The sequence below is a fragment of the Hydrogenophaga sp. FG152 genome, from assembly GCF_057809615.1.
On the sequence record NZ_JBMDKH010000006.1, the window covers coordinates 167265 to 222252 of the forward strand.

General features: G+C 66.7%; 58 protein-coding genes and 1 tRNA gene (2 of these 59 only partly in view). 20 read left to right on the forward strand and 39 right to left on the reverse strand.

All coding sequences use genetic code 11. From position 1 onward, the window contains the following. A protein-coding gene (gene rpiA / locus ACODTB_RS09500) for a ribose-5-phosphate isomerase RpiA (RefSeq protein WP_488929267.1) crosses the window boundary here: on the reverse strand, positions 1 to 607 show its 5' portion. 65 nt of this gene lie to the left of the window's left edge; only the first 607 of its 672 coding nucleotides appear in the window; it begins with the start codon at positions 605 to 607; the stop codon falls past the left edge of the window. Between the two features lie 38 nt (positions 608 to 645). Here rpiA and ACODTB_RS09505 point away from each other — a divergent pair, with 38 nt between their 5' ends. After that, positions 646 to 1731: a quinone-dependent dihydroorotate dehydrogenase gene (locus ACODTB_RS09505; protein WP_291112908.1), complete on the forward strand. Its 1086-nt coding sequence runs from the start codon at positions 646 to 648 to the stop codon at positions 1729 to 1731. Here ACODTB_RS09505 and ACODTB_RS09510 read toward each other — a convergent pair whose 3' ends face one another. From ACODTB_RS09510 to thrS, 15 genes are all read right to left on the reverse strand, one after another. Continuing rightward, a complete protein-coding gene (locus ACODTB_RS09510) occupies positions 1732 to 2850 on the reverse strand; it encodes an NAD(P)/FAD-dependent oxidoreductase (protein ID WP_291112906.1) in 1119 nt (372 codons plus the stop codon). A 9-nt stretch (positions 2851 to 2859) separates the two neighbouring features. Further along, on the reverse strand, positions 2860 to 3585 hold the full coding sequence (locus ACODTB_RS09515; protein ID WP_291112904.1) for a S1C family serine protease: 726 nt from the start codon (positions 3583 to 3585) through the stop codon (positions 2860 to 2862). A gap of 32 nt (positions 3586 to 3617) precedes the next feature. Further along, positions 3618 to 4724, reverse strand: a complete 1107-nt coding sequence (locus tag ACODTB_RS09520; RefSeq protein ID WP_291112902.1) for a nucleotidyltransferase domain-containing protein — start codon at positions 4722 to 4724, stop codon at positions 3618 to 3620. Further along, the gene (locus tag ACODTB_RS09525; protein ID WP_291112900.1) at positions 4721 to 5653 is read right to left on the reverse strand and encodes an HprK-related kinase A; all 933 of its coding nucleotides are present in this window, start codon (positions 5651 to 5653) and stop codon (positions 4721 to 4723) included. Before ACODTB_RS09525 ends, ACODTB_RS09520 begins: the two co-directional genes overlap by 4 nt. Next, on the reverse strand, positions 5638 to 5931 hold the full coding sequence (locus tag ACODTB_RS09530; protein WP_291112898.1) for an HPr-rel-A system PqqD family peptide chaperone: 294 nt from the start codon (positions 5929 to 5931) through the stop codon (positions 5638 to 5640). The genes ACODTB_RS09525 and ACODTB_RS09530 overlap by 16 nt, the downstream gene beginning before the upstream one ends. Continuing rightward, entirely contained in the window at positions 5928 to 6515 is a 588-nt protein-coding gene (locus ACODTB_RS09535) for a hypothetical protein (protein WP_291112896.1), read from the reverse strand. The genes ACODTB_RS09530 and ACODTB_RS09535 overlap by 4 nt, the downstream gene beginning before the upstream one ends. A gap of 303 nt (positions 6516 to 6818) precedes the next feature. Continuing rightward, positions 6819 to 6895: transfer RNA gene (locus ACODTB_RS09540), tRNA-Pro, on the reverse strand. 36 nt (positions 6896 to 6931) lie between these two features. Beyond that, the gene (locus ACODTB_RS09545; protein ID WP_291112894.1) at positions 6932 to 7384 is read right to left on the reverse strand and encodes a MerR family transcriptional regulator; all 453 of its coding nucleotides are present in this window, start codon (positions 7382 to 7384) and stop codon (positions 6932 to 6934) included. A gap of 191 nt (positions 7385 to 7575) precedes the next feature. Continuing rightward, a complete protein-coding gene (locus tag ACODTB_RS09550; protein WP_291112892.1) occupies positions 7576 to 7902 on the reverse strand; it encodes an integration host factor subunit alpha in 327 nt (108 codons plus the stop codon). Positions 7903 to 7927: 25 nt separating this feature from the next. Then, complete coding sequence (pheT, locus tag ACODTB_RS09555) at positions 7928 to 10363, reverse strand: phenylalanine--tRNA ligase subunit beta (RefSeq protein WP_291112890.1); 2436 nt, start codon at positions 10361 to 10363, stop codon at positions 7928 to 7930. 9 nt (positions 10364 to 10372) lie between these two features. Then, entirely contained in the window at positions 10373 to 11425 is a 1053-nt protein-coding gene (pheS, locus tag ACODTB_RS09560) for a phenylalanine--tRNA ligase subunit alpha (protein ID WP_291112888.1), read from the reverse strand. A 121-nt stretch (positions 11426 to 11546) separates the two neighbouring features. Next, positions 11547 to 11906 carry a 50S ribosomal protein L20 gene (gene rplT / locus ACODTB_RS09565; RefSeq protein WP_086120609.1) on the reverse strand — a complete coding sequence of 120 codons (360 nt, stop codon included), beginning with the start codon at positions 11904 to 11906 and terminating at the stop codon, positions 11547 to 11549. 25 nt (positions 11907 to 11931) lie between these two features. Further along, the gene (gene rpmI, locus ACODTB_RS09570) at positions 11932 to 12135 is read right to left on the reverse strand and encodes a 50S ribosomal protein L35 (RefSeq protein ID WP_159596967.1); all 204 of its coding nucleotides are present in this window, start codon (positions 12133 to 12135) and stop codon (positions 11932 to 11934) included. 185 nt (positions 12136 to 12320) lie between these two features. Further along, positions 12321 to 12935 carry a translation initiation factor IF-3 gene (infC, locus tag ACODTB_RS09575; RefSeq protein WP_291112966.1) on the reverse strand — a complete coding sequence of 205 codons (615 nt, stop codon included), beginning with the start codon at positions 12933 to 12935 and terminating at the stop codon, positions 12321 to 12323. Positions 12936 to 13043: 108 nt separating this feature from the next. Further along, positions 13044 to 14951: a threonine--tRNA ligase gene (thrS, locus tag ACODTB_RS09580; protein ID WP_291112883.1), complete on the reverse strand. Its 1908-nt coding sequence runs from the start codon at positions 14949 to 14951 to the stop codon at positions 13044 to 13046. 387 nt (positions 14952 to 15338) lie between these two features. Between thrS and ACODTB_RS09585 the strand changes: the two genes are divergently transcribed. Beyond that, a complete protein-coding gene (locus ACODTB_RS09585) occupies positions 15339 to 16481 on the forward strand; it encodes an alpha/beta hydrolase family protein (RefSeq protein WP_291112881.1) in 1143 nt (380 codons plus the stop codon). A gap of 69 nt (positions 16482 to 16550) precedes the next feature. Here ACODTB_RS09585 and ACODTB_RS09590 read toward each other — a convergent pair whose 3' ends face one another. After that, a complete protein-coding gene (locus tag ACODTB_RS09590) occupies positions 16551 to 16817 on the reverse strand; it encodes a hypothetical protein (protein ID WP_291112879.1) in 267 nt (88 codons plus the stop codon). A 146-nt stretch (positions 16818 to 16963) separates the two neighbouring features. On the opposite strand from ACODTB_RS09590, the gene ACODTB_RS09595 reads away from it, so the two are divergent. Continuing rightward, a complete protein-coding gene (locus ACODTB_RS09595) occupies positions 16964 to 17203 on the forward strand; it encodes a helix-turn-helix domain-containing protein (RefSeq protein WP_291112877.1) in 240 nt (79 codons plus the stop codon). A gap of 15 nt (positions 17204 to 17218) precedes the next feature. On the opposite strand, the gene ACODTB_RS09600 is transcribed toward ACODTB_RS09595, so the two are convergent. Both ACODTB_RS09600 and ACODTB_RS09605 read right to left on the reverse strand, forming a co-directional pair. Next, a complete protein-coding gene (locus tag ACODTB_RS09600; protein ID WP_291112875.1) occupies positions 17219 to 17935 on the reverse strand; it encodes an MOSC domain-containing protein in 717 nt (238 codons plus the stop codon). Further along, the gene (locus ACODTB_RS09605) at positions 17932 to 18474 is read right to left on the reverse strand and encodes a carboxymuconolactone decarboxylase family protein (RefSeq protein WP_291112873.1); all 543 of its coding nucleotides are present in this window, start codon (positions 18472 to 18474) and stop codon (positions 17932 to 17934) included. The genes ACODTB_RS09600 and ACODTB_RS09605 overlap by 4 nt, the downstream gene beginning before the upstream one ends. Before the next feature lie 122 nt (positions 18475 to 18596). Here ACODTB_RS09605 and ACODTB_RS09610 point away from each other — a divergent pair, with 122 nt between their 5' ends. After that, on the forward strand, positions 18597 to 19460 hold the full coding sequence (locus ACODTB_RS09610) for an AraC family transcriptional regulator (RefSeq protein WP_488929268.1): 864 nt from the start codon (positions 18597 to 18599) through the stop codon (positions 19458 to 19460). 122 nt (positions 19461 to 19582) lie between these two features. Here the strand turns inward: ACODTB_RS09610 and ACODTB_RS09615 are convergent, their stop codons facing one another. From ACODTB_RS09615 to aceA, 3 genes are all read right to left on the reverse strand, one after another. Continuing rightward, positions 19583 to 20482, reverse strand: a complete 900-nt coding sequence (locus ACODTB_RS09615) for an MBL fold metallo-hydrolase (RefSeq protein WP_291118182.1) — start codon at positions 20480 to 20482, stop codon at positions 19583 to 19585. A gap of 114 nt (positions 20483 to 20596) precedes the next feature. Further along, on the reverse strand, positions 20597 to 22030 hold the full coding sequence (locus ACODTB_RS09620; protein WP_291118185.1) for a hypothetical protein: 1434 nt from the start codon (positions 22028 to 22030) through the stop codon (positions 20597 to 20599). 177 nt (positions 22031 to 22207) lie between these two features. Next, positions 22208 to 23539 carry an isocitrate lyase gene (gene aceA, locus ACODTB_RS09625; protein ID WP_382325238.1) on the reverse strand — a complete coding sequence of 444 codons (1332 nt, stop codon included), beginning with the start codon at positions 23537 to 23539 and terminating at the stop codon, positions 22208 to 22210. Positions 23540 to 23855: 316 nt separating this feature from the next. Between aceA and ACODTB_RS09630 the strand changes: the two genes are divergently transcribed. Then, a complete protein-coding gene (locus ACODTB_RS09630; protein WP_291118191.1) occupies positions 23856 to 24788 on the forward strand; it encodes a DMT family transporter in 933 nt (310 codons plus the stop codon). A gap of 7 nt (positions 24789 to 24795) precedes the next feature. Here the strand turns inward: ACODTB_RS09630 and ACODTB_RS09635 are convergent, their stop codons facing one another. Both ACODTB_RS09635 and hemN read right to left on the reverse strand, forming a co-directional pair. Further along, the gene (locus ACODTB_RS09635) at positions 24796 to 25467 is read right to left on the reverse strand and encodes a sulfite exporter TauE/SafE family protein (protein WP_291118194.1); all 672 of its coding nucleotides are present in this window, start codon (positions 25465 to 25467) and stop codon (positions 24796 to 24798) included. A 20-nt stretch (positions 25468 to 25487) separates the two neighbouring features. After that, positions 25488 to 26885: an oxygen-independent coproporphyrinogen III oxidase gene (gene hemN, locus ACODTB_RS09640; RefSeq protein WP_488929278.1), complete on the reverse strand. Its 1398-nt coding sequence runs from the start codon at positions 26883 to 26885 to the stop codon at positions 25488 to 25490. A gap of 134 nt (positions 26886 to 27019) precedes the next feature. On the opposite strand from hemN, the gene fnr reads away from it, so the two are divergent. Beyond that, positions 27020 to 27739, forward strand: a complete 720-nt coding sequence (gene fnr, locus ACODTB_RS09645; protein WP_291118201.1) for a fumarate/nitrate reduction transcriptional regulator Fnr — start codon at positions 27020 to 27022, stop codon at positions 27737 to 27739. Here the strand turns inward: fnr and ACODTB_RS09650 are convergent. The 9 genes from ACODTB_RS09650 to ACODTB_RS09690 form a co-directional block, all read right to left on the reverse strand. Then, entirely contained in the window at positions 27717 to 27929 is a 213-nt protein-coding gene (locus ACODTB_RS09650; RefSeq protein WP_488929279.1) for a hypothetical protein, read from the reverse strand. The two genes, fnr and ACODTB_RS09650, sit on opposite strands and share 23 nt — an antisense overlap. Before the next feature lie 19 nt (positions 27930 to 27948). Further along, positions 27949 to 28251, reverse strand: coding sequence for a nitrogen fixation protein FixH (locus ACODTB_RS09655; protein WP_291118207.1), 303 nt, complete (start codon positions 28249 to 28251; stop codon positions 27949 to 27951). Positions 28252 to 28281: 30 nt separating this feature from the next. Continuing rightward, complete coding sequence (gene ccoG / locus ACODTB_RS09660; RefSeq protein WP_291118456.1) at positions 28282 to 29655, reverse strand: cytochrome c oxidase accessory protein CcoG; 1374 nt, start codon at positions 29653 to 29655, stop codon at positions 28282 to 28284. Positions 29656 to 29749: 94 nt separating this feature from the next. Continuing rightward, positions 29750 to 30673: a cytochrome-c oxidase, cbb3-type subunit III gene (gene ccoP, locus ACODTB_RS09665; RefSeq protein ID WP_291118210.1), complete on the reverse strand. Its 924-nt coding sequence runs from the start codon at positions 30671 to 30673 to the stop codon at positions 29750 to 29752. Continuing rightward, on the reverse strand, positions 30670 to 30837 hold the full coding sequence (locus tag ACODTB_RS09670; protein WP_291118213.1) for a cbb3-type cytochrome oxidase subunit 3: 168 nt from the start codon (positions 30835 to 30837) through the stop codon (positions 30670 to 30672). The genes ccoP and ACODTB_RS09670 overlap by 4 nt, the downstream gene beginning before the upstream one ends. An 18-nt stretch (positions 30838 to 30855) precedes the next feature. After that, entirely contained in the window at positions 30856 to 31482 is a 627-nt protein-coding gene (ccoO, locus tag ACODTB_RS09675; RefSeq protein WP_291118216.1) for a cytochrome-c oxidase, cbb3-type subunit II, read from the reverse strand. Positions 31483 to 31494: 12 nt separating this feature from the next. After that, entirely contained in the window at positions 31495 to 32934 is a 1440-nt protein-coding gene (gene ccoN / locus ACODTB_RS09680; protein ID WP_488929280.1) for a cytochrome-c oxidase, cbb3-type subunit I, read from the reverse strand. Positions 32935 to 33021: 87 nt separating this feature from the next. Continuing rightward, complete coding sequence (gene ccoS / locus ACODTB_RS09685) at positions 33022 to 33159, reverse strand: cbb3-type cytochrome oxidase assembly protein CcoS (protein ID WP_291118221.1); 138 nt, start codon at positions 33157 to 33159, stop codon at positions 33022 to 33024. A gap of 9 nt (positions 33160 to 33168) precedes the next feature. Further along, positions 33169 to 35472 (reverse strand): heavy metal translocating P-type ATPase, encoded by a 2304-nt coding sequence (locus ACODTB_RS09690; RefSeq protein WP_291118224.1) that lies wholly within the window; start codon positions 35470 to 35472, stop codon positions 33169 to 33171. Positions 35473 to 35618: 146 nt separating this feature from the next. Here ACODTB_RS09690 and ACODTB_RS09695 point away from each other — a divergent pair, with 146 nt between their 5' ends. Next, entirely contained in the window at positions 35619 to 36062 is a 444-nt protein-coding gene (locus tag ACODTB_RS09695) for a universal stress protein (protein WP_291118227.1), read from the forward strand. A gap of 290 nt (positions 36063 to 36352) precedes the next feature. Here ACODTB_RS09695 and ACODTB_RS09700 read toward each other — a convergent pair whose 3' ends face one another. From ACODTB_RS09700 to ACODTB_RS09720, 5 genes are read right to left on the reverse strand one after another with little or no spacing between them, the layout of a single operon-like run. Continuing rightward, entirely contained in the window at positions 36353 to 37903 is a 1551-nt protein-coding gene (locus ACODTB_RS09700) for a malonate--CoA ligase (RefSeq protein ID WP_291118229.1), read from the reverse strand. Positions 37904 to 37935: 32 nt separating this feature from the next. After that, positions 37936 to 38703, reverse strand: coding sequence for an enoyl-CoA hydratase/isomerase family protein (locus tag ACODTB_RS09705; protein WP_291118232.1), 768 nt, complete (start codon positions 38701 to 38703; stop codon positions 37936 to 37938). Next, a complete protein-coding gene (locus ACODTB_RS09710; RefSeq protein ID WP_291118235.1) occupies positions 38700 to 39686 on the reverse strand; it encodes a Bug family tripartite tricarboxylate transporter substrate binding protein in 987 nt (328 codons plus the stop codon). The genes ACODTB_RS09705 and ACODTB_RS09710 overlap by 4 nt, the downstream gene beginning before the upstream one ends. 32 nt (positions 39687 to 39718) lie before the next feature. Continuing rightward, entirely contained in the window at positions 39719 to 41050 is a 1332-nt protein-coding gene (locus ACODTB_RS09715) for a malonyl-CoA decarboxylase domain-containing protein (protein ID WP_291118238.1), read from the reverse strand. Further along, positions 41047 to 41706: a GntR family transcriptional regulator gene (locus ACODTB_RS09720; RefSeq protein ID WP_488929269.1), complete on the reverse strand. Its 660-nt coding sequence runs from the start codon at positions 41704 to 41706 to the stop codon at positions 41047 to 41049. Before ACODTB_RS09720 ends, ACODTB_RS09715 begins: the two co-directional genes overlap by 4 nt. A 669-nt stretch (positions 41707 to 42375) precedes the next feature. On the opposite strand from ACODTB_RS09720, the gene ACODTB_RS09725 reads away from it, so the two are divergent. Genes ACODTB_RS09725 through ACODTB_RS09785 form a run of 13 tightly spaced genes read left to right on the forward strand, consistent with a single transcriptional unit; the run spans position 42376 to position 54212 of the window. Beyond that, entirely contained in the window at positions 42376 to 42570 is a 195-nt protein-coding gene (locus ACODTB_RS09725; RefSeq protein ID WP_291118242.1) for a Flp family type IVb pilin, read from the forward strand. Between the two features lie 34 nt (positions 42571 to 42604). Then, positions 42605 to 43087, forward strand: coding sequence for an A24 family peptidase (locus ACODTB_RS09730; RefSeq protein ID WP_291118244.1), 483 nt, complete (start codon positions 42605 to 42607; stop codon positions 43085 to 43087). A 42-nt stretch (positions 43088 to 43129) separates the two neighbouring features. Beyond that, complete coding sequence (gene cpaB / locus ACODTB_RS09735; protein WP_291118247.1) at positions 43130 to 44092, forward strand: Flp pilus assembly protein CpaB; 963 nt, start codon at positions 43130 to 43132, stop codon at positions 44090 to 44092. A 32-nt stretch (positions 44093 to 44124) separates the two neighbouring features. Further along, positions 44125 to 45501 carry a type II and III secretion system protein family protein gene (locus ACODTB_RS09740; protein WP_291118249.1) on the forward strand — a complete coding sequence of 459 codons (1377 nt, stop codon included), beginning with the start codon at positions 44125 to 44127 and terminating at the stop codon, positions 45499 to 45501. 16 nt (positions 45502 to 45517) lie between these two features. Then, on the forward strand, positions 45518 to 46807 hold the full coding sequence (locus ACODTB_RS09745) for a CpaE/TadZ family protein (protein ID WP_488929270.1): 1290 nt from the start codon (positions 45518 to 45520) through the stop codon (positions 46805 to 46807). A gap of 6 nt (positions 46808 to 46813) precedes the next feature. Continuing rightward, complete coding sequence (locus ACODTB_RS09750) at positions 46814 to 48130, forward strand: TadA family conjugal transfer-associated ATPase (protein WP_291118254.1); 1317 nt, start codon at positions 46814 to 46816, stop codon at positions 48128 to 48130. Then, a complete protein-coding gene (locus ACODTB_RS09755) occupies positions 48123 to 49073 on the forward strand; it encodes a type II secretion system F family protein (RefSeq protein WP_291118257.1) in 951 nt (316 codons plus the stop codon). Before ACODTB_RS09750 ends, ACODTB_RS09755 begins: the two co-directional genes overlap by 8 nt. 18 nt (positions 49074 to 49091) lie before the next feature. Further along, on the forward strand, positions 49092 to 50021 hold the full coding sequence (locus ACODTB_RS09760) for a type II secretion system F family protein (protein WP_291118260.1): 930 nt from the start codon (positions 49092 to 49094) through the stop codon (positions 50019 to 50021). Further along, complete coding sequence (locus ACODTB_RS09765; protein WP_488929271.1) at positions 50018 to 50812, forward strand: tetratricopeptide repeat protein; 795 nt, start codon at positions 50018 to 50020, stop codon at positions 50810 to 50812. The genes ACODTB_RS09760 and ACODTB_RS09765 overlap by 4 nt, the downstream gene beginning before the upstream one ends. 32 nt (positions 50813 to 50844) lie before the next feature. Beyond that, entirely contained in the window at positions 50845 to 51144 is a 300-nt protein-coding gene (locus tag ACODTB_RS09770; protein WP_291118265.1) for a DUF3613 domain-containing protein, read from the forward strand. A gap of 18 nt (positions 51145 to 51162) precedes the next feature. Further along, positions 51163 to 51657, forward strand: coding sequence for a TadE/TadG family type IV pilus assembly protein (locus ACODTB_RS09775; RefSeq protein ID WP_291118268.1), 495 nt, complete (start codon positions 51163 to 51165; stop codon positions 51655 to 51657). Then, complete coding sequence (locus ACODTB_RS09780; protein WP_291118271.1) at positions 51654 to 52118, forward strand: TadE/TadG family type IV pilus assembly protein; 465 nt, start codon at positions 51654 to 51656, stop codon at positions 52116 to 52118. Before ACODTB_RS09775 ends, ACODTB_RS09780 begins: the two co-directional genes overlap by 4 nt. Positions 52119 to 52127: 9 nt before the next feature. After that, positions 52128 to 54212 (forward strand): TadG family pilus assembly protein, encoded by a 2085-nt coding sequence (locus tag ACODTB_RS09785; RefSeq protein ID WP_291118274.1) that lies wholly within the window; start codon positions 52128 to 52130, stop codon positions 54210 to 54212. Positions 54213 to 54337: 125 nt separating this feature from the next. On the opposite strand, the gene lgt is transcribed toward ACODTB_RS09785, so the two are convergent. Beyond that, positions 54338 to 54988: the 3' portion of a prolipoprotein diacylglyceryl transferase gene (lgt, locus tag ACODTB_RS09790; RefSeq protein ID WP_291118277.1), read on the reverse strand. It continues 150 nt past the right edge of the window; the window shows 651 of its 801 coding nt (coding positions 151-801); its start codon lies off the right edge, out of view; its stop codon occupies positions 54338 to 54340.

The following is a 54988-nucleotide window of genomic DNA, read 5'->3' on the forward strand; positions in this document are numbered from 1 at the left end:
CGAACACCCCCACCGTCACCACCCCCGGCCATTGGTTGACCTGGCTCTCGAACGCCAACGGGTCGCTGATCTGCAGGCCGGTCACATCCAGGATGTGCTGGCCGTTGTCGGTGACCAGGGGAGCGCCATCCTTCATCCGCACCTGGGCGGTGCCGCCCATCTGCGCGAACTGGCGCACCACCCACGCCGTCGCCATGGGAATCACCTCCACCGGCAAGGGGAAGCGGCCCAGCACCTTCACCAGCTTGGAGTCGTCGGCGATGCAGACGAAGCGGCGCGATTGCGCGGCCACGATCTTCTCCCGCGTGAGCGCGGCGCCGCCGCCCTTGACCATGTGGCCCTGGCCGTCGATCTCGTCCGCGCCGTCGATGTAGACCGAGAGTTCGCCCACGGCATTGGCCTCGAAGACCGGGATGCCCAGCGCCTTCAGGCGCGCGGTGGACGCTTCCGAGCTCGACACGGCGCCCGGGATCTGGTCCTTCATGCCGGCCAGCGCATCGATGAACTTGTTGACGGTCGAGCCGGTGCCGACCCCCACGATGTCGCCCGGGGTCACGTATTGCAGGGCGGCCTGGCCCACCAGGGCTTTGAGTTCGTCTTGGGTCATTTGAGACAATCGGTTGGAACAACAAGTCGGATTATCCAATGTCGCTTCTTCCCTACGCCGTCGCACGCCCCTTTCTGTTCGGTCTGGACCCCGAAGCCGCCCACGAACTCACCCTGGGCTCCATTGCGCGGCTGCAGAACTCGCCCCTGACCTGCCTCTACGGCGAACCGCGCGTGCACGACCCGTACACCCTTGCCGGGCTGCAGTTTCCCAACCGCGTGGGCCTGGCCGCCGGCCTGGACAAGAACGCGCGCTGCATCGACGGCCTGGCGGCCATGGGTTTCGGTTTCGTCGAGGTGGGCACCGTCACGCCCAAGGCCCAGGCCGGCAACCCCAAGCCCCGCATGTTCCGACTGCCCAAGGCCCAGGCGCTGATCAACCGCCTGGGTTTCAACAACGAAGGCTTGGACGCGTTCATCGCCAACGTGAAACAGGCGCGCTTTCGCCAACAGAAGGGCGTGAGCCCCATGCTGCTGGGCCTGAACATCGGCAAGAACGCCAGCACGCCGATCGAGCGCGCGATCGACGACTACCTGACCTGCCTCGACGGGGTCTACCCCCACGCCGACTACGTCACCGTCAACATCTCCAGCCCCAACACGCAGAACCTGCGCAGCCTGCAGAGCGATGAGGCCCTGGACGCCCTGCTCGGTGCCGTCGCGGAACGGCGCGAGCTGCTGGCACAGCGCCATGGCCGCCGGATCCCGGTGTTCGTGAAGATCGCGCCGGACCTGGACGAAACGCAGGTCGAGATCATCGCCACCACGCTCATGCGCTACGGCGCGGACAGCGACGGCGTGGCGACCAGCGCCTTCGGCGTGATCGCGACCAACACCACGCTGAGCCGCGAAGCGGTCGCGGGCCTGCCGCACGCGCAGGAAACCGGGGGCCTGTCGGGCGCTCCCGTGCTGCAGGCCAGCAACCGGGTGATCCGCCAGCTGCGCGCCTGCCTGGGCAAGAGCTTTCCCATCGTGGGCGTGGGCGGCGTGATGAGCGCGGACGATGCGGTGAGCAAGATCCAGTCGGGTGCCAACATCGTGCAAATCTACACCGGCCTGATCTACCAGGGGCCGTCCCTGGTCTGGGAATCGGCGCGGGCGATCCAGGCCCTCGCCGACAGCTGATCAGGCCAGCGCAAGCACTTGGTTCGCGATGGCCAGGCAACTGGTCAGGCCCGGGGACTCGATGCCGAACAGGTTGACCAGCCCCGGCACCCCATGCACCGCCGGCCCCTGGATCACGAAGTCGGCCGCTGGCTCATGCGGCCCGCTGATCTTGGGCCGCATGCCCGCATAGCCCGGCTGCAAGGCACCATCGGGCAAGCCGGGCCAGTAGCGGCGGACCTCTGCATAGAACGCCTCACCCCGGGCCGGGTCCACCTGCAGGTCGTCGGCCCGATCGACCCACTGCACGTCCGGTCCGAACTTGGCCTGCCCTCCCAGGTCCAGCGTGAGGTGCACGCCCAGACCGGCCAGGTGCTTGTCCGGCTCGGGCGCGGGGTAGATCAGATGCTCGAAAGGGGATCGGCCCGACAGGGTGAAATAGTTGCCCTTCGCAAACCAGGCCCTGGGCACGTGGTCGGCTGCCAATCCGCGGACGCGCAGGGCCAGATCGCAGGCACCGAGACCGGCGGCATTGATCACCGTGCGCGCCCGCAGGCGCGTGCCGTCGACGGTCTGCACGTCGATGCCGGCATCGGTTGCCGCGAGGTGATCCACCTGCGCGTGGCACACCACCATGCCGCCCGCGTTCTCCAGATCGCCTTGCAGCGAGAGCATCAGGCCATGGCTGTCCACAATGCCCGTGGAAGGTGAATGCACCGCACCCAGGCACGCCAGCTGCGGTTCGAGTTCAAGCGCCTGCTCGCGGTTGAGCAGCAGCAGGTCGTGCACCCCGTTCGCACGGGCCTTCTCGATGATCGATGGCAACGCCGCCAGCTGCGAAGCCGTGTTGGCCACGATGAGCTTTCCGCAACGCTGATGGGCGATGCCCCGCTCCGCGCAATAGGCGTACAGGGCCTGCTTGCCCTGAACGCAGAGTTGCGCCTTGAGCGAGCCCGCCGGGTAGTAGATGCCGGCGTGAATGACCTCGCTGTTGCGCGAACTCGTGCCCGTGCCAATGTCGGCCTCGCGCTCGAGCGCCATCACCTCGCGCCCCGCCAGCGCCAGGGCACGCGCCACGGCGAGCCCCACCACACCGGCGCCCACCACCAGGGCATCGACCTGTTCGATCGCAGCGCTCATGGAAAGGCCTCAGCGGTGGCGATCCACCAGTTCCTGCACATAGCGCGCGGGTATGGCATACGAGATGCCGGAGGGCTGGCTCAGCGCCGATTCGCGCGTGTTCTTGATGAGCACCATGTTCATCACCCCCATCACCTCGCCCGTGTCCGGATCGAACAAGGGCCCGCCGCTGTTGCCCGGATAGGCCGTGGCGTCGAGCTGGAAGATGTCGAAAGTGCCATTGCGCAGGCTGCGGATGGCTTGCTCGCGCAGCCGCTCTGCCGACGGGCTGGGCAACGCCGCCGAGGTGATGGTGGACACGGTCGCGCGGTGCGTGACATGCGAGAACCCCAATGAGCCTCCAATCGGAAAACCCATGAAGGCCAGGTCATCGCCCTCTCTCACGCGCCGGGAATCGCCGATCTTGAGCGCGGGCCCGGGCGCGCCCGACACGCGCAGCAGCGTCAGGTCGCGCGCCACATCGGTCTCCAGCACCGTGGCCGTGCGCATCTGCCAATCGCCCTGCCCCACGCGCACCTGGACCACCAGCGACGCCTCGTCGGCCTCCGACGGCAGCACATGGGCATTGGTCACCACCAGATCACCGCGCGCGACCAGAAAGCCCGCGCCCCGCAGTTGAAACCGCGGGTTGTCCGTGCTCCTGAACGTGCCGACCAGCACCACGGACGGCTTCACGCGCACCACCGTGTCAGCCAACCCCGCCCAGGCGCCGGCCCCGCCCAGGAGAGCGATCATCCCGAGGCCCAAAGCAAGGAAAAGGCGTCGCTTCATTTCGCGTCCACGGGCTCGGCCCGCATTGATTTGACCAGCTTGCGCAGCAGATGCCACACCAACATGACCGGCGGCATGCGCAGCCAATGACCGCGCAGGTACAGGACGAACCGGGCGGCGGGCGTCCATCCATCCGATGCGGACGCATGGGCGGGGCGCAAGGCGCGCAGGAAGAGCGCATCCATCACGCGCTGGCGCCAGGGCGCCATGCGCACAGCGGGGCTGGCGCGCAGCGCCTCAGTCACCGCCGGGGGGATGGGTGCATCGAGCAGCAGGCCGACATAGCGCAAGGCCTGGTGCAGGGGCCATTCCAGCTGCAAGGCGCGAGCCCGCGCAAGCAGTTCGGGCCAGAAGTCCGGATTCGCGGCGAACTCGCGCAGCAACGCCTCCAGATCGACCAGACCCCGAAGACCCAGTTCCAGATCGCCCTCATGGAACAGGTGCGCCGCGCTGTGCAGCACCATGTCGGCCGGGCACAGCACCTGAATGCGCGGATCGTCACCCGCCGGCCGGGCACTGGCCAAGAGCAGATCGGAGTCGGGCTTGAGCCGGGCTGTCAGCGGCATGATGGCGTGGTGGACATCGAGCACCGTGCCACGCTTCATGTGCTTGAGCGGCGGCAGCTCGTGCATCCAGGTGCGGTAGTAGCGCTGGTCGTAGGCGTCGCGGTTCATGGACACCCAGCCACCCATCATCAGCGCCGACTCCACCTCCGCCAGGCGCTGCCTGGGCACCAGGATGTCCACGTCCGACACCATACGGCCCCGCGACGCATCCAGCCCGGCCATGGCGTAGGCCGCCCCCTTGAGCAGCACCACCGGCAAACCCATGGGCTCCAGCGCGCGCGCAATCTCGACCACCTCGTAGCGCAGCTCGGTGTGCTGTCGGGCCGCCAGCGCCATGGCCGAGCCGAGATGCCGTCGGGGCGCCGCTGGCAAACGATCCCAGTCGCCCGAGGCCTGGGCACCGCTGCCAATGCGGGCGAGCACGTCGGCCTGACGGGCCTGGCGGATGAGCAGATCCCAGGCGCCTGGGCCCAAGGCGGCCAGGCTGTCCGGCTGTTTCAGGGCTGCCACGAGGGTGTCGATGCGGGGCAGCGTCATGCGGGTGTGGCGGCCAGGGCCTCGAACCAGGCAATGGCCTCGTCGAGGTGGCCGTATTGCAAGTCATGGCAGCCGCACTCGTCCACCAGCGCCGCCAAGGCCTGAAAGCCAGCACGCCCATGCACGTGGTGGTTGAAACTGTTGGACGCAAGCTCCACCAGCGCACTGGGCCTGGGACGCGCTTCCACGGTCAGCGGGGCCTCTCGCTTGAACTGGGGGAAGACCACCCAGGCCGGCCGGGCCGCCTGGTCTGCGCGCGCGAGGCTGTCTGGCGAAATGCGCATATGCGCCACCGTGCCCTTCATCGTGTCCCGGGCCACCGGCCCGAAGTTCGCATTGGGCGCCCGCTTCCGGATGACCTCGATCGACTCGTTCTTCAGGCTCACGGGGCGTGGCGACGGCGTCACCAGGCCCGACACCGGATCGAGCAAGGCCATTTCGTCGGACAACAGACGCCAGCCACTCAGCATGAGGGCCGCGCACAATGTGCTCTTGCCCGAGCCCGGTGGCGCCGGCAGGACGAGCACCCGCCCGCCCCGCTCCAGCACCGCCGAATGGATCGTGATCCAGGTGTGGCAATAGCTGGTCACGCACCAGTTCATGCCCCACTCCAGGAACGCGAACGCCTCGCCGTGCGCCAGGGGCGTGAACGGCTGGAAGCCGTCCATCTCGAACACACAGACCGTCTTGAGCAGGTGCCGCTTGGGCTTCACCTTCACGTGGAAGTCGGCAAAAACGTCGTCCCCCGTCAACACCTCATGGTCGGGATAGAGCGCCTGCAGACCCTGCGCAACCACCGGAATGGGGCTGCGAATGTGCATGACAAAGGGGGGGACGCGCAGAAAGAGACCGTCGGAACGCAGGCGGTGCGCCAGTTCCGCTGGTGGGAGTGCGGCCAGCGCCTGCGTGGACCTTACCCCTGCGTGCACTCGACCAGACCCATGGACTCGAATTGCACAAGCAAGGACTGCAGCATGTCCAGTTCCTCGGCCGCGGGCTCGACAAGGCCCATGGCCTGGGCAAGGCTTTGGGCATCGCGGGCCTGCCCGGCCTGGATCAGGCCAAACGCCTCGCCAGCGATGGGTGTCAGCGCGTGAAGACTGCCGCTGGCGTCGTCGTACACGACCACACCATCCGGCCAATGCTGAATCGCGAAATGATCGGCCCGGGCACAACCGAAGTTGACCTGAGCCTGAGCCAGGGTCACAGGAAGGCTGGACCGTAGATCATGTCAAAGTAGGCCATCGTCTGCGACAGCGTCCAGGTCGTCCCCGCAAAGGGCGACCACACACCTTGACCATTCCAGATCGCGCGGCACTGGCTCTTGGTCAAGAGCACGCGCGTCGAATCGTTGTTGAACGCGGTGGCCGTCAGGAAAGCGGCCGCCACATGGCGCGCCAATGCCGCGTTGTTGCGGTTGCCGCCCTGGTCGAGCACTTCCTGGATCGTCATCTTGCCGTAGACGTTGCCGGGATCGCGAGTGAAGCCTGTGGTCGTGGACAGGAACTTGGTTTCCTTGAACTTCGTCGCCAAGCCCGCTTCGCTGTTCTTCCAGTAGCCATGCGACTTGCATTCGTAGTCGGTCTTGATCGCGCGCCCCTGGCTGACCTTCATGTGCGCAGCGGCCAGCGACGAGAACGACGACGGGCGGATGCAGGTATGGTCACCAGCCAGCACGCTGTTGCTCTTCAAGGCGGCCATCACAGGAGCAGCCGACAGACCTGCGCGCACCAGACGGCGACGCGACACGCCAGAAGCGGGTTGCTGAGACGGAGTGGAAGAATCGATCATCTTGTTTACCTCTCTTGCAAGACAGGCCCAGGTGCGGATGGAAGCCCAATGGGTGCTTGAGCCTTTGGTAGCGCAAGTATAGACCACGCGCAACAAAAAGTAAGCAAATACGGGTCAAAAGCGGACATATTGCCGGTTTGGCGCTCCCTCAAAGTGGGGAGAATTCTGTCAGATCCGCGTGACCATTTGACAGCACTTTCTCAACAAGTGCGTAAAGCGTTTTGATTTTCCTGGGATTCGGTTTTTCCGCGGGGCCAAAAACAGAAAAGCCCGGAATCTTTCGATTCCGGGCTTTCGTAAAAATGGTCGGCGTGGCGGGATTCGAACTCGCGACCCCTTGCACCCCATGCAAGTGCGCTACCAGGCTGCGCTACACGCCGACAAGCCTCAAATTATAGCGTCCAAATGAGGGCAAATCAGGCAGAGTGCCTCAGAAGCTCACGAATTTCAAGCAGTTCACGCCGAACGTCGTGCAGGAGGCCACCCGAACCGGTGTGCACGGGGTATTCGGCTTCGATCAGGGGGATCACCACATCACCATGAACAACTTCATCGAGGTCGATCACGTCAATGGCTTCATCTTCCTCGTTGCGGCGCTTGTCGCGCTCGGCCTGAACGATTTCCTGCAGCTTGTTGCGTGCACCGCTGATGGTGAACCCCTGGTCGTACAGAAGCTCGCGGATGCGGCGGATCATCAACACCTCATGGTGCTGGTAATAACGGCGATTGCCGCGCCGCTTCATGGGCCTGAGCTGTGTGAACTCCTGCTCCCAGTACCGCAGCACGTGCGGCTTGACGCCACACAGCTCGCCCACTTCACCAATGGTGAAGTAGCGCTTGGCGGGAATGGGTGGGAGCGTTTTTTCCATGAAAATCAAGGCGGTACGGACCGAACCTTGAAATCTACTCTAACTGGTGCGTGTGTGCACGGCATGGTGAACATTTCCGTGTGAAATGTTGCAACGGCCCCGCCCACCAACAAAAACGCCCCAAGTCGGGGCGTTTTGTGTTGTGAAGACCGCAGTGGCGGCCGGTCGGCCGCTGTCGTCCCAGGGTGCGCTCAACCCCCAATGATGGCGGTCTGCACCTGCTCCTTGAGCTTGGGACTGGCGTGGAAGGTCACCACACGACGCGCTTCGATGGCCACGGGCTCACCCGTTCTCGGGTTGCGCCCGGGCCTGGGCGCCTTGGTGCGGATCTGGAAATTGCCAAAACCTGAAATCTTCACGTCGGTGCCGTCCACCAGGCTGTCGGTGATCAGATCGAAGAAGGCATCGATCATGTCCTTGGATTCGCGCTTGTTCAGGCCAATCTGGTCGAACAGCAGCTCGGCGAGCTGTGCCTTGGTCAGGGCAGGCGTTTCCAGGCTTTCCACGGCGAGTTCCATGCGGGCATTCTCCATTTTGTTCGTATCAGGCGCGCAACCGGCCAGCCACACGCTGGGCCACCGCCTCGACGGCGGCGTTGACGGTCGCGTCAATGTCCTCTTCGGTCAGTGTAGCGTCGTCGCGGTTGAGCACCAGCCGCACCGCGAGGCTTTTTTCATCCACGGCCAGCGACCCCGCGGGCGTGCTCCCGGACGACGCCTGCTTCTTGGGCCGGTACACGTCGAACAGCACGACGTCGCGCAACCAGGGGCTGGCCGGCGCGCGGATCGCCTCCAGCACGGCGGCGTAGGTCACCGACTCCTTGACCACGATGGCCAGATCGCGCTCCACCGCCTGGTGGCGGCTCACCGCCTGGTAGGCCGGCACGGGGCGGTCCAGCACGGCATCGAGCTCCAGCTCGAACATCACGGGCGCCTGAGCCACGTCGTAGCCCTGACGCCAGCGGGGGTGCAGTTCGCCGACATGGCCGATGCAGCGGTCGTCCAGCCAGACGCTGGCGCAGCGCCCTGGGTGCATCGCCGGGTGTTCGGCCACCTTGAACTCGGGCCGGCGCGGGGCCAGCAAGGCCTGCACATCACCCTTCACATCGAAGAAGTCCACGGCACGTTCAGGCGTGCCCCATTGAAGCATATCGGTGGCACCGTAGGCCAGGCCGGCCACGCGCATGGGCTGGCGGAAGCCGGCCACGGTCGTGTCGCTCTCGACGACGGAGGCGTCCTTGAAGAACACGCGCCCGACTTCGAACAGGCGCACGCGATCGGTCCGCCGGTCCAGGTTGAACTTCAAGACCGCCAGCAAGCTGCCCAGCAGCGACGAACGCATCACGCTCATCTGGCTGGCGATCGGGTTCAGCAGGCGGATCGGATCGGCATTGCCGGCCAGCTCGCGCTCCCAGCGCTCTTCCACGAAACTGAAGTTGATGGTTTCCTGATAGCCCAGCTGGGCCAGGCTGCGGCGCACCGCAAACGGACCGCGGCGCGCCTCGGTGCGGATCTTGGCGGTGATGGGCGCCAGCGGCGGCGTGTCGGGCAACTTCTCGTAGCCGACGATGCGGGCGACCTCTTCGATCAGGTCTTCTTCGATCTGCAGGTCGAAACGGTAGGCGGGCGGCATGACCGTGAGCACGCCATCGCCCTCTTCCACTGGCAAGCCCAGGCGGCGCAGGGCACCCGCGCATTGGGCCTGGTCGACCGGCATGCCGATGACCTTGGCCGCGCGCGCCACCCGCAGGCTCACGGGTTGCGGCGTGGGCAGCTGCACCACGTGGTCGTCCAGCACGGCGGCCTGACCGCCGCAGATGTCCAGCACCAGCTGCGTGATGCGCTCCACGTGCTCGCGCGTGGTGGACGGGTCCACACCGCGCTCGAAACGGTGACCGGCGTCGGTGGAGAAGTTGTAGCGGCGCGAACGGCCCGCAATGGACTTGGGCCACCAGAACGCGGCTTCGATGTAGATGTTCTGCGTGTCGTCCGACACGGCCGTGGAGTCGCCGCCCATGATGCCGGCCAGCGATTCAACGCTTTGATCGTCGGCGATCACACCAACCTGCGCGTCCACCGTAACCGTGTTGCCATTGAGCAGCTTGAGCGATTCGCCTTCCCGGCCCCAACGCACCTGCAGGCCACCGTGGATCTTGTCGAGGTCAAAGATGTGGGACGGGCGCCCCAGCTCGAACATCACGTAGTTGGAGATGTCCACCAGCGGGGAAACGCTGCGCTGGCCGCAGCGGGCCAGGCGATCCACCATCCAGGCGGGCGTCGTGGCGCGGGTGTTCACGCCGCGCACGATGCGCCCGGTGAAACGCCCGCACAGGTCCGGCGCCTCCACGCGCACCGGCAGGCGGTCCTGCAGCGGTGCCGCCACCGACGGAAATACTGGCTCGATCAGCGGTGAGCCGGTGAGCGCCGACACCTCGCGGGCAATGCCGTACACGCTCAGGCAATGCGCCAGGTTGGGCGTGAGCTTGAGCGTGAACAGCATGTCGTCCAGCGCCAGCTGTTCGCGAATGTCGCGCCCCACCGGGGCATCGGCCGGCAGCTCCAGCAGGCCGCCGTGTTCGTCGGACAGCTTGAGCTCGCGCGCCGAGCACAGCATGCCCTGGCTCTCCACGCCGCGCAGCTTGCCCAGCTTGATCTGGAACGGCTTGCCGTCGTCACCGGGTGGCAGCTCGGCGCCCACCAGCGCGCAAGGCACCTTGATCCCTACGCGGGCATTGGGCGCACCACAGACGATGTTGAGCAGACTGCCCTGCCCCACGTCCACCTGGCACACGCGCAGGCGATCGGCATTGGGGTGTTGCACGGCGTCCTTGATCTCGCCCACCACCACCTTGGTGAACGGGGGCGCCACCGGCTCCAGCTCTTCGACCTCCAGACCGGCCATGGTCAGGGTATCGGCCAGTTGCTGGCTGGTCAGGGGTGGGTTGCAGAAGGCACGCAGCCAGGATTCGGGAAATTGCATGTCGTGGTCTCAGCGGAACTGGGCGAGAAAACGGACGTCACCGTCGAAGAACAGACGCAGGTCGTTGACCCCGTAGCGCAGCATGGTCAGGCGGTCCGGCCCCATGCCGAAAGCGAAACCGATGTAGCGCTCAGGATCCAGGCCCATGTTGCGCACCACGTTCGGGTGCACCTGGCCAGAGCCCGCCACCTCCAGCCAGCGCCCCGCCAGGGGGCCGTGCTGGAACTGGATGTCGATCTCCGCGCTGGGCTCGGTGAAGGGAAAGAAGCTGGGGCGGAAGCGCAGCACCAGATCATCGGACTCGAAGAAGGTGCGGCAGAAATCCGTGAAGACGTACTTCAGGTCCTTGAAGCTGACGTTCTCGCCCACCCACAGGCCTTCGCACTGGTGGAACATCGGCGAGTGCGTCGCGTCGCTGTCCACCCGGTAGGTGCGACCGGGCGCGATCACGCGGATCTCGGGCATCGGGCGCCCGGCATCCAGGTCGGCGCGGTGGCGCTTGACGTGCTGCACCGCGTGGCGGATCTGCATCGGGCTGGTGTGCGTGCGCAGGAGGTTGGGCGCCTTCTCGCTGCCCCCCTCCACGTAGAACGTGTCGTGCATCGAGCGCGCGGGATGGTCTTCCGGCGTGTTCAGGGCGGTGAAGTTGAACCAGTCGGATTCGATCTCGGGGCCATCGGCCACCTCGAAGCCCATGGAGCCGAAGATCGCTTCGATGCGCTCCAGCGTCAGGCTCACCGGGTGCAGGCCGCCCTGGCCGCGCTGGCGACCGGGCAAGGTCACGTCCAGCGCCTCGGCCTTGAGTTGCGCCTGCAACTCGGCATCGGCCAAAGCCTGGCGCCGCTCGGTCAGCGCGCCTTCGATCGCCTGCTTGGCCTGGTTGATGGCCGCGCCACGGGTCTTCTTCTCTTCCACGGAGAGGGCGCCCAGGCCCTTCATCAGCTCGGTGATGCGGCCCGACTTGCCCAGGTACTGCGCCTTGGCGTTTTCCAGATCGGCCGGCGTGGCGGCTTGAACAAACCCGGCACGGGCGCTCTCGACCAATGCGTCCAACTCGTTCATGTGTGTGCTTGAATCGTTGGGAAATAAAAAAGGGGTTGAAGCCAGCGAGGGAATCCCTCAAGCCTCAACCCCTTTGAGCGACGGGGCGCGCCGCCGTGAGGCGGCGTGCTCCTGCCGTGAATCAAGCGGCCAGCTTGGCTTTGACTTGCTCCACGATGCTGCCAAAGGCAGCCGGATCGTTCACCGCCAGATCGGCCAGCACCTTGCGGTCGATTTCGATCTGGGCCTTCTTCAGGCCGTTGGCGAATTGGCTGTACGTCAGGCCGCAAGCACGGGCGCCAGCGTTGATACGGGCGATCCACAGTTGACGGAAGACGCGCTTTTTCGTGCGGCGATCGCGGTAGGCATATTGCCCAGCCTTCATCACCGCCTGTTTGGCGATGCGGAAGACGTTGCCGCGGCGGCCGCGGAAACCTTTGGCCAGAGCCAGAACCTTTTTGTGTCGGGCGCGAGCCGTTACACCACGTTTGACGCGAGGCATGTGTGTTCTCCTTGTTCGTCGTTGATCAAATGCCCGTGCCGGGCAGCATCTGTGCCATGTGACCCATGTTGGTCTCATGCACGGTGACTGCTCCACGCAGGTGGCGCTTGTTCTTGGTGGTCTTCTTGGTCAGGATGTGACGCTTGAAGGCTTGACCGCGCTTGACGGTGCCACCGGGACGAACGCGAAAACGCTTTTTCGCGCTGCTCTTGGTCTTCATTTTGGGCATCTTCATGCTCCTTTTCATTTGTGCTCGTGAGGCGCCGCGAACCTTCCGCGGACTTGTTGGCCCCGAGCCACTTTTATGGGCAGCCTTTCGGCTCCCCGATTCGGCGTCCGGCTTTTCAGCCAGCGCCTCGGACCGGCAGGAGACTACCCTGCCCGTCCAATGCTGTTCTTGGCCGCCAACCGCCCTCAGGCGGCCGACTGGCTTGCCGCAGGCGCCGCTGCAGCGGCCTCGGCGGGCTTGGCCGCACCACCGGCCTTCTTGCGGCCGGGCGCGATCATCATGATCATCTGGCGCCCTTCGAGCTTGGGAAACTGCTCCACCACGATCGAATCGGCCAACTCATCGCGAATGCGGTTCAGCAGGGCCAGCCCCAGATCCTGGTGGGTGATCTCACGGCCGCGGAACCGCAGCGTGATCTTGCACTTGTCACCATCGTCCAGAAAGCGCCGGATGTTGCGCATCTTGATGTTGTAGTCGCCGTCGTCGGTACCGGGCCGGAACTTGATTTCCTTGATCTCGATGACCGTCTGCTTGGCCTTGGCTTCCGCCGCCTTCTTCTGCTCCTGGTACTTGAACTTGCCGTAGTCCATCAGGCGACACACCGGAGGGACGGCAGTGGCCGCGATTTCGACCAGGTCCACATCCAGCTCACCGGCCATGCGCAGCGCTTCCTGCAAACTGACGATGCCCAAGGGCTCGTTCTCGGGGCCGTTGAGGCGAACCTCGGGGGCCATGATTTCCCGGTTCAGTCTGTGTGCGCGCTCTTCACGTTGGCGGCGGTCGCGAAAGTTGGTAGCTATGGTGAGTTCCTTTGTGTGGGCCGGTTCAGGCAAATTGGCGGCCACCCGGCCGCCTCACGCACACGAAGTGCGCCATGGCAGCAGGGGCATCCAGCCAGATGTTTGAAATCAAACTTTGGATGAAACGTCAGCCGCGATCAATTTGGAAAAGGCTTCCAGCGGCATGACACCGAGGTCTTTGTTCCCTCGCGCCCGCACAGCCACGGCACCAGCTTCTTTCTCTTTGTCGCCCACGACAAGGATAAAAGGCAGCTTTTGCAACGCGTGCTCCCGTATTTTATACGTAATTTTCTCGTTGCGCAGGTCCGTCGTCACCCTAAGCCCTTGATTCTGCAGAGTTTTCGCGATTTCCAGACAGTATTCGCCCTGGGAATCGGTGATGTTGAGCACCGCCACCTGCACCGGCGCCAGCCAGGTGGGCAAGGCCCCGGCGTGCTGCTCGATCAGGATGCCGATGAAACGCTCCAGGCTGCCCACGATGGCGCGGTGCAGCACGATGGGCGTGTGGCGCGAGCCGTCTTCCCCCACGTATTCCGCGCCCAGGCGCTCCGGCAGATTGGGGTCGACCTGGATCGTTCCGCACTGCCAGGGGCGGCCCAGCGCGTCCTTGAGGGTGTATTCGATCTTCGGGCCGTAGAAGGCGCCTTCGCCCGGCAGATACTCAAAATCGCAGCCCGAGGCGCGAAGGCCCTCGGCCAGCGCGTTCTCTGCCCGGTCCCAGCTCTCTTCCGTGCCAATGCGCTTTTCCGGGCGGGTGGAGAGCTTGTAGATGATGTCGTTGAAGCCGAAATCTTTGTAGACCTTCTGCAGCAGCGTGGTGAAGGCCACCACCTCCGCCTGGATCTGGTCTTCCGTGCAGAAGATGTGACCATCGTCCTGCGTGAAGGCGCGCACCCGCATGATGCCGTGCAGGCCACCCGAGGGCTCGTTGCGGTGGCACTGGCCGAATTCACCAAAGCGCAGCGGCAGATCGCGGTAGCTCTTGATGCCCTGCTTGAAGATCAGGATGTGCCCGGGGCAGTTCATCGGCTTGAGCGCGTAGTCGCGCTTCTCGGACTCCGTGACGAACATGTTTTCGCGGTACTTGTCCCAGTGGCCGGTTTTCTCCCACAGGCCCTGGTCCAGAATCTGCGGGCCCTTCACCTCCTGGTAGCCGTTGTCGCGGTACACGCGGCGCATGTACTGCTCCACCTCCTGCCACACCGTCCAGCCCTTGGGGTGCCAGAACACGGTGCCGGGCGAGTGCTCGTCGATGTGGAACAGGTCCAGCTCGCGGCCCAGCTTGCGGTGGTCGCGCTTCTCGGCCTCTTCCAGCATCGTCAGGTACTGCTGCAACTCGTCCTTGGTCGCCCAGGCCGTGCCGTAGATGCGCTGCAGCATCTCGTTGCGGTGGTCGCCGCGCCAGTAGGCGCCGGCCACCTTCATCAGCTTGAAATGCTTGAGCTTGCCGGTGCTGGGCACGTGCGGGCCTCGGCACAGGTCTTCAAAAGCGCCCTCGCGGTACAGCGACACGTCTTCATTGCTGGGGATGCTGGCGATGATTTCCGCCTTGTAGTGCTCGCCCAGGCCCTTGAAGTAGGCCACGGCCTCGTCGCGCGGCAGCACGCGGCGCACCACCGGCTCGTCCTTGGCAGCCAGCTGGGCCATGCGCTTTTCAATCGCCACCAGGTCTTCGGGCGTGAAGGGGCGCTTGTAGGAAAAGTCGTAGAAGAAACCGTGCTCGATCACCGGGCCGATGGTCACCTGCGCATCGGGAAACAGCTCCTTCACGGCGTAGGCCAGCAAGTGCGCCGTGGAGTGGCGGATCACCTCCAGGCCTTCGGCATCCTTGGCCGTGACGATGGACAACGGGCTGTCCTGCGTGATGAGGTAGCTGGTGTCCACCACCTTGTCGCCGATCTTGCCGGCCAGGGCGGCCTTGGCCAGGCCGGTGCCGATGGAGGCCGCCACGTCGGCGACCGTGACCGGGCCGGGGTATTCGCGTTGGGAGCCGTCGGGGAGCGTGATGTGCAACATGGGGAGGTCCAGAAAACAAAAAAGCGCGGCAGGGGCCGCGCTGGTGTGGGGGAGAAAAGGAAATCGATCAGGCAGGCGCGAACTGCAGGCCTCAAAGGGCCGTGGAGGTGGTCTCCATAGTTCGCGGTGTCATAACCAGATTGCCTTTCTCGCTCTTGCTGATTCAGAAGAAGAACAGGCATTTTCCCACAAAACCCGGACATGCCTCCGCCCTGCCCGCATCAGCGCCGTGGCACGCGCCAACGCGTCGTTTCTTCCTTGGAATTTCGGCACCGGGAAATTCCCATGGAGTCATCGGCTGACCATCAGTACCATCAGATTGATTCTTATGTGAATCGCAGTTTTATATATAAAACATTTGTTTCATTCCCGAAGGAGCACCCATCCATGCGTTCCCAGCTTCTCCGCCTCCCGCTTCTTGTCGGCAGCTTGTCCATCCTCGCCGCGTGCAGCAGCATGCCCGGTGCTCGCAACGCCATGCCCAGCCCCGGCCAGGTGGTCAACGTCCAGCCCCAGACCCGTTCCCTGCTCACGGAATCCTCGCAACGCTGGATGGTGTCCTACATCACCACCTCGCACTCGGGGCAGAACACCGTGGTCCAAGGCCTGATCGATCTGCCGAAAACGCCACCGCCGGCTGGCGGCTACCCGGTCGTGAGCTGGGGCACCGGCACCACCGGCGTGGCGCCACAATGCGCCCCCTCTCTGGCGGCAGCGCCGTCCCGGCTGGAGTACCAGAACCTGCTGTTGAAGCAGGGCTACGCCGTGCTGCGCACGGACTACGAGGGCTGGGGCGCCTTCGCAGGCCGGCCTGACCTCGAAGGCCGCAGCAACGCCTACGCCATGGCCGACCTCGTCACCGCCGCCCACGACCTGCCCATCCAGCTCAGCAAGGAATGGATCGCCGCCGGGCACAGCCAGGGCGGGGGTGCATCCATCTGGGTGGCCTCAATGAAGGAGCGCACGCCGGCCTACCCGCTGAAGGCCGCCGTGGCGCTGGCACCCACCGGGCCCGGCGTGCTGAAGTTCCTGAACGACGTGGCCGACGGCCAACCCGTCTCGGCCAGCGCTCAGCCCTTCGTCGCCATCACGGCTTTGGCGGCGAAAGTGGCGGACCCGAGCCTCGATCTGGACAAGCTCACGCACCCGGCCATGAAGCCTCAGATCGAAGCGGCGAAGACCACCTGCATCGGCGGCCTGTTTGGCATGCCCGTGTTGGCGCCAGGCCAATACCTGAAGAAGGGGCCGGAGTTCGACAAGATGGTGAAGTTCTTTGCCACGCAGGACCCCACCCAGCTCCAAATGCAAGTGCCCCTGTTCATCGCACAGGCCGAGAAGGACCAGACCACGGTCACCCCGCCCACCACGCGGCAGATGATGGGCGCTCTGTGTGCCAAGGGCGCGCGCATCCAGTACAGGGAGTACGCGGGCCAGGATCACGGCTCGGTGATCATGGCGTCGAGCGCGGATTCGCTGCGCTTCATTTCGTCCGTGCTGTCGAACCAGACACCGGCCAACGACTGCCGTTAAAACGCCGCACGCTCAAACAAAAAAACGCCACCCCGCTGGGTGGCGTTTGTGTTTCTGACGCTCCGCGCTTCAAGCCTTTGACTGTTGAGCGGCGATGGTTTGCAGCTCGCAGATCGTGTCCAGCAGCACGCCAAACTGAAAATTCAACTCGTCGTAAATCGCCTTGCGGTCGACTTCGGGCATGGGTACTCCGTCGCGCCCGTCGTAGCGCTCCAAGATGGCGGCGAGCTGACAGGTTTTATCGAGCGCCTGAGAGGACAGGGACCACACCTGGGTCGCGAAGTTCTTGCGGTGGACGCGGGCGAGCGCGTTACGGAAGAAGAGTTTGATTGCCATGCTTGAGATTTCCATTGTTCAGTTGTGAATCGATGACATGCCGGGGATATCACTCGGCCAGCAATGCGACCACCATTCTGACCTATATATAGGTCACAATCAAGGAGCCATTGACCCACCCTTGCTCATCTCAGAGAGCAAGCACCGTGGAACCAGATCAAGCATTCGGGCAGGCGTTGCGCAGCCTGCGGACGCGTCGCAAGTGGAGCCAGACCGAGCTCGCACTTCGTGCTGACGTGGCTCGGACCTTCATCTCGCTGATCGAGCTCGGAAAGAACAGTCCGAGCGTGCGCCTCATGTTCAAGCTTTGCGACGCACTTGACGTCACCCCTTCGGACCTTATGAAGGACGTCGAGAAGCGCATGCGCACACAGCGCGTCCGCTAGAACTCGACTCGAACTTCAGCCGCCCTCCCCATCCAGGCGCAGCGCCCAGGATTCGATCTGCCCCGTCTCGAGCCGGCGGCGGAACAGCCTGGCCCAGGAAGGCGGCAGCGGCAAGGCGAGGATCTGCTGCAGCGTGTGCGGATCGCCATCGCGCTCGGCGATGGCATGCAACAGCCTCTCCAGTGTCCAGTCCGGGTGCGGTCGCGCCACGAGGCGGACGGCATCGCCCGTTTGAACAAGCCCCGGCCGCAAGACGCGCAGGTACCAGCCAGCGTGGCCGCCCTGCTGCACGCGCCGCGCCATGTCGGGCACGCCAAAGCGGTCGTTGAGCTTCCAGCAAGGCTGACGGCCCTGGCTCACCTCGAACAGCGCACCACCGACCGCCCATTGGTCGGCGATGCAGACGTTCGTTTCGTCCAGGCCGGGTTCCAGGCTGAAGTTTTCACCGAAGGCACCGGGTTGGCGCAACAAGGCGGCAGCCGTCTCGCCCGGCAGCTCGCGCCGCCAGGCGCCGTAGTGCGCCCAGGTGTAGCAATGCACAGCCTTGTCGGGCCCGCCGTGCACGCGCGGGTCGCCCTGCTCGTCGCCGTCCAGACCGAGCGCACCCACCATGAGCGCGCCAGCCTGAGGCTGCTTGTCGATCGCGCTGACGCTCCCGGCCCGGGTGTAGGCCCGGGCCTTGCCGGTCAGCACAGCCCGCAGCCGACCGATGACCACCGGCGCCTCGCTCATCGCGGCCTCAGCTTCACGGCAGGGAAATCGACCGGCACCGCGAAAGCCACGTTCACGTAATTGGTGAAAAGGTTCAGTGCCACGTGGGCGAGTATCTCAACGATCTGCTCGTCGTTGAAACCGGCCCCGCGCAGCGCCTGAACGTCGGCGTCGCTGAGCTGGGCACGGTCGTTGACGACCTTCAAGGCAAAGCGCAGCGCGGCGGAAGTTTTCGGGTCGTCGGATTTGCCCTGCTGCGCGGCGGCCATCTCGGCGGCCGTTGCACCGGCCTTGCGGCCCAGTGCGTTGTGGGCGGCCAGGCAGTACTCGCACTGGTTGCGGTCAGCGATGGCGACGGCGAGCTGCTCGCCCAGCTTCGGCGAGATCACGCCACCACCCAAGGCGCCAAAACTGCCCCACATGCTTTTGAGGGCGGCACTGGAGTTGGCGACCGCCCGGAACATCGCCGGCGTCGCCCCGAAGGCGCCATGAATCTGGTCAAGCACTTGCTTGCGCTCGCCAGTGGCTTGGGCAGGATCGATCAATGGAACGCGTGACATGGTGTGGTCCTTTCAGTGGATTCGGGTGGGAGGAATGAAGCAGCTGCTGTGCGCCAGTGTGCCCCGGCAGGAAGTACCATTGGGAACGAATCGTCCATGCGACATACCTAATCGTCCAACACATGAGCAACCTGCCGATCGACCGCCTGTCCAGCCTGCTGGACCGCTTCAAGGTGCGGGCGCACCTGTTCCGCAACGGGCCGCTGTGCGGCGTCAGCCGCTTCCCTGCGGAGCCAGGGCGCGGCTTCCTGCATGTGATGCGGCGCGGCGAACTGGAATTGCGGCACGGCGCCAAGACCGCACTGCCACGCCGGCTGACCATCACGGAACCGAGCCTGCTGTTCTACCCACGGGCGCTGGCGCACGAGTTCCGCAACCCGCCACAGGACGGTTCAGATTTCGTCTGCGCCGAACTGGCGTTCGACGGCGGCGAGCGCAACCCGCTGGTGCGCGCCCTGCCCCCTTTGATCCTGCTGCCCCTGGCGCGGGTGGAAGGGCTGGAGCCGGCACTCGCCCTGCTGTTCGCCGAGACCGAGCGGCTGCGCTGCGGCCAGCGGTTGCTGGCGGATCGCCTGTTCGAGGTGGTGCTGATTCAGCTGCTGCGCTGGCTGATCGACCATCCGGCCGAAGCCGGCATCCCGCCCGGGCTGCTGAACGGGCTGGCGGACCCTCGGCTGGCGCGCGCGCTGGTGGGGCTGCACGAGCAACCCGGCGCGCCCTGGAGCCTGGCCACCATGGCGCAGGAAGCAGGCATGTCGCGCAGCGCGTTCGCTGCGGCGTTCAAGACCGCCGTCGGGCAGACGCCCGCCAACTACCTAGCGGACTGGCGATTGAGCCTGGCGCAGACACAGCTGCGGCAGGGGCGCCAGGTCAAGGAGATTGCCGACGCACTGGGCTATGCCAGCGCGCCTGCGCTCTCGCGCCTGTTCAGCCAGCGCCTGGGTTGCTCCCCTCGGGAATGGCGGGAGCGGGATGGGGCTACATAGCACCACGCCAGCGCCCACAAACCTGAGATGCGGGCGGCCCGTTCGTCCTGTCGTTGTCGAGCGTGAACGGTGACGCGTCCAAGCACGACGTGTGCGTGGCGCCATTGGCGAATACGCTCAACTCACCGACGTGCCGGCAAGTGGGTCTCGCGTAGCGGTGGCAGCAAGCGAATGTCGATGCCGTCGCGTTGCCCCAGGGCCCGAATCCGCGCCATGCCAGCCGCCGTGTTGTCCAGAAGGTAGGGCATGGGAACCAACGGATGGCGCAGCGACCGGGTGAAATCATCCCAATGCACGGGGATGACGAGCTTCGCGCTGGTGTTGATCACGGCCTCGTTCCAGTACGCTTGCGCGAACCCGTCTGGTTGTTTACCGAGTGCTCCGATGCCCAGCACCACCGTGTCCGCTTTCATGCCGTCAAACGCGTGTGCTCGGAAATTTGCACTCGGCACCACGAGCACATTGCCAAGCTCGTGCTCGATGAAAAACGAGAAGTTGTCGGCCATTCGGTAGTCGCTGAGCGTAGCGTGCTTCACGGGCTCAGTGATGAATCCGAAGAAAAGAAGCCCGGGAGAGTGCGGCGTCTCAATGGTGGTAACCCGAAACGAGCCGATCTTGACGGGTGTGCCGACATGCAGGCGCTGCAGCTGGGGCTCCGGCGTGCCTTGCCCTCTTGCCACGTTGAGCGACGACTTGGAACCATGGACCACGGCGCCTGTTTGCATGGCCACCCGTCCAGAGTCCATCGCATGATCATGGTGGGAATGGGCCACGAAGATCGCATCGATGCGCCGGGGGACGTGCCTCAAGGCGAATGCGATTTCAGCGTCGTCAGGCGTGATAGACGTCAACAGTTGCAGGAATGACGGCCGGGAGAAGAAGCCGTCGGTCATGATCGAGGTCGTTCCATCGCTCAGTACGATGGTGCTGGTGCCGAGGAAGGTGGCGCGCAGGCCAGTGTTTGCAGGGTCGTTCTGCAAGAACACCTGAGGGGAGTCCACATCGACACTGGGTCTGATCATGGTCAACGCCCAGGCGACCAACACAGCGAGGAGCATCAACCCCAAGACGCTGATGACCAGGCATTTGAGATGTCGCAGGCTAGAGTCTTTCAATGGCAACCTTCAAGAGTCAATCTATTGATCGGATGTCACTGGCTCGCTCAGTGGCGCGCCGGTTGGTGCAGGCAGCGCTGGGGCCGAGTCCGATCTTGCAGACGATTCCTTGAGCAAAACCAGGTCAATAAAACACCAGAAATTGAGACCCGAGATATTGTTGTGATCCCTCATGATGGTGGTCTCGTCCAGCTTGACCACCCAATAGGGCGAGTAGGGGTGTGACTGGCCAACCAAGTGCTCGATTTGCATTTGCTTCGGTATTCCTGTTTGCCCCAGCGAATTCCAACCTTCGCCCTTGCTTATCCAACCCTCTCCGTTGACAGGCGACGTTCTGTCCTGGATGGACCGCGCAATTTTTCGCTGAACGGACTCACGCAACCAGCCCTCTTTGACCTGGCATTCATTTCCATCACGGCGATGACTCATGCCAAGTTTGTGGGTCTGGTAGGGTTTAAATTGACCCATCGTCGTTCGGTCCATCTCGGCCTGGTCAACCTCGAGCTCGTCGGTGCGTCGCCGATGTTGCGGAGGAAGGTAAACCCGATGGAATTCCAAGCTCGTGCTGAGCCAACGTCCAATGGGGAACAGGGTCGTCGCCGCCCAATCGCCAGGTGTGGCGGCAACGATCAGGCGCACCGGCTGCATCGGTTCGAATCCCCGGCGACGGGCGTGTGCCTGACTTGCGTCGTAAAGCGGTGAAAACCGCATGGCTTCAATGGCAGGGTTGATGAGAACGACCAGATCACCGAACCCACGAACGGCATCGACGCCGGGCTCCGTTTCCGCCTGAATCAGGCGCTGCAGGAGCGTCTGGTGCACCGCGTTGTAGAGAGCCGAGGCACCGAAGCTGTGCCCGGTGAGGACCAGTGCGTTCTTGTGTTCTTTGTTCGCCTTAATCAACTCCAGTTCAAGCAGGAAGCCCACGAGTGCATTTCGTCCCACTTCTTCGCTGGTATTTTTTCGGTCCCAGAACGTGGCGGTGTTCAGATACGGAACGTCGATCGAGTCACCACGCCAACCGATGTAGATGCCGACGACCTCCTTGCCCGGGAGCCGGCGCTTGGCATCGCCCAGGCGGCGTCTGAAGCTGTCTATGCTCCCATCCTCCGGAGCAGCGCTGTGGTGCCAGCCATGAATGAAAACCACCACATACAGGTTCTCTTTCTTTTCGAGGTAATTCAGTATGGAACGCTGCTGGCTTTTGTCCATGCGATTGTCGAAAAAAATCCCCTGGTCGTCGATTTCGACAAAACCCAGGATAAAACCTTCCTTCGTCTTGACCAAAGCACTTGTGTCGCACTTATTTTGCGTTTCATCGCAAAGCTGGGCCGTGTCGTGTCGGTAAGCTTCTTTGGCCGCACAACTCGCCAAGCCTAAACACAGCAAGGCCGCGAGCGCTGCCATAGAGAGGCAATGCCACCTTTGCACCCATGAAAGTTCGCCGTGCTTCATGCTGGCTCCAAACAAGGCACCTCTGTGCGACGAAGCGATTGTCAACCCAGTGGAGAGATTTCAACAGGGGAAGTGATCCCCCAAATTTGCATAAAGCAGACTTTCCCTCTTCCTATCAGGCAAAAAAAAGCCACCCCGAAGGGTGGCCCTGTCTCCTCAACCCCTGATGGGGTGAGTTCAGTGGAACTGCTCTTCCTCGGTCGAGCCCGTCAGCGCCTTCACGCTCGAAGAACCACCCTGGATCACCGTGGTCACGTCGTCGAAGTAACCCGCGCCCACTTCCTGCTGGTGCGACACGAAGGTGTAGCCCTTGTCGCGTGCGGCGAATTCCGGCTCCTGCACCATTTCCGTGTAGTGCTTCATGCCTTCGCCGCGGGCGTAGGCGTGGGCGAACTGGAAGGTGTTGAACCAGTTGATGTGGATGCCGGCCAGCGTGATGAACTGGTACTTGTAGCCCAGCGCGGCCAGGTCTTCCTGGAACGAGGCGATCTGCTTGTCGTTGAGGTTCTTCTTCCAGTTGAACGAGGGCGAGCAGTTGTACGACAGCAGCTTGCCGGGGCAGGCGGCTTGCACGGCTTGCGCGAATTCGCGGGCGAAGCCGATGTCGGGCACACCGGTTTCGCACCACACGAGGTCGGCGTACGGCGCGTAGGCCACGCCGCGGCTGATGGCTTGCTCCAGGCCGTTCTTGACGCGGTAGAAGCCTTCTTGCGTGCGCTCGCCGGTGAGGAAGGGCTTGTCGTTGGCGTCGTGGTCGCTGGTGATCAGGTTGGCGGCTTCGGCGTCGGTGCGGGCCAGCACGATGGTGGACACACCCATCACGTCGGCGGCGAAGCGCGCGGCGATCAGCTTCTCGCAGGCTTCTTGCGTGGGCACGAGCACCTTGCCACCCATGTGGCCGCATTTCTTCACGGCGGCCAGTTGGTCTTCGAAGTGCACGCCGGCGGCACCGGCGGCGATCATGTTCTTCATGAGTTCGAAGGCGTTGAGCACGCCGCCGAAGCCGGCTTCCGCATCGGCCACGATGGGCAGGAAGTAGTCGATGAATTCCGGGCTGCCCGGCTCGATGCCACGGCCCCACTGGATTTCGTCGGCGCGCTTGAAGGTGTTGTTGATGCGGCGGACCATGGTGGGCACCGAGTCGTAGGCGTAGAGCGACTGGTCGGGGTACATGGTTTCCGAGGTGTTGCCGTCGGCGGCGACTTGCCAGCCCGAGAGGTACACGGCTTCCAGGCCGGCCTTGGCCTGTTGCATGGCCTGGCCGGCGGAGATGGCGCCGAAGGCGTTCACGTAGCCCTTCTTGGCGCCACCGTTGACCTTGTCCCACAGTTTCTCGGCGCCGCGCTTGGCCAGCGTGTGCTCGATCTGCATGCTGCCGCGCAGGCGCACGACGTCGGCGGCGCTGTAGCCGCGCTTCACACCCTTCCAGCGCGGGTTGGTCGCCCAGTCTTTCTCCAGGGCTTCGATCTGTTGGGCGCGGCTCAGTTGCTCGGTCAGGGATTGCGGCATTTGAATACTCCGTGAGGTTGATGGATCGGGGCGGCTGGCTTGCATGCAAACGCGGTGCCGTTGAGAAGACTTTAAGTCTTATAGAAGAGTTTTGGAAGCTCTTATGTCTTATATAAGAGAAAAAATTTCTTGTTATTTTTCAACGTACTTTTCTTCAAATTTCTCAATGTAGAAATCAATTTCTTGCATTGAGAAATTTTCTTGCGCCGCAACATTTTGTGTTTTCATATTGCAAAACAAACATCTCTCATCCCGGAATACCCTGAAATGCTTCAGGCATGATGCGACCCACTTTCGTGCACACCTGTCAAAAACCGTGACCTCCCCGAACCGTTGGTGGGCCTATGCGTGCCTGGCCTTGAGCATGTCGCTGGTGGGCAGCTATGTGGCCCTCTCCAAGCCCCTGGTGCTGGTGTTCCCTGTGTTCCTGCTGGCCTGGCTGCGCTTTGGCATCGGCGGCCTGGCGATGTGGAACTGGTTGAAGAAGCCGGCCGACGAACCGCCCATGTCGCCACGCACGCGCGGCCTGCTGTTCCTCGAATCGTTCCTGGGCAACTTCCTGTTCTCCATCTGCATGCTGTTCGGCGTGAGCCTGACCACCGCCGTGGCCGCGGGCGTGGTGATGTCGTCGATCCCGGCCGTGGTGGCCTTGTTGAGCTGGCTGTTCCTGCGCGAGCGCATCGGCTGGCGCAGCGCGGCCGGCATTGCCTGCGCGGCGCTGGGCATCGGCCTGTTCTCGCTGCAGAAGGTGGACGCCGGCGCGGCGGTGGCCGACACCAGCGGCCCGTTCGGCATCAGCAAGGCGCTGCTGGGCAACCTGCTGGTGTTCGCCGCCGTGGTGTGCGAGGCCTCTTACGTGGTGATCGGCAAGCACCTCACCGAGGGCCTGGGCCCGAAGCGCATTTCGGCCGTCATCAACCTCTGGGGTTTCGCGCTGGTCACGCCGTTCGGCCTGTGGGCGGCCTGGACGTTCGACTTCTCCACCGTCGCCCTGCCCGTCTGGGGCCTGCTGGTGTTCTACGCGCTGGCCGCGAGCGTGTGGACGGTGTGGCTGTGGATGACCGGGCTCAAGAAGGTGCCCGCCTCGCAGGCCGGCGTGTTCACGGTGATGCTGCCGATCAGCGCGGCGGCCATCGGCGTGCTGTTCATGGGCGAGCGGTTGACGTTGCTGCAGGGCGTGGCGTTCGGCATCGCCCTGCTCGGCCTGGTGCTGGCCACCCTGCCCGGCCGCGCGGCGCCCAAGGCCTGAGCGTTTTTCAGAGGCACCACAGCCCGGTGGGTTGGGTGATGCCCATCCACAGCGCCCAACCCGAGGTGAGCGCCAGGGCCAGCCCGGCCAGGCGGATGCCCCAGCCACCCGAACGCGCGCCGCGCAGGCGCAGCAGCAACCACGGCCCGGCGGTGAGCGAGACCGAGGTGCCGATGGAGAACAGGGCCATGATGGCCGCGCCTTCCAGCGCGTTGGCCGACAACGAGGCCACCAGCAGCGCCGAGTACAGCAGGCCGCAGGGCATGAGCGCCCAGGCCACACCCAGCACCACCGGGGCGCGTGGCCCCAGTTTCACCATGGCGGGCCGGGCGCGGCGCCACACTTGCTGGCCGAGGTTTTCGATCCAGGCGGGCTGCCTGGCGCGCCAGAGCAGCACCGCGCCGAGCAGCAGCGCGGCCACATGGAACATGGTCCACACCGGCCGCAGCACGGCGGTGTGGGTGCCCAGCCAGGCCAGGCCCTGCACCGAGCCGGCGGCGAAGGCGCCGAACAGCGCATAGCCCAGCATGCGGCTGACCTGAAAGCCCAGCAGCGCCTGCGTGCTGCGCGCACCGGCCGCGCGGCCGATGCCGGCGCAGGCCGCGCCGCACATTGCCACACAGTGCGGGCCGCCCACCAGGCCCATGAAGAGCGCCGTGATCGCCATGGAGGTTTGCATGGTGGGCGCCCGGGCCGGCCTCAGATGATGCGCGAGAAGCGCGCGCGGTCGAGGTCGACCTGAAGGTTCTTGTCGAACACCATGGCAATGGCGCGCACCAGGAACCAGCCGGCCTCAGTGACCTGGATGCCGCCGGGGTTCAGGCGCACCAGGCCCTCGGCGGCCAGGCCTTCGAGCACCTCGAGTTCGCGCGCGAAGTGGCTCTTGAAGCTGATCAGGTGCCCGAGTTCGATCGACTCGAACTGCACCTCGCCCTGGCACATCAGCGCCATGATCACCGCGCGGCGCAGCAGGTCGTCGCGCGTGAGCGCGAGCCCGCGCACGATGGGCAGCCGACCCTGGTCGAGCAGGTCGCGGTATTCCTCCAGTGTCTTGGCGTTCTGGCTGTAGGTGGCGCCGATGCGCCCGATGGCGGACACGCCGAGCGCGATCAGGTCGCAGTCGGGCTGCGTGCTGTAGCCCTGGAAGTTGCGGTGCAGGCGCCCCTGGCGCTTGGCCACCGCGAGCGCGTCGTTGGGCAGCGCGAAGTGGTCCATGCCCACGTAGACGTAGCCGGCGTCGATCAGCGCGTCGAGCGACATCGAGAGCATGCCGAGCTTGTCGCCCGCGCTGGGCAGCTCGGCCGCCGAGATGCGCCGCTGCGGCTTGAAGCGCGACGGCAGGTGGGCGTAGGCGTAGAGCGCGATGCGGTCGGGCCGCAGCTCGTTCACCTGCGCCAGCGTGCGCGCGAAGGACGCGGGGGTCTGCAGCGGCAGGCCGTAGATCAGGTCCACGTTGACCGACTCGAAGCCGATGCGCCGCGCCGCGGCCACCAGCGCGAACACCTGTTCGGCGGGCTGCACGCGGTGCACGGCCTTCTGCACGGCGGGGTCGAAGTCCTGCACGCCGAAGCTCAGGCGGTTGAAGCCCAGGCGGGCCAGGGTCTTCAGGCGGTCCTCGGTCACGGTGCGCGGGTCCACCTCCACCGAGTACTCGCCGCCGGGCGCGAGCGTGAAGTGGCGCCGCAGCATGGCCATGAGTTCTTCGAGCTCGGCATCGGAGAGAAAGGTGGGGGTGCCGCCGCCCAGGTGCAGTTGCGACACGCTGTGGCCCTGGCCCAGGTGCGCCACCTGCAGCTCCACCTCGCGCGCCAGGTAGCGCAGGTACTCGGCTGCGCGCGAATGGTGTTTGGTGATGACCTTGTTGCAGGCGCAGTAGTAGCAGACCGACTCGCAGAACGGGATGTGCACGTACAGGGACAGCGGCAGCGCCATCGAGCCCGCGCGGCGCTGCTGCAGCGCCTGGATGTAGTCGTTGTCGGTGAACGCCTCCACGAACCGGTCGGCGGTGGGGTATGAGGTGTAGCGCGGCCCCGGCACGTCAAAACGCCGCAGCAGCTCCTCGGAAATGGCGTGGCTCAAGATCGAATCTCCATCAATGCTGCCACTGTGCGACAGAGTGGCCGCATTTCCCTTGATCCTGGTCAAAAGGTGGTGAACTGATCCGTTGCCGGGGAGCGAATGCGACACGGTGGGGGGTATGCTGTAACCTTTTGCGAATCCGGACTTTTCTAATGGACGCTCAAAGCATCAAAGTCGCCTGCTCGAGCTGCAACCTGCGCGAGCTGTGCCTGCCCATGGGCTTGAATCCCGATGAGATGGACAAGCTGGACAAGGTGATTTCCAAGCGCCGGCGCATCAAGCGCGGCACGTCGCTGTTCAGCGTGGGCGACAAGTTCACGTCGCTGTACGCCGTGCGCTCGGGTTTCTTCAAGACCTGCGTGACCACGGCCGACGGCCGCGACCAGGTGACGGGCTTCCAGATGACGGGCGAGATCATCGGCCTGGACGGCATCGTGAGCGACCACCATTCCTGCAACGCGGTGGCGCTGGAAGATGCCGAGGTCTGCGTGATGCCGTTCGACCAGGTCGAAGAGCTCTCGCGCGAGTTCACCACCCTGCAGCACCACGTGCACAAGATCATGAGCCGCGAGATCGTGCGCGACCATGGCGTGATGCTGCTGCTGGGCAGCATGCGCGCCGAAGAGCGCCTCGCGGCCTTCCTGCTCAACCTGGTGCAGCGCCTGCATGCGCGCGGCTTCTCGCAGTCCGAGCTGGTGCTGCGAATGACGCGTGAGGAAATCGGCAGCTACCTGGGCATGAAGCTCGAGACAGTGAGCCGCACCTTCTCCAAGTTCGTGGAGGACGGCATCATCGATGTGAAGCAGCGCTACGTGCACATCAAGAACACCGACGGCCTGCGCAGGATCGTCAATCCTCAGTCTTGCGGATGACCAGCAGCGCGGTCAGCGCGCTGGACGCCATCGTCACTCCCCAGAACACGAAGAAGGCCACGGTGTAGACCGCCTGGCGCGACCAGTCCAGCGGCTGGCCGAACCAGTGCAGGTCGCCCGGGTCCACCATCGCGAAGACCAGCATCTCCAGCACCGCCGCCAGCAGGAAAGCTGGCCAGGCGATGCCCATCCATTGGCGCGCCTGCACTTCAGCGCTCCGGTTGCGGCACCACCGGCGAGGCCGCGTGGTTGCGCGCCTGGTGCGCGGGCTGCAGTTTGATCAGCGCCTCGGCCTTGGCCTGCCCTTCCAGCGCCAGCGCGGCTTCGCGGTCGCGTTCGAACACGGCCTTGTCGAGCACCGGGTCGGCGTTGTGGACGGCGATGAAGGCGGTGATGAGGCTGGCCACCACCACCACCAGCGGGCCGCCCACCACCAGCCACATGTGTGGCACGCGCCACCAGGACACCGGCGGCACAGGGGCCGCCACGGCGGGAGAACTGGATGGGTTCATGAGAGAGCTCCTTCGGGAAGATGGGTCGGATCAGCGCGGCACCAGGAAGGCCGCCTTTTCGGAAACATGGATCGATTCGTCGCCCATGGCACGGATGTCGAAATGGATCGGGTGCGAGCCGGGGCTCGCGGCATCGGGCGGGATCTGCACCCGCACCGCCACCGCACGCACTTCGGTGGAGAGCACCTCCACCTCGGCGCTGGAGTCCAGCGCGATGCCCGGCAGGCCCGAGACGCTGATGGTGTAGCGCTGCGGCGACTCGGTGGCGTTCATGATCTGCAGGCGGAACACGTTCTCGATGCGGCCCTGCTCGACCATGCGGGCCAGGGCGCCTCGGTCGCGGATCACGTCCACCTTGAGCGGCGTGCGCAGGAAGAGGCTCAGGCCCACGGCAAGGGTGATGGCCGCGAGGATGGCGGTGTAGAGCAGCACCCGAGGGCGCAAGGCGCGCTGCAGCATCTGCCGGGTGTCCCAGCCGTTGGCCACGCCGTTCTGGGTCGAGAAGCGGATCAGCCCGCGCGGGTAATTCACCTTGTCCATCACGTCGTCGCAGACGTCGATGCAGGCGGCGCAGCCGATGCATTCGTACTGCAGGCCGTTGCGGATGTCGATGCCGGTGGGACATACCTGCACGCACAGCGTGCAGTCGATGCAGTCGCCCAGCCCCAGCGCCTTGGGGTCGGCCTTCTTGGAACGGGCTCCGCGCGGCTCGCCGCGCTTCGCGTCGTAGGTGACGATCATCGTGTCCTTGTCGAACATCGCGCTCTGGAAGCGCGCGTAGGGACACATGTATTTGCAGACCTGCTCGCGCAGGAAGCCGGCGTTGCCATAGGTGGCGAAGCCGTAGAAGAAGATCCAGAAGAGTTGCCAGGGCCCGAGCGCGGCGGCCACCGAGAGCGCGCCCAGCTCGCGGATGGGCGTGAAGTAGCCGACGAAGGTGAAGCCGGTCCAGAGCGAAAAGGCGATCCACAGCGCGTGCTTGAGCGAGCGCTTGCCGAGCTTGGCCGCCGACAAGCTCGACTGGTCCAGCCGCAGGCGGGCCGAGCGGTCGCCCTCCACCTTCTTCTCGATCCACAGGAAGATCTCGGTGTAGACCGTCTGCGGGCAGGCGAAGCCGCACCACAGCCGGCCGGCCACGGCGGTGAACAGGAACAGCGCGAACGCGCAGATGACCAGCAGTCCAGTGAGGTAGATGAAGTCCTGCGGGTAGAGCACCAGCCCGAAGATGTAGAAGCGGCGCGCCTCCAGGTCGAACAGCACGGCCTGGCGTGCGTTCCACTCCAGCCACGGCAGCCCGTAGAACACGAGCTGCGTGATCCAGACCATGACCCAGCGCCAGTTGGCGAACAGGCCCTGCACGGAGCGTGGCTGGATCTTCTCGCGCGCGGCGTACAGGGACACCATCGTCTCGTCATCGACGGGGACGATGGGGATGGTGGCTCTGGGCTTGCTGGACGGACTGGTCACGTGGGCTGGCTGGGGAGCAGGTTCGGATCGATCAGTTGCCGGCGGCGGTTGCGCCGGCCTTGTTGGACAAGCCCCAGACGTAGGCGCTCAGCACATGGATCTGGTCCGCGTTGAGCTTGCCGGCCTGTGCCGGCATCTGGTTGTTGAAGCCCTTGGTGATGGCGCGCACCACGGCGTCTTCGCCCCAGCCGTGCAGCCAGGTGTTGTCGCTCAGGTTGGGCGCGCCCATGGCGGTGTTGCCCTTGCCGTCCGCACCGTGGCAGGCGGCGCAGGCGGCAAAACCGGCGCGGCCGAGCGCGGCGCGCACCGAGTCGTGCGGGCTGCCCGAGAGGCTGAGCACGAAGTGGGCGACGTTGCGCACGTCGTCCGGCGTGCCCACGGCGGCGGCCATGGGCGGCATGACGCCGTTGCGGCCTTGGGTGATGGTGGCCTTGATCGCCTCGGGCTCACCGCCCCAGAGCCAGTCGCGGTCGGTCAGGTTGGGAAAGCTGCGGGCACCGCGCGCGTCCGAGCCGTGGCACTGGGCGCAGTTGTTCATGAACAGGCGCTCGCCGATGGCCATGGCGGAGGCATCGCTGGCGAGCTGCGGCGGCGTCATGCCATTGAACTGCGCGTAGATCGGCGCGATGGCCTTCTCGACCTTGGCCACCTCGGCCTTGTGCTGGCCGTCGGACGACCAACCCAGCAGGCCCTGGTACTTGCCGAAGGTCGGGTACAGCAGGCCGTAGGCGAGCGAGAACACGACGGTGATGATGAAGAGGTAGACCCACCACTTGGGCAGCGGGTTGTTCATCTCGCGCAGGTCGCCGTCCCACACGTGGCCGGTGGTGTTGTCGGCCGAGGCCTTGACCTTGGTGGTGCCGCTGATCCAGAGCAGGACCAGGCAGGCGATGATGCTGACGATGGTCAGCCCGGCCACGTACCAGTTCCAGAATTCGCTGGTGAAGTCGCTCATGACGTTTCTTTCGTGCTGTCGGGGGTGGCTTCGTCCTGGAACGGCAGCATGGCTGCCTCGTCGAAGCGGTGCTGGTTGCGCCGGGCCCAGGCCCAGCCCACGATGCCCAGGAAGGTCATCAGGCTGATCACGGTGACGGCGCTGCGCAGGTCATTGATGTCCATGGGGTGTTCTCCTGGCGCTCACTTGATGGCGGTGCCCAGCACCTGCAGGTAGGCGATGAGGGCTTCCATTTCGGTCTTGCCCTTCACGTCGGCCTGGGATGCGGCGATTTCTTCGTCGGTGTAGGGCGCGCCCAGGGTGCGCAGCACTTCCATGCGCTTGGGCAGGCCGGCCTCGTTCACGGTCTTCTTCTCCAGCCAGGGGTAGGCGGGCATGTTGGACTCGGGCACGAGGTCGCGCGGGTTGTTCAGGTGGATGCGGTGCCATTCGTCGCTGTAGCGCCCGCCCACGCGCGCCAGGTCGGGACCGGTGCGCTTGCTGCCCCACTGGAAGGGCCGGTCGTAGACGAATTCGCCCGCCACCGAGTAGTGGCCGTAGCGCAGCGTCTCGGCCTGGAATGGGCGGATCATCTGCGAGTGGCAGTTGTAGCAACCCTCGCGCACGTACACGTCGCGCCCGGCGATCTGCAACGCGCTGTACGGCTTGAGGCCCTCCACCGGCTGGGTGGTGGACTTCTGGAAGAACAGCGGGACGATCTCGACCAGACCACCGACCGCGATCACCAGCACGATGAGCACGATCATCAGGAAGTTGTTGGTCTCGATCCGCTCGTGGGTGAAACCCTGGGGCTTGTTGTTGTCGGCCATGGTTGTGGCTCCTCAGGCGTGGGCGGGGTTGAGGGCGGGAATGCGGACGTCTTCCACGCGGCCGTTGCGCGCGGTCATCACCGTGTTCCAGAGCATCACGCCCATGCCGGCCAGGTACAGCACGCCACCGAGCAGGCGGATGACGTAGAACGGGAAGGTGGCCTTGACCGATTCGACGAAGGTGTAGGTCAGGCTGCCGTCGGGGTTGACGGCGCGCCACATCAGGCCCTGCATCACACCGGCGATCCACATCGCGGCGATGTAGAGCACGATGCCCAGGGTGGCGATCCAGAAGTGCAGCTCGATGGCGGGCACCGAGTACATCTTCTTCTGGCCGTACAGGCGCGGGATCAGGTAGTACATGGAACCCATGGTCACCAGGCCCACCCAGCCGAGCGCGCCGGAGTGCACGTGGCCCACGGTCCAGTCGGTGTAGTGCGAGAGCGCGTTCACCGTCTTGATGGACATCATCGGCCCCTCGAAGGTCGACATGCCGTAGAACGAGAGCGAGACGATCAGGAAGCGCAGGATGGGGTCGTCGCGCAGTTTGTGCCAGGCGCCCGAGAGCGTCATGATGCCGTTGATCATGCCGCCCCAGCTGGGCGCGAGCAGGATGAGCGAGAACACCATGCCCACCGATTGCGTCCAGTCCGGCAGCGCGGTGTAGTGCAGGTGGTGCGGGCCGGCCCACATGTAGGTGAAGATCAGCGCCCAGAAGTGCACGATGGACAGGCGGTACGAGTACACCGGGCGCTCGGCCTGCTTGGGGATGAAGTAGTACATCATCCCGAGGAAACCGGCGGTGAGGAAGAAGCCCACGGCGTTGTGGCCGTACCACCACTGCACCATCGCGTCCTGCACGCCGGCGTAGGCCGAGTAGCTCTTGAAGATGTCCACCGGCAGCGCGGCGCTGTTGACGATGTGCAGCACGGCCACGGCCAGGATGAAGGCGCCGAAGAACCAGTTGGCCACGTAGATGTGGCGCACCTTGCGCAGGCCGATGGTGCCGAAGAACACGATGGCGTAGGCCACCCACACGAGGGTGATGAGCACGTCGATCGGCCACTCCAGCTCGGCGTATTCCTTGCCCGAGGTCATGCCCATGGGCAGCGAGACCACGGCCAGCAGGATCACGGCCTGCCAACCCCAGAAGGTGAAGGCGGCGAGCTGCCCGCCGAACAGCCGCACCTGGCAGGTGCGCTGCACCACGTAGTAGCTGGCGGCGAACAGGCCGCAACCCCCGAAGGCGAAGATCACCGCGTTGGTGTGCAGCGGCCGCAGGCGGCCGTAGGACAGCCACTCGATGCCCAGGTTGAGCGCCGGCCAGGTCAGCTGCGCGGCGATGATCACGCCCACCAGCATCCCCACCACGCCCCAGACCACCGTCATGATGGCGAACTGCCGAACGACTTTGTCGTTGTAGACCGCCGAATGGCTGGCCCTGTTGGTCATGGACATACACATACTCCTTGCCAATGTCACTGCCGACAGTGTGCGCAGGGAGTTCCTGTCGGGCCTTGACCTAGGTCAAGCGCGCCCTCAATCGCCCTTGAGGATGCGCTCGCCTTCGCGTTCGATGTTGTCGAACTGCCCCGTCTGGAGCGCCCACCAGAACACGCCGATGATGCCGAACACGAGCAGCACAGACAGCGGGATCAGGAGATAGAGGATGTCCATCGAAAGCCTTCAGTGCCGGGCCAGGCGCAGGGCGTTGCCGATCACCAGCAGCGAACTCGCTGCCATGCCCAGGCCGGCCAGCCAGGGCGGCATGTAGCCGGCCAGCGCGAGCGGCACGCTGACCACGTTGTAGGCCGCGGCCCAGGCCAGGTTCTGCCGCACGGTGCGCAGCGTGGCGCGCGCCTGCGTGAGGGTGTTGACCACGTCCATGACCTGGCCGCCCTGCACGATGAAGTCCGACTGCGACTGCGCCAGCGGTGCCGCGTGGCCGAGCGCGAAGGAGGTGTCGGCGCGCGCGAGCACCGGCCCGTCGTTGAGCCCGTCGCCCACCATCGCCACCTTCAGGCCGCGCGCCTGCAGCGCCGCGATCTCGGCCAGCTTCTGCTCGGGCGAGGCGCCCGCGATCACGTGGTCCACGCCCACCACCTGGGCCACCTGCCGCGCGGCCGCCTCGCGGTCGCCCGACAGCAGCCAGGTGCGCACGCCGAGTGCGCGCAGCGCGGCCACGGCAGCCACCGCGTCGTCGCGCAAACTTTCCTGCAGAACAAAGCTCGCGATCCAGCCGCGGGCGTCGCTCAGGTGAACGGCAGGCAGGGGCTCACCGGCCGCCGATGGCGGGAGGCCGCAGTACTCGGCCGAGCCCAGGCGCACCCAGCTTCCGTCGGGCCGCAAGGCCTGCATGCCCTGCCCTGCCCGCTCGGTATGCCCTGCCAGTGGAGCCAGGTCGGGCTGGCGCGCCATGGCCTCGCGCGCGATCATCCGGGACACGGGGTGCAGCGAGCCTTCGGCGAGGGCACCCGCCAGCGCCCACGCTTCCGGGAGGCTTGCACCCTCCGGGAGGATGACCTTCTGCAGCGCCAGGCGGTCGTGCGTGAGCGTACCGGTCTTGTCGAACACCACGGCGTCGATGCCCGCCAGCGCCTCGAAGGCCTGCAGCCGGCGCACCAGCACGCCGCGCCGCGCCAGCGCGCCGGCCGAGGCCAGCATGGCCGCCGGCGTGGCCAGCGACAGCGCGCAGGGGCAGGTGACGATGAGCACGGCCACCGCCACCGCGAGGGCCTGCGTGTGGTCGATCTGCCACCAGTAGAAGCCTGCCACCGCGGCCGCGAGCAGCACGAAGACGAGGAAAGGCGCCGCGACGCGGTCGGCCAGCACGGCCAGGCGGGGCCTCTCGGTCGAGGCCCGTTCCATCAGCTGGACGATCTGCGCGAAACGCGTGTCGGCGCCGAGGCGGTCGATGCGCACCCGCACCGGGCCGCCGAGGTTGAAGCTGCCGGCCACCACGCCCTGACCGGCCTGGAGCGACACCGGATGCGACTCGCCTGTCAGCAGGGCTTCGTCCACCATGGCCAGGCCATCGAGCAATTCACCATCGCCCGCAAAGGCCTGACCGGCCTGCACGCGCACCGTGTCGCCCACGCGCAGGCGGCGCAGCGAAACGGACTCGTAGCCGCCGTCGGGTTTCTGCCGCTCGCAGACCTCGGGCAGCCGGTTCATGAGCCCGTCGAGCGCGCCGGCCGTGCGGTCGCGCGCCTTGTGCTCCAGGTAGCGCCCGCCCAGCAGGAAGAACACGAACATGGTCAGCGAGTCGAACCAGACCTCGGCGCCCCAGGGGCCGGCGGGGTCGAAGGTGGCGGCCGAGCTGACGAGGAAGGTGACGAGGATGCCGATGGACACTGGCGTGTCCATGCCCACGCGGCCGTGCTTCAGGTCGCGCCAGGCGCTGGCGAAGAAGGGACCGCTGGCGAAGAACACCACGGGCAGGCTGATCACCCAGCTGGCCCAGCGCAGCAGCTGGGTGATGTCGGGCGGGATCTCGCCGGGCGCGGTGACGTACGCGGGCCATGCGTACATCATCACCTGCATCATGCAGAAGCCGGCCACGAAGAGGCGCCACAGCGCCTGGCGGGTTTCGCGCAGGCGTTCGCTGACCGAGAGCGCGTGCTGCATGGGCAGCAGGCGGTAGCCGGTGTCGCCCAGCGCGCGGGCCAGGCTGGAGAGGCGCGTGCGCGTCGGGTCCCAGCGCAGCGTGAGGCGCCGCGTGGCGGCGTGCACCTGGGCGCGCTGCACGCCGGGCAGGTGCTGCAGCACCGACTCGACGGTGTCGGCGCAGGCGGCGCAGTACATGCCCTGCACCACCAGCACGGATTCGGCTTCCCCTTCGGGCGCGAGGCGGTGGGTGAAGGTTTCCTGTTCGACGGGGTCGTCGAGGATGGCGAAGTCGTCGGTGACGGTGAGGGAACCCCGGTGCGTGCCGAGCCAGTCGGCGCGCGGCGGTGCCTCCTCACCTGTCGAGGGCGATGGGGCAGGCACGTGCCTTGCCACGAGCGCTGAGGCTGCCGGGGTCATGCCGTGAGGGTATTCCACGCCGTGTTTCGGGCCATTGACATAGGTCAACACCCGAAGCCCATGCTTTGTTACGCTGGGGCTTCCGATTTCAACCACCAAGGAGAACAACCATGTACAAGCGAATTCTCGTGGCGACCGACGGTTCGAAGCTGTCGCAGAAGGCGGTGGAGCATGGCCTGAACCTGGCCGATCTGACGGGTGCGGAGGTGGTGGCGCTCAAGGTGATTCCGCGTTACCCGCAAACCTATTTCGAGGGTGGTGTGGCGTTGGCGGCGGCCGAGGTGGCGCGCATCGAGAAACAATGGCAGGAAGAGGCGCTGGTGGCGGTGAATGCCGTGAAGTCGGCCGGGCAGTTGCGCGAGGTGAAGGTGAAGCCGGTGACGGTGAAGTCCGATCTGGTGGCCGAGGCAATCATCGCGGCGGCCAAGCGCAACAAGTGCGATCTGATCGTGATGGCGTCGCACGGGCGTCGTGGCATCAAGCGTCTTCTGCTGGGCAGTGAAACGCAGCAGGTGCTGACGCATTCGCACATTCCTGTGTTGGTGCTTCGCTGAGTCTTCTGGGGTGATACCTCGCGGGAGTCAGGGTCACTGGGCTCTGCTCCGCGGGTGTCCCCCGACCCGGCTTCGCCGGGTCTCCTCCTTTACCCCGCTGCGCAGAGCCCAGTGACCCTGTCTCCTGCCAGCACGCGGGCATGCCAGTGTTGGCACGCCTACAGGTCCTCGGTGACCGGGGTGGCCGGCGCAGCGAAGTAAAGGAGGAGAACCGGCGCAGCCGGTTCGGGGGACATGAGCGGAGCCGGCCACCCCGGTCGCCGAGGACCGCTGCAGCCGGAGAAAAGCAGTCAGGCGAACAAGCCCTTGTACTGATCCCGAAGAAGGTTCTTCTGCACCTTCCCCATGGTATTGCGCGGCAGCTCCGCCACCACCACACAGCGCTTGGGGATCTTGAAGTTGGCCAGCCGCGCCTTGAGGGAAGAGACCACCTCATCGGGCTTCACCGAAGCCCCGGGCTTGGCGATCACCACCGCCACCCCCACCTCGCCGAAGTCCGGGTGCGGCACGCCCACCACCGCACTCTCGGCCACGCCCGGCATCTCGTTGATGTAGCCCTCGATCTCGGCCGGGTAGACGTTGTACCCCCCGGAAATGATCAGGTCCTTGCTGCGCCCGACGATGCTCACATAGCCCCGCTCGTCGATGCGGCCCACGTCGCCGGTCTTGAAGAAGCCGTCCGCAGTGAACTCCTCGGCGGTCTTCTCGGGCATGCGCCAGTAGCCCTTGAACACATTCGGCCCGCGCACCTGGATCGCACCGATCTCGCCCACCGGCACCGCCTTCGTGTCCTCGTCCACCACCCGCAGTTCGTTGCCCGGCAGAGGAAAGCCCACCGTCCCGCCGCGCCGCTCGCTCGCGCCGCCAAAGCGCGCGTCCGCCGCATAGGGGTTGGAGGTGATCATCACCGTCTCGCTCATGCCGTAACGCTCCAGGATGGTGTGGCCCGTGCGGGTTTTCCACTCCTCGAAGGTCTCGATCAGCAAGGGCGCGGAGCCCGAGATGAACAGGCGCATGTGGGCCACCTGCTGCTTCGTGAGGCCTGGCTCGGCGAGCAGGCGCACGTACAGCGTGGGCACGCCCATGAACACCGTCGCGCGCGGGAACAGCTCCAGCACCGCGCGCGGCTCGAACTTGTTGAGCCACAACATGGGGCTGCCGTTGATCAGCGCGCCGTGGATGGCCACGAACAGGCCGTGCACGTGGAAGATCGGCAGCGCGTGGATCAGCACGTCGCCCGGCTTCCAGCCCCAGTACTCGCGCAGCACTTGCGCGTTGCTCAGCATGTTGCCGTGCGACAGCATCGCGCCTTTGCTGCGCCCGGTGGTGCCGCTGGTGTAGATGATCACGCCCAGGTCTTCGGCGCGGTTGTGCGCCGGGGTGTGCTCGGCGCTGTGGTGCGCGGCGCGCTCCAGCAGGCTGCCGGTGCGGTCGTCGCCCAGCGTGAACACATGGCGCGTGCCGGCCTTGAAGGCGATCTTGGAGACCCAGCCGAAGTTGGCCGGGCTGCAGACCACCACGGCGGGCTCGGCGTTGCCGATGAAGTACTCGATCTCACCGGCCTGGTAGGCCGTGTTGAGCGGCAGGAACACATGGCCCGCGCGCAAGGTGGCGAGGTACAGCACCAAGGCCTCGACCGACTTCTCCACCTGCACCGCGATGCGCGAGCCTTCGGGCAGCTTCATCGAATCGAGCAGGTTGGCCATCATGGCGCTGGCGCGGTCCAGGTCGCGCCAGGAGTAGCGCAGGCCGGCATGGGCGCCGCCCACCGTCTCCACGGCGGTGCTGTCGAGGTCGGCGGGAAAGGCCGCGCGCAACGCGGCGTACAGGTTGTGGTTCATGGTGTGGGAACGCAACGAAGAGAAGAAGGGATTCAGAAAACGGGTTGGCGCTTGGCCAGGAAGGCGGCAATGCCTTCGCGGTGTTCGGCCTGGGCGGCGTAATGGTAGGCCTGCTCGACCACCGCCTGCACCGGCTGGCCCGCGCCGAGCGCGCGCAGGGTCTGCTTGTTCTGGCGCGCGGCCTGCGGCGCCAGGCGCGCGATCCGCTGCGCGCGGACCTGCACCTCGTTGGCCAGGCCGGCATCGGGCCGCACCGCTTGCAGGAAGCCGCGCGCCTTCATCTCGTGCGCGTCGAGCACGGCGGCTTCCAGCAGCATCTCGCGCGCGCTCGCCAGGCCGACCTCGCGCGCCACCAGTTCGGCTTCGCGCGGGGCCATGGGAAAGCCCAGGCGGGCAATCGGCGCACCGAACCGCGCGCCCTCGCCGGCCACGCGGATGTCGCAGCAGCTCGCGATCTCCACGCCCGCGCCCATGCAGTTGCCCTCGATCTGCGCCAGCAGCGGCAGGTCGCAAGCCAGCATGGCGCCCAGACCGCCCCACACGTCGTTCTCGTGGAAGTCGCGCAGCGCGTCGGCATCGAAGCGAAAGCCCGGGTACTCGGCGATGTCGCCACCGGCGCAGAAGTGCCCGCCCTCGCCCGCCACGATCACACCGCGCAACTCGGTGCGCGCCTGCAACTCGGTGAAGACCGCCTTCAGCTCGCGCCACATCGCGCGCGACATGGCGTTGAACTTGCCCGGGTGGGACAGCGTCACGCGCGCCAGCGCGTGATCGATGGCCAGGTGGACCCGGCCGCTCATTCGAGCGTGGCGCCCGAGGCCTTGACCACCTGCGCCCACTTCTGGATTTCGCCCTTGACGAAGGCATCGAACTGCGGGCCGCTCACGTTGGCGAATTCCGCACCCTGGTTGGCCCAGACCGCTTTCGCTTCGTCCGTGCTCACGGCCTTGCGGATTTCATCGATCGCGCCTTTCTGCGCGTCGGCCGGCGTGCCCTTGGGTGCCCAGACGCCGTACCAGGTGGTCACGTTGTAGTCGGGCAGGCCCATCTCGGCCGCGCAGGGCACGTCCGGCAAGGCCGGGCTGCGCTGCTTGCCCGACACCATCAGTGCCTTGATGCGCCCGCCCTTGATGTGCGCGGCCGACGAGCCCAGGCCGTCGAACATCACGTCCACCTGGCCAGCGATCAGGTCGTTGAGCGCCGGTCCCGCGCCGCGGTAGGGAATGTGGGTGATGAAAGTCTTGGTCTGCTGCTTGAAGAGTTCGCCCGCGAGGTGGTGCGAGGTGCCGCTGCCGGCCGAGGCGTAGTTGAGCTTGCCCGGGTTGGCCTTGGCCATGGCGAGGAACTCCTTGAAGTTGGCGGAGGTCACGCGCTTGGGGTTGACCACCACCACCTGCGGCACGCTGGCCACCAGGATCAGCGGCACCATGTCTTTTTCGATGTCGTAGTCGAGTTTGGGGTACATGCTGGGCGCGATCGCATGGTGCACCGCGCCCATGAACAAGGTGTAGCCGTCGGGCGCGGCCTTGGCCGCGATGCTGGCGCCCAGCGTGCCGCCCGCACCGCCCCGGTTGTCGATCACCAGGCTCTTGCCCGAGAGCCGGGCGAACTGCGCGGCCATGGGCCGCGCGAACGCGTCGGTGCCGCCCCCGGCCGGGAACGGCACGATCAGGGTCACCGGCTTGGTGGGCCAGGTCGACTGGGCATGGCCCGCCGTGGCGTAGAGGGCGGCGCCGGCCACGGCCGTGCGAAGGATGTCTCGTCGATTCAGGCTCTCGGTCATGCTGTTGTCTCCTTGTGGTTGAAATGGCGGCTTCAAAGATAGAGGTCCTTGATGGCCGCGGCTATCGGGATCTTTCCCTGCGCGAGCGAGGCGCGGTGCTTGTCCAGTCGCTTGAGATCGTAGAGGTAGTTCACCATCAGGCCGTAGGACTGTTTCAGCCCCTTGGCCGACGGATCGGCAGCCCAGTTCAGGCGCTCGACCCGCGCGCCGTTGCCCAGGTGGAAACGCGCCACCGGGTCCAGCGGCTTGCCTTCGTTCAGTTCGTCGCCCAGATAACGCGCGGCCCAGCCCATGAGCGCCCGGCGCTCGGGCGCGTTTTCGGCCAGTTCGTCCACGCGCTCCCAGGCCTTGAGCATCTCGGCCGGGGCGTTCTTCGTGAGCCAGCCACGCAGGGCCGGAATGGGCGAAAGGGTGGCGAAGGTCTTGAGGCGGGGGAACTCCTGCTTGAGCGTCTCGACCACGCGTTTGATGAGCGAGTCCCCGAAGCTCACGCCCTTGAGGCCGGTCTGCGTGTTGCTGATCGAATAGAAGATGGCGGTGGTGGCCTTGCCCAGGTCGGCGGGCGCGGCCGCCTCGTCGAGCAGCGGCGTGATGCTGGCGGCGATCTCGTTCATCAGCGCCACCTCCACGAAGATCAGCGGTTCCTCGGGCAGGCGCGGGTGGAAGAAGCCGTAGCAGCGGCGGTCGCTGTCGAGCCGGTTCTTCACGTCGGCCCAGCTGCGGATGTCGTGCACCGCTTCGTACTTGATGAGCTTTTCGACCAGCGAGGCCGGCGAATCCCAGGTGATGCGGCGCAGGTCGAGAAAGCCCACGTCGAACCAGGTGGAGAACATGTACTCCATCTCCACATCCAGCGCGAACAGGCGCTTGTCGCTGCGCAGCTGCGGCTGCAGCTCGGCGCGCATGTCCACCAGGAAGCGCACGCCCTCGGGGTTGGCGCTGAAGCGCTGCAGCAGGCGGCGCCGGGGCGAGACGGTGGCGCGCCGGTAGAGCACCTCGGCCGCGGCCTCGTCGGGCGTGCCCACGGCGGCGGCGAACTGGGCCTGCGCCTTCTTGACGCGCTGGGGATCGGCCACGAAGCGCTCGCTCATGAGCAGCCAGAGGTCGCGCCGCTGCGGCGGCGAGGCGCTGGCGTACCAGTCCATCATGGCCTGCGCGCGGCGCCCGCCCTCGACCTCGCTCACCAGCGGGTCCACGATGGCCTGCAGGTCCCGCAGGGACTGGCGCAGCATGCGCGGCGACATGGCCTCTTCGTCCAGCCGCAAAGTGGCATCGAGCCGCTCCTGGGTCGAGCGCGGGCCAGCGGTTTTCACCGTCGGGCGCAGCAGGGAGACGCCTTGCGCCAGCCAGTCGGGTGGGGTCATGCCGAAAGCCTCGATGTCTGATTGCGGGCCAGTTCCCGCAAGGCCACGCGCTGGCGCGTGAGGTGGGTGCGCATGGCGGCTTCGGCGCCCTCGGCGTCGCGCGCCTTGAGCGCGGCGAACACCGCCATGTGCTCGGACAGGCTCTGGTCCAGCCGCCCCGGCGCGTGAAGCTGTTGCAGGCGCGCGAGCTTGACGATCTTGCGCAGGTCGCCGATCACCTGGGCCAGCCAGCGGTTGCTCGCCAGCGTGATGATGGCCTCGTGGATCTTGAAGTTGGCGTCGTAATACTCGTTGATGAGCCGGGCCCGGGCGCTGCGGTTGAGGCGGTCGTGCAGTTGCTCCAGGGCGGCCAGGTCGGCATCGCTCGCGTTGTTCGCGGCCTCGAAGGCGCACCGGCCTTCAAGCAGCGCGATGACAGGAAAGATCTCGTCAAGATCGCGCTCGGTGACCTCGCTCACGAAACAGCCGCGCCGGGGTTCGTGCCGCACCAGGCCTTCGGCGGTCAGCACCTTCAGGGCTTCGCGCAGCGGCGTGCGCGAGATGGCCAGTTCCGCGCACAGCGCGGGTTCGTCAACGAAGCTGCCCGGGGCGAGCGCCCCCGCGAAGATGCGCTCGCGCAGCTTCGTGGCCACTTCGTCATGCAGGGAATTGAGCATGGGTCGCTTGCAAAATTATCTGTAATTACACGTAATTCTAAAACCATCCATCGCACCCCCGACACCCGGACTTACCCGAAGCACCGCCGAGGTCGGGGCCTGCGTGGCGGCGGCTCGGCATCCCGGGTTGCCGGCCATTTCGCCCATCGATGCAATCGGACGTCCATTCCCATGCAAATTTTTGCATTCCGGGACATGCCGCGTCCGTCCTCTTCTTCCAACCACGACCATTTGGTCAAAATACCAGATTCAATTACCTTGCATTGCCTGCGCAATACCTCACGGCAATTGCATCAAACCGAATTAATAGGCGGTGCAAACCCCTGACTTTCCTTCATTATCCAATCGCCCCGTCGATAGGATTGTCAGATCGAAGCGAATCCGTCTGGCAATCACCCCAACGGGGTGAACACCGCGGGAACGCAGCACCACGGCGCGCTCTGGGGTCAACGGCCAAAAGCGTGCAGGGAATGTTGGATTGTCTTTCCGGTGTCGCATCGGATTGGCTTTCATGCAAGGAGGTTGAATTATCGAAACCACCCATCCGCCCTCACCGATTAACCGCTCGGTGATGAAAACCAAGGGCCTCATTTCTAGCCGATCGGCCATGCCGATCAATTGACAGTCGATCCAAAGTTCTCAATCCAGTTTTCCCTACAGGAGTTCATCATGAAAGCAGCCATCACCCGTTTCCTGCGCGACGAAGAAGGCGCCACCGCAATCGAATACGGCATCATCGCCGGCCTCATGGCGGTCATCCTGCTCGCGGTGTTCACCGGCGAGAACGGCGTCCAGGACACGTTGAACGCCATCTTCGCGAACGTGCGCACGGTGGCCACCACCGGCACCAGCGGCACCCCCTGATCCCTCTCACCCACCAGCCCCAAGGTCCTGTGCCATGAAACTGGTCCTGCTGCTCTGGCTGCTGATCGCCATCGTTCACGATGGCCTCGAGCGCCGGGTGCGCAACGGGCTGGTGCTGGCGGGCATCGCGCTGGCGCTGCTCGCCCTGGCCCTGGACCTGCAGCCCTTCGGCCTGACCTGGCCGCAGGCCCTGCTGGGCGGTGCCACCGCGTTCGGCGGCCTGCTCTGTTTCTATGCCTTCGGGCTCATGGGCGCGGGCGACGTCAAGTTCGCGGGCGCCCTGGGCCTGTGGGTGGGCCTGCAGCCGCTGCTGCCCATCTGGGTCGCCGCCAGCCTGCTGGCCGGCCTGCATGGCCTGCTCTGGCTCGCGCTGCAGCGTTGGCCCCTGGCGCCACGCCTGGCACTGGCACTCTCGGGCCGGCCGCGTGGCACCGGTTTGCGCGCACGCCCGATCCCCCTGGCGGCGTATCTCGCCGCCTCGACCATCGCCTTCATGGCCTGGCGCGCTGGCGGCTGAAGCGCCGCAGGCACCGACCCATCCCTTCAAAGGCCCGACACCATGATCCGATTCACCCAAATCATCGCTGGCGTCCTGGTGTTGCTGGCGCTCTTGTTGATCGGCTATGCGTGGATGCTCAGCCGCAAACCACCCCCGCCCGTGGCTGCCCCGCAGCCGGTGGCGCAGCTCGCGCCGGCCGAGGCCACCTTCCCCGTGGTGGTGGCCACCAAACCGCTGCCGGCGGGCCAGGCCATCGAAGCCGGCGCGCTGCGCGTGGCGCAACTCACCATCAACCCGGCCGGCGCCTTCATGACGGTGGCCGAGGCGGTCGGCCGCGTGCCGGTGTTCGACCTGGGCACCGGCGCCCCGCTGCTCGAAAACCAGCTGGTCTCCGGCCTGGCCCTGCGCCTGGAACCCGGCGAACGCGCCGTGGCCGTGAAGGCCGACGAGGTCATGGGCGTGGCCAACAGCGTGCGCCCGGGCGATTTCGTCGATGTGTTCTTCGCCCTCAAGGCCGACGGCCGGGACGTGGACCGCAGCCAGTCGCGCCTGCTGCTGGCGCGCAAGCGCGTGCTGGCCTTCGGCACGGCATCGGTGGACGGCATGCCCACCAGCGGCGAGGGCCGGGGCGGCCAGAAACCCCAGGCAGGCAACCAGCAGCCCGCGCGCACCGCCGTGCTCGCCGTGCCGGTGGAAGACGTGAACCGGCTCGCGCTGGGCGAGGCCAACGGTCGCCTGCTGCTGGCGCTGCGCCACCCGAACGACACCGCCGAACCCGATCCCACCCTGTTCGCCGAACTGCAGACCGCCTTGCAGCCGGCCCGCCGCAACGGCGGCGCGCTCACCGGCATGGACCGCGCGCTTGCCGGCCTGACCACCCAGGACCTCGCGGCCGGTGGCAGCGCCCGCCGGCCGGCGCAGCCCGGCATTGCCGTGCCCCGCGCGGTGCTGGCAACCGCGGCCCCCACGGGCCACGAGGTCGAGATCATCCGCGGCGACCGCCGCGACACCGTGCGCTACTGAGACCACGCGCGTCAACCCACCAGGTGCTCCGCATGATGTTCAAGCCCACACCCCGCCCCCTTCCCCGGCCTTCTCGCTGGCCGCGCCTGGCGCTGCTGGCGGGCCTGTTGATCACCGCCACCTCGGGTGGCCTGTTCGCGCAACCGGCGAGCGACGCATCGGCCAGCGCAGGCACCACCCGGCCCCTGCGGCTGACCGCGGGCACTCAGCAGGAACTGGTGATCGACAAAGGTGTGGACCGCATCGCCATTGCCAACGAGCAGGTCGCCTCGGTCATGGTCACGCGCAAGGCGCGCGGGGCGTCGGGTGCAGCGGGCGCGCGCCTCATCATCACCGGCAAGGCCCCTGGCAGCACCTCGCTGCTGGTGTGGGAGCGGGGCAGCGACGCCGCCACCACCTACACCGTCCACGTGCAGCGCGACGCCGCCGTGCTGCAGGGCGCCTTCCCGACAGCCGCCGAGCACCAGCAGGCGCGCGAGGCGGCCCTCGCGCTGCAGCCCGACAAGGCCCCGCTGGCCGACCGCGCCACCCTGAGCGTCAAAAGCCAGACCGTGCAGGTCGAAGTCAAGATCGTGGAATTCAACAAGCGCGTGCTCAAGCAGGCCGGGCTCAACCTCTTCAGCACCGCACCGAACAAGCATGGCTTCAGCTTCGGTGTGTTCTCGCCCAGCACGCTCACATCGGCCAGCTTCGAACCCAACGGCGTGATCAAGGGCGAGGCAACTTCGCCGCTGGCCCAGGCCTTCGGCCTGCTGATGAACTTCGGCAAGGCCAACATCGGCCTGAACCTGGGCCTGCTCGAAGGCAACGGCCTGGCCCGCGTGCTGGCCGAGCCCACGCTGGTGGCGCTCTCGGGCCAGAGCGCGAACTTCCTCGCCGGGGGCGAGATTCCGGTGCCTGTGGCGCAAGGCCTGGGCACCACCAGCATCGAATACAAGCCCTTCGGCATCGGGTTGACCGTCTCGCCCACGGTGCTGTCCAACCAGCGCATCGTGCTCAAGGTGGCGCCCGAGGCGAGCGACCTCGATTACACCAACGCCGTCACGCTCAGCGGTGTCGCCGTGCCCGCGATCACCACGCGCCGCGCCGACACCACGGTCGAACTCGGCGACGGCGAGAGCTTCGTGATCGGTGGACTGGTCAGCCGCACCACCACCTCCAGCGTGGACAAGGTGCCCATGCTCGGCGACCTGCCGGTGCTGGGCACGATGTTCAAGCGCCAGGACTACCTGCAGAACGAACGCGAACTGGTGATCGTGGTCACGCCCCACCTCGTCAAGCCGTTCGCCCAGGGCACGCAGGTGGATGCGGCGCTGCCCGGGCGCACCGAACAGCGCGAGCCCGCCTTCTGGCGCGGCTTCGTCGTGGGCAACGGGGCCGACGACGCCCTGCCCGGTTTTTCCCGGTGACGCCCGGCCTACCGCCATGAGCACCATGCCCACCCCCCTGAACACCACGGTCCAGAGCCACAACGTCTACCTGTACGCGTCGGACAACGGCGAGCACGCAGGTTGGCTGAACGCGGCCCTGGGGCACCTCGGCCAGGTCACGGTGGTCACGCTCGACGAGGCCGCGCTGGGCGAACGCATCGCGACGACCCACCCCCGCACCCTGTTCCTGGACTTCTCGGGCGCCCAGGCCCTGCGCAGCACGCGCCTGGCCACCGCCCTGCGGCGCGACTGGCCGGAGTTGCTGCTGATCGGCACCGGCCACGCGAACGAAACCAACACCACGCTCGCCGCCCTGCGCGCGGGCGTGGACGACTTCCTCGACCTCGACGGCCCGACCACCGAGGTGCTGGCGGTGCTGCAGGACCTGATGGCGCGGCGCCAGGGCCAGCGCTCTGCGCAGGCCAAGGGCCGCAGCATCGCGCTGCTCGGCGCGCGCGTCGGCCTGGGGGTCAGCACGCTGGCCTGCAACCTGGCCGCGATGCTGCAGGAGCAGCGCGCGGCCGCCCTCGCCCGCGTGCCCGGGCGCGCGGCCCATCGCCAGGGCATCGCCTTGCTCGACCTGGGGCTGCCCGCGCGCGACGCCCTGCTCTACCTCGGGCTCAAGAGCGAGTTCAGCTTCGTCGACGGCGTGCACAACCTGCACCGCCTGGACCCGACCCTGCTGCAGACCGCGCTGGTGCAACACGCCAGCGGCGCGGCGGTGCTGCCTCTGCCGGCCAGCCTGGCGCAGATCCGCGAGATCTCGCACGCCGAGTCGGTCTCGCTGGTCCAGCGCCTGACCGACTTCTTCGACGTGCAGATCGCCGACCTCGGCGGCTTCTCGTCGATCGACTTCGTGGCCCAGGTTGCGCGCAACGCCGACCAGGTCTGGGTGGTCTGCGACCAGAGCATCGGCGGCATCGTCTCCACAGCCTCGCTGCTGCGCGAGCTGCGAGAACACGACGTCAACATGCAGCGGCTCTCGCTGGTGGTCAACAAGTTCGAGCCGTTCGTGAACCTGCCCGCGCTGGACATCGCCCACCAGCTCGGCCTGCCCTTGAGCCACGTGCTGCCGGCGCGCGCCAGCGCCCTGCTGGCGGCCTCGTGCCAGGGCCAGCTGCTGGCGCGATCCGCGCGCAACGACCCCTATGTGCAGGCGGTCGGCCAGATGGTGCGCGGCCTGCTGCCGTGGATCGATGGCAGCGTGCCACCCGACGGCGGCGAACCCCCACCCTGGACGCCACGCGTGGCGCAGATGCTCAACAAGTGGATCCACCGGAGGTAACAGGCCATGACGAACCACGTCGAGTTTTCCGACAACCAGCAGGCCTTCCTGAACTCCAACGAGTTCCAGACCGTCAAGACCTTCATCCACGAACACCTGCTCAACCGCATCGAGGAACTCGGTGCCGAGTTCGGGCGCTGGTCGCGCAGCTCGGTGCAGCAGTTCGTCAACCTCGAATGCGAAAGCCAGGTGCGCCTGCACCGCGTGCCGATCAACGCGCGCGAAACCCAGCTGCTCGCCGATGCCCTCACCAAGGAATTCGCCGGCTTCGGCCCGTTGGAAGACCTGTTGAACGACCCGAGCGTGGAGGACATCCTCATCAACGGCAGCAAGCTGGTCTACGTGTCGCGCCGCGGCATGCTGCAGAAGGAGCACGTGGCCTTCACCGACAACGAGCACCTGATGCGCATCATCCGCCGCATCCTCGCGCCCATCGGCCGCCGGCTCGACGAGTCCAACCCCATGGTGGACGCGCGGCTGAGCGACGGCGGGCGCATCAACGTGGTCATCGAGCCGCTGGTCATCAACGGCCCGGCGGTGTCGATCCGCAAGTTCCGCAAGGACCCGTTGAGCCCCGAGGAGCTGTTCGAGCTCGGCACCTTCGACCAGGCCATGGGCCACCTGCTGGAAATGGCGGTGCGCTCGCGCTGCAACATCCTGGTCAGCGGCGGCACCAGCTCAGGCAAGACCTCGCTGCTCAATGCGCTGGCCAACTTCGCGCCCGACACCGAGCGCGTGGTCACCATCGAAGACACCGCCGAACTCGCCCTCAACCACCCCCACGTGGTGCGGCTGGAGAGCCGCCCTGGTGGCTATGACGGCTCGGGCAGCGTGGCCATCCGCGACCTGCTGCGCAACAGCCTGCGCATGCGGCCCGACCGCATCATCGTGGGCGAGGTGCGCGGCGGCGAGGTGATCGAAATGCTGCAGGCCATGAACACCGGGCACGACGGCTCCATGGGCACCATCCACGCCAGTTCGCCGCGCGAATGCCTGTACCGCCTGGAGATGCTCGCGGGCTTCGGGGGTTACCAGGGCAGCGAACTCAGCCTGCGCCGCCAGATCGCCAACGCGATCGACTTCATCGTGCAGATCGGCCGCCTGCCCAACGGCACGCGCCGCATCCTCTCCATCAGCGAGATCACCGGCCTGAACGACAGCGTGGTCGCGATGCAGGAGCTGTTCCGCCACGAACCGGTGACGCTGCCCGATGGCCAGGAGGGCGATCGCTGGATCGCCATGGGCGTGGTGCCGCACTCCCCCAAGATCGCGCGCCTGCGCCAGAGCCTGCAGGCCCAGCTCACGGAGCACGGCCATGCCTGAACGCAGCGCCGTCGCCCTCGCCGTGGCCCTGCTGCTGGCCGCCGTCGGCGTGCTGCTGTGGGCCGCTTCGGTGCGGCGCCAGCGGCGCCAGCTGGCCCAGCGCCACCTGGCCGACCGCATCGATCCGGTGGCCGCCAGCCCCCTGCCCTCGGGTTCGCTGCGCTTTGGTGCGCCCCCACCGGTGGTGCCGCTGCCGTCCTCGGCCACCGCCCGCAAGCCCGCCGTGCGCCTGCCGGGCTGGCTGCTGGGCGCGGTGGCGCCGGGTGCGCTGCTGGGCGGGCTGGCCGTCACCACCGTCTCGGTCGGTGTCACCGCGCTGAGCTCGGGCGCCGTGAGCGCGCTGGGCCTGCTCGCGGTGCTGCTCATCGGTGGCGCCTTCTTCATCTGGCTTCGGGTGCAGCGCATGCGGCGCCAGATCATCCGGCAACTGCCCGGCTTTCTCGACGTGATCGTGCGCCTGATCGTGATGGGCCACTCCACCCAGGCCGCGTTCCAGACCGCCGTGGCCACCACCAAGCAGCCGCTGCGCGGCCACATGGACAACACCATGGGCCTGATCAAGGCCGGCGTGAACATCGACCAGGCGCTGCTGCAGGTCGCGCGCAAGGTGCACATCGAAGAGATCTTCCTGCTGGCCTCCATCCTCGGCCTGGGCATGCGCTACGGCGGCCGCTCCGATGTGCTGCTCGAACGCGTCGCCCACTTCATGCGCGACCATGAGGAGGCCGAACAGGAGCTGGTGGCGATGTCGGCCGAAACGCGCTTCTCGGCCTGGATCCTGGGCCTGCTGCCGGTGGTGGTCGGGGGGGCGATCGTCACCACCAACGGCGCCTACTTCGCGCGCATGTGGAGCGATCCCACGGGGCAGGCCATGGTGCTCGGTGCCATCGGCCTGCAGGCGTTCGGCGCGCTGCTGCTCTACCGGCTGGCGCGGCTGTCCTGATCCGAGGCGACCCACACCATGAACGCCCTGCCCCTGCCCATCCTGGCCGTGCTCCTGCTGGCCCTGGCCCTGGCGATGGCCGCCGGCCTGCTGCTGCACCAGCACGCGCAGCGCCAGACCACGGCGCAGGTCATCCAGCGGGCCCTGGGCGAGAACGCCACACCAGCCCATGCCCTGCCCGACGAACTGGCCTTCCTGCAAGGCAGCCACTGGCCCGCGCGCTGGCTGGAAAGCCGCCTGGGCCGGCTGCTCGTGGCCGATGAAGACCGCCGCCTCATCCAGCAATGCGGCCTGCCGCCGGTGCGCGCCCAGCTCACCCTGCTGATCTCGCGCGCCGTGCTGGCGCTGGGCCTGCCCGTGCTGGGCCACCTGGCCTGGGGCCATTCGGGCAACGCCTTGTCGTGGTCCGCGGCGGCCTTCGCCATCGGCTTCATGGGCCCCAAGTGGCTGCTCAAGCACCGCGCCGGCCAGCGCCGCGAGCGCGTGGCGCACGAACTGCCCTTGTTCGTGGACATGCTGGGCCTGCTGCAGAGCGTGGGCCTGAGCCTGGACCAGAGCCTGCAGGTGATCGCCAGCGACTTCCAGCACGTGCTGCCGGTGCTCGGCGCGGAAGTGGCGCAGGCCAACCGCCAGTACAGCCAGGGCCGCACGCGCGAGCAGGCCTACCAGCGCATGGCCGGCCTGCACGACAACCAGCACCTGATGGACTTCGTCGCCCTGATCAACCAGGTCGACAAACACGGCGGCGCCATCCAGGAACCGATCCGCCAGTTCAGCGAGCGCCTGCGCGTGCACCGCAAGGCCGGCATGAAGGCGCTCATCGGAAAGATCACTGTGAAGATGACCGTCGTGATGGTCACCACCCTCCTGCCCGCGCTGGTGATCGTCACCGCGGGTCCCGGTTTCCTCGCCATCATCCGCTCCGTCGGGAGCATGACCGGATCATGAACACCACCGCCTCCACCCGCCTCTCTTCGCTCGGCCGCGCCTGCGGCGGCCTGCTGCTCGGTGCCGGCGCCCTGGCGCTGGGTGCCTGCGCCTCGCTGCCGGACGCGGCGCAGCTCGAAGCCGCACAGGCCGCCGCCCGCGAACCGACGCTGGACAACCGGCCCACCTACCTGTCGCTGGTGCGCCAGATGCAGGGCAACGGCATGTGGTTCGCCTCGCTCGCCCACATCGACGCGCTGGAGCAGCGCTGGGGGGTCAGTTCCGAAACCCGCCTGCTGCGCGCCGACGCCCTGCGCCAGACCGGCCAGCCCGCGCCCAGCGCGGCGCTGTACGACAAGCTGCTCGACACCCCCGAGCGCGCCGCCGCCTACCGGGGCCTGGGCCTGCTCGCGGGCGCCAGCGACGACTACACGCGCGCGGCCGAGATGTTCGAGCGCGCGCGCCAGGTGCTGCCGGCCGACGGCCTGCTGCTCAGTGACCTGGGTTACGCCCTGCTGCGCGCGCGGCGCTTCGCCGCCGCGCGCCTGCCGGTGCAACAGGCCGCGCAGCTGCTGCCCACCCACCCCCGGGTGCGCAGCAACCTCGCGCTGTACCTGCTCACCCAGGGCCAGACCGAGCAGGCCCGCCAGGTGATGGACGAAGCCCGCTTCAGCGGCGCCACGCGCCAGGCGATCGAACAACTGGCCCAGGAACTCGCGCCGCACCGCCCGCTGGCGGGCACCCTGGCGGTGCATACCGGCCTGCGGCTGAGTCCGATGCTCACCACGCCCCCGCCCCTGGCCACGCCCTGATCTCTCACGCTGTCACACCCTCAGGAGGTTCCATGAAAACAAGAACGCACCACCCACACCCGCTGCGATGCCTGGCCCTGTGGGCCGCGCTCGCGGTGGCGCCGCCGCTGTGGGCGCAATCGGCCCCGGCGCCGGCCACCCCGGCCGCGCCTTCCGCGCGCGTGGGGGACGCCACCCACGAGCTGCTGCAGCGCCAGCGCGAGGGGCGCGAGGCCTCGGCCACGCCACGGCCCATCGACGGTGCGGTGGCCGAGGCCAGCCACCAGCGCTACATGAAGAGCTTCGAGCAGCCACTGCCGGTCTGGTTCGGTTCGCGGCTGCAGGCCAAGTAAGGCCAGCGGTTCACGGCCATGCGCCCGGCCCAGACCCTCCTTCGCCGACACCGGCGCCAGCGCGGTGTGTACGCCATCGAGTACGCCATGGCCTTCCTGCTCTTCTTCGGCCTGGTCTATTCGATCGTCTGCTACAGCATCCTGTTCACCTTCCGCTTCGGGCTGCAGAACGCGGCCGAAGACGGCGCGCGCGCGGCCCTGCGGCACCAGAACAGCCTGGCCGCGCGGCAGCTCAAGGCACAGCAGGTGGCCGAAGACCGCTCCCTGGGCTGGAAGCCCACGGCCGCGGTGCTCACCATCCCGTTGCCCGAGGTCTGCCAGACCGCCACCGGTACCTGCCTGCTGCCCGCCGGCACACTGCCCTGCGGCACCTCGTGGGCCTTGCGCTGCCAGGTGAGCGTCACCGTGCGGCTGGGCGACCTGCACCAGGTGCTGCCCCCCTTCCCGTCCTTTGCCCTGCCCAACGAAATCGTGGGCCGGGCCAGCGTGCTGCTCGACGGGAGCGCGCTGTGAGCCGCCAGCAACACGGCGTGGCGGCGATCGAATTCGCCTTCGTGCTGCTGGGCCTGCTGCTGGCGTTCTACGGCATCGCCACCTTCGGCGCCGTGCTCTACACACAGCAGGCCTTGTCGCGCGCGGCGGCGGACGGTGCGCGCGCGGCGCAGATGTTTCCCCAGTTGCGCACCGCCACCGGCCCCGAGCTCGCCACGGCCAAGTCCCACATCGAGAGCGTGGTCTGGGACTCGCTGAGCGGCTCGGTCATCGTGCCGCTGGCGCACAGCAACACGCCGGCCACGCGCCGCGCCTGGCTCACGCAGACCGCGAGCGTGAACGTCGCCACCCCCAACACCACGCTCACCGTGACGGTGTCCTTCCCCTACACCGCCGGCCGCCTGCTGCCCTGGGTGCCGCTGCTCGACACCAGCCAGTGGCTGCCGGGCACGCTCACCAGCCGCGCCATCGCCGCGCTCTAGGACCGCCCCATGTTCCGCCGCCAGTCCGGGTCGATCGTCATCAACACGGCCATCGCGCTCAGCCTGATCGTGATCGCGCTCGTGGGCACCGAACTGGGCTACCTGTTTTTCATGAAGCGCGAGCTGCAGAAGACGGCCGACCTCGCGGCCGTCGCGGGCGGCTCGGCCGTGCTGCCGGCCGATTGCACCGCGGCCCGCGCGGCGGCTCTCACCAACGCCGGCCAGAACCTCGCCGGCTTCACACCCGTGGTGACCTGCGGCCGCTGGGACCCGGCCCAGGGCACGGAGCGCCACTTCACCGCCGACCAGACCGCCTTCAATGCCGTGCACGTGGTGATCGAAGGCGCGCCACCGCCCCTGCTCGCTTTCTTTCCGGGCGAGCGCAGCCTGCGGGCCGAAGCGATCGCCGCCGCCACCGACCCGCTGGCCTCGTTCTCGGTGGGCAGCACCCTGCTGCGCACCGGAGACTCGGTGCTGGGCGACCTGCTCAAGGGCATCGGGCTCGACCTCAGCGGCACCTCGCTGGTGGGTTACGACGGCCTGGCGCAGGTGCAGATCACCCCCGCCGGGCTGCTGCAGGCCATGGGCATCCCGGTGGCCACCGACATCGGCGTGGGCGAACTCAACACCCTGCTCGCGGCCGAGACTGTGCAGCTGGGGCCGCTGCTCAACGCCATCGTCACGGCCGCAGGGCAGGACACGCTGTTGGCGAGCAACGCCGCACTGCTCAACGCCGTGGCCACCCGCCTGGGCGTGCCGGACCTGGAGGTGCAGCTCGGCAGCCTGGCCAGCGGGCCCTCGGGCCTGTTCGCCGAGATCATCGCCCCCGGCGCCAACGCCGCCTCGGCGCTCAACGTGGGCGTGAACGCGCTGGACCTGGTGTACTCGGCCATCGGCGTGGCCACGCAGAAGCACGCGGTGGCCGTCAACGGCCTGAGCCTGACCGGCCTGGTGAGCGCGAAGACCGTGCTGATCGAGCCGCCCTCCGTGGCCATCGGTGGCGTGGGCGCCACGGCCTACACCGCCCAGTTGCGCACCTGGATCGAGATCAGCACCAGCAACATGCCGGTGATCAACCAGCTCGCGCAGATCAAGCTGCCCATCATGGTCGACCTGGTCAACGGCCGAGGCACGCTCACCGAGATGTGCACACCCGCGCTGCGCAAACCCGATGGCACGGAACGCGCATCCATCGCGGTGAACGCCTCCATCGTCAAGGTCTGCGTGGGCCGGCCCGGCGCCAACCCGGCCAATGAAAATGAAATCTTCTCCACCAGCGCGAGCTGCGACCAGAACCTGGCGGACGAGGACCTGCTGCGCCTGGGCCTGGGGCCCGTGAACCTGGTGAGCCTGCGCACGCACCTACAGATGGACGCGCTGCCACTGCAGGCGAGCGTGACCCTGGCGGCCGGCGAAACCGGCACGGTGGGCAACGACCTGCTGCTGGGCAGCACCGTCAAGAACATCACCGACGCGCTGCTGGCCACCCTGCTGGTGGAAACGCTCGATCGTGGGCCGGCCCTGACTCTGGCGCAGCGCCAGGCCTCCGCGCAGAACCTGTGGAACGCGCAAGGCGTCGCCTGCGGCAGCCGGCCCTGCCGCGTGGGCCGCCTGGCCACCATCAAGGCCGGCATCGAGAACACCACCAACGGCCTCGGTGGATTCCTGGGCGGGCTGAGCAGCGAGGTGCTGGCCCTGCTGAGCCACACCCTGACACTCAACCTGCAAGGCCTGTTGACCGGGGTAGGCAACCTCGTCGGCGGGCTGCTGACCAGCGTGGGCGACATCCTGGGGGCCGTGCTCGGCGGCGTGATCGGAGGGTGCAGCGCACTCATCGGCTCCAACGACGCGGCCTGCGTCAACGAGATCGCCAACAGCCTGAACGGCAACTCGTCCGCCGGCGGCGATACCGTGCCCAACGCCGTCACCGCCCTCGCCGGCTACCTGCTGCAGGCGCTGCGGCCGTTGCTCGACGGCATCGGGAGCAGTGTGCTCACCCCCATCCTGCACGACGTGCTGGGCCTGCACCTGGGCCAGATCGACGTGCACCTGCGAACCCTCAACTGCCAGGCGCGCGCGCACCTGGTGTATTGAGCAAGCAACGACCTGCGACGCCCCGCCAGGGGCACCGAGGGTCCGGCTCCGCCGGCCCAAGGTGCCGTCCCCCTCCCAGCCGAAGGCGCCAGAGAGGGGAAGCCGCGAAGCGGCGCAGGGGGTGTTCAGCGCCTCTTGCCGAACCACCACCACATGAACGCGCCCGCCAGGATCATGGGCACGCACAGCCACTGGCCCATGCTCATGCCCAGCGAGAGCAGGCCCAGGTGAGCGTCGGGCTCGCGGAAGAACTCGGCGATGAAGCGGAACACGCCGTAGCCGAACAGGAACACGGCCGAGACCTGGCCACGCGCGTGCTCCTTGCGGGCGTAGAACCACAGCAGAACGAACAGCAACACGCCTTCGAGCAGGAACTGGTACACCTGCGAGGGGTGGCGCGGCAGGTCGCCCGCGCCGCGGAACACCATGCCCCAAGGCAGCGAGGGATCGGCCACGCGGCCCCAGAGCTCGCCGTTGATGAAGTTGCCCAGCCGCCCCGCGGCCAGTCCCGTGGGCACGCAAGGAGCCACGAAGTCCATCACCTGCATGAAAGGCCGCTGGCGGCTGCGCGCGTACCAGACCATGGCCAGCATCACGCCCAGCAGGCCGCCGTGGAAACTCATGCCGCCCTGCCACACCGCGAAGATCTCCAGCGGGTTGGCGAGGTAGTAGGCGGGCTTGTAGAACAGGCAGTAGCCGATGCGCCCGCCGGCCACCACACCCAGCACGCCCAGGAACAGGATGTCCTCCACGTCGCGGCGCGTCCAGGGCGGCTG

Excerpts from the sequence above, each read along its gene's own strand:
- ACODTB_RS09505 (WP_291112908.1), top strand. The coding sequence starts at position 646 with ATGTCGCTTCTTCCCTACGCCGTCGCACGCCCCTTTCTGTTCGGTCTG.
- ACODTB_RS09510 (WP_291112906.1), bottom strand. The coding sequence starts at position 2,850 with ATGAGCGCTGCGATCGAACAGGTCGATGCCCTGGTGGTGGGCGCCGGT.
- ACODTB_RS09515 (WP_291112904.1), bottom strand. The coding sequence starts at position 3,585 with ATGATCGCTCTCCTGGGCGGGGCCGGCGCCTGGGCGGGGTTGGCTGAC.
- ACODTB_RS09520 (WP_291112902.1), bottom strand. The coding sequence starts at position 4,724 with ATGACGCTGCCCCGCATCGACACCCTCGTGGCAGCCCTGAAACAGCCG.
- ACODTB_RS09535 (WP_291112896.1), bottom strand. The coding sequence starts at position 6,515 with ATGATCGATTCTTCCACTCCGTCTCAGCAACCCGCTTCTGGCGTGTCG.
- ACODTB_RS09545 (WP_291112894.1), bottom strand. The coding sequence starts at position 7,384 with ATGGAAAAAACGCTCCCACCCATTCCCGCCAAGCGCTACTTCACCATT.
- ACODTB_RS09550 (WP_291112892.1), bottom strand. The coding sequence starts at position 7,902 with ATGGAACTCGCCGTGGAAAGCCTGGAAACGCCTGCCCTGACCAAGGCA.
- pheT (WP_291112890.1), bottom strand. The coding sequence starts at position 10,363 with ATGCAATTTCCCGAATCCTGGCTGCGTGCCTTCTGCAACCCACCCCTG.
- pheS (WP_291112888.1), bottom strand. The coding sequence starts at position 11,425 with ATGAACGAGTTGGACGCATTGGTCGAGAGCGCCCGTGCCGGGTTTGTT.
- rplT (WP_086120609.1), bottom strand. The coding sequence starts at position 11,906 with ATGCCTCGCGTCAAACGTGGTGTAACGGCTCGCGCCCGACACAAAAAG.
- rpmI (WP_159596967.1), bottom strand. The coding sequence starts at position 12,135 with ATGCCCAAAATGAAGACCAAGAGCAGCGCGAAAAAGCGTTTTCGCGTT.
- thrS (WP_291112883.1), bottom strand. The coding sequence starts at position 14,951 with ATGTTGCACATCACGCTCCCCGACGGCTCCCAACGCGAATACCCCGGC.
- ACODTB_RS09585 (WP_291112881.1), top strand. The coding sequence starts at position 15,339 with ATGCGTTCCCAGCTTCTCCGCCTCCCGCTTCTTGTCGGCAGCTTGTCC.
- ACODTB_RS09590 (WP_291112879.1), bottom strand. The coding sequence starts at position 16,817 with ATGGCAATCAAACTCTTCTTCCGTAACGCGCTCGCCCGCGTCCACCGC.
- ACODTB_RS09600 (WP_291112875.1), bottom strand. The coding sequence starts at position 17,935 with ATGAGCGAGGCGCCGGTGGTCATCGGTCGGCTGCGGGCTGTGCTGACC.
- ACODTB_RS09605 (WP_291112873.1), bottom strand. The coding sequence starts at position 18,474 with ATGTCACGCGTTCCATTGATCGATCCTGCCCAAGCCACTGGCGAGCGC.
- ACODTB_RS09610 (WP_488929268.1), top strand. The coding sequence starts at position 18,597 with ATGAGCAACCTGCCGATCGACCGCCTGTCCAGCCTGCTGGACCGCTTC.
- ACODTB_RS09615 (WP_291118182.1), bottom strand. The coding sequence starts at position 20,482 with ATGATCAGACCCAGTGTCGATGTGGACTCCCCTCAGGTGTTCTTGCAG.
- ACODTB_RS09620 (WP_291118185.1), bottom strand. The coding sequence starts at position 22,030 with ATGAAGCACGGCGAACTTTCATGGGTGCAAAGGTGGCATTGCCTCTCT.
- aceA (WP_382325238.1), bottom strand. The coding sequence starts at position 23,539 with ATGCCGCAATCCCTGACCGAGCAACTGAGCCGCGCCCAACAGATCGAA.
- ACODTB_RS09635 (WP_291118194.1), bottom strand. The coding sequence starts at position 25,467 with ATGCAAACCTCCATGGCGATCACGGCGCTCTTCATGGGCCTGGTGGGC.
- fnr (WP_291118201.1), top strand. The coding sequence starts at position 27,020 with ATGGACGCTCAAAGCATCAAAGTCGCCTGCTCGAGCTGCAACCTGCGC.
- ACODTB_RS09650 (WP_488929279.1), bottom strand. The coding sequence starts at position 27,929 with ATGGGCATCGCCTGGCCAGCTTTCCTGCTGGCGGCGGTGCTGGAGATG.
- ACODTB_RS09655 (WP_291118207.1), bottom strand. The coding sequence starts at position 28,251 with ATGAACCCATCCAGTTCTCCCGCCGTGGCGGCCCCTGTGCCGCCGGTG.
- ccoG (WP_291118456.1), bottom strand. The coding sequence starts at position 29,655 with ATGGTGTCCCTGTACGCCGCGCGCGAGAAGATCCAGCCACGCTCCGTG.
- ccoP (WP_291118210.1), bottom strand. The coding sequence starts at position 30,673 with ATGAGCGACTTCACCAGCGAATTCTGGAACTGGTACGTGGCCGGGCTG.
- ACODTB_RS09670 (WP_291118213.1), bottom strand. The coding sequence starts at position 30,837 with ATGGACATCAATGACCTGCGCAGCGCCGTCACCGTGATCAGCCTGATG.
- ccoO (WP_291118216.1), bottom strand. The coding sequence starts at position 31,482 with ATGGCCGACAACAACAAGCCCCAGGGTTTCACCCACGAGCGGATCGAG.
- ccoN (WP_488929280.1), bottom strand. The coding sequence starts at position 32,934 with ATGACCAACAGGGCCAGCCATTCGGCGGTCTACAACGACAAAGTCGTT.
- ccoS (WP_291118221.1), bottom strand. The coding sequence starts at position 33,159 with ATGGACATCCTCTATCTCCTGATCCCGCTGTCTGTGCTGCTCGTGTTC.
- ACODTB_RS09695 (WP_291118227.1), top strand. The coding sequence starts at position 35,619 with ATGTACAAGCGAATTCTCGTGGCGACCGACGGTTCGAAGCTGTCGCAG.
- ACODTB_RS09700 (WP_291118229.1), bottom strand. The coding sequence starts at position 37,903 with ATGAACCACAACCTGTACGCCGCGTTGCGCGCGGCCTTTCCCGCCGAC.
- ACODTB_RS09705 (WP_291118232.1), bottom strand. The coding sequence starts at position 38,703 with ATGAGCGGCCGGGTCCACCTGGCCATCGATCACGCGCTGGCGCGCGTG.
- ACODTB_RS09710 (WP_291118235.1), bottom strand. The coding sequence starts at position 39,686 with ATGACCGAGAGCCTGAATCGACGAGACATCCTTCGCACGGCCGTGGCC.
- ACODTB_RS09715 (WP_291118238.1), bottom strand. The coding sequence starts at position 41,050 with ATGACCCCACCCGACTGGCTGGCGCAAGGCGTCTCCCTGCTGCGCCCG.
- ACODTB_RS09720 (WP_488929269.1), bottom strand. The coding sequence starts at position 41,706 with ATGCTCAATTCCCTGCATGACGAAGTGGCCACGAAGCTGCGCGAGCGC.
- ACODTB_RS09725 (WP_291118242.1), top strand. The coding sequence starts at position 42,376 with ATGAAAGCAGCCATCACCCGTTTCCTGCGCGACGAAGAAGGCGCCACC.
- ACODTB_RS09730 (WP_291118244.1), top strand. The coding sequence starts at position 42,605 with ATGAAACTGGTCCTGCTGCTCTGGCTGCTGATCGCCATCGTTCACGAT.
- cpaB (WP_291118247.1), top strand. The coding sequence starts at position 43,130 with ATGATCCGATTCACCCAAATCATCGCTGGCGTCCTGGTGTTGCTGGCG.
- ACODTB_RS09740 (WP_291118249.1), top strand. The coding sequence starts at position 44,125 with ATGATGTTCAAGCCCACACCCCGCCCCCTTCCCCGGCCTTCTCGCTGG.
- ACODTB_RS09745 (WP_488929270.1), top strand. The coding sequence starts at position 45,518 with ATGAGCACCATGCCCACCCCCCTGAACACCACGGTCCAGAGCCACAAC.
- ACODTB_RS09750 (WP_291118254.1), top strand. The coding sequence starts at position 46,814 with ATGACGAACCACGTCGAGTTTTCCGACAACCAGCAGGCCTTCCTGAAC.
- ACODTB_RS09755 (WP_291118257.1), top strand. The coding sequence starts at position 48,123 with ATGCCTGAACGCAGCGCCGTCGCCCTCGCCGTGGCCCTGCTGCTGGCC.
- ACODTB_RS09760 (WP_291118260.1), top strand. The coding sequence starts at position 49,092 with ATGAACGCCCTGCCCCTGCCCATCCTGGCCGTGCTCCTGCTGGCCCTG.
- ACODTB_RS09765 (WP_488929271.1), top strand. The coding sequence starts at position 50,018 with ATGAACACCACCGCCTCCACCCGCCTCTCTTCGCTCGGCCGCGCCTGC.
- ACODTB_RS09770 (WP_291118265.1), top strand. The coding sequence starts at position 50,845 with ATGAAAACAAGAACGCACCACCCACACCCGCTGCGATGCCTGGCCCTG.
- ACODTB_RS09775 (WP_291118268.1), top strand. The coding sequence starts at position 51,163 with ATGCGCCCGGCCCAGACCCTCCTTCGCCGACACCGGCGCCAGCGCGGT.
- ACODTB_RS09785 (WP_291118274.1), top strand. The coding sequence starts at position 52,128 with ATGTTCCGCCGCCAGTCCGGGTCGATCGTCATCAACACGGCCATCGCG.